Source organism: Pseudomonas sp. PA1(2017) (assembly GCF_001945375.1).
Lineage (GTDB): Bacteria > Pseudomonadota > Gammaproteobacteria > Pseudomonadales > Pseudomonadaceae > Aquipseudomonas.
The window spans coordinates 434,229-491,191 of record NZ_MSXU01000015.1 but is presented as its reverse complement, the minus strand read 5'-3'; the positions used below and the strand labels follow the sequence as shown (position 1 = coordinate 491,191).

Sequence of the window (56,963 nt, the reverse complement as noted above, 5' to 3'; positions counted from 1 at the left end):
GGTAGTGTTTCTCGGTGGCGAAAGCGGCGCTGGATACCGCAGCGAGCAGCAGTACGAACCAGAGATCGCGCACGGTTCTGGAGGGATGTGAGGGATGCATGGGTGCTCCTGGGGATGAACGAATGGCGTTGAGTCTATGGCGATGATGTGGGACGATCCATGACGAATCGTTTTTGATTATTGATCGATCGTCCTGATCTTCTGAGGAGCCACCATGAGCGCGAATGACCTGATCAGCGAGCTGCTGGGCGGCATGCGCCTCTGCGGTGTGCAGTTTCGTCGCCTTACGGTGCGGGCGGCTCAGGGCATTGGCTTTACCAATGAGCTGGGGCGCGGGCAGTTTCATTTCGTGGCGCGTGGGCCTGCCTGGTTACGCAGCCCGGGTGGCGACATGCACCGCCTGGAAAGCGGCGATGCGGTGTTGCTGCCCCGTGGCGGGCAGCACGCGATGTTGGCGGCACCGCAGGTTGGCAGCCGTGCCATTCAGGCGTTCGACCTGAATCTGCCAGCCGACGCTCAGCCGTGCGATCCGCAGGCGGCGATTATCTTCAGTTGTTGCATGCAACTGGAGTTGGGCGGCATGCAGCCGCTGGTAGCGGCCATGCCGGAGGTGATGCGTGTCGACACGCTGCTCGACTGCGCGCCGGAGATTCGCCCGCTGCTCGAGGCGATGGAGCGCGAGTCCTTGCTGCTGCTGGCTGGCCACGGCGGCATCCTTGCACGGCTGGCCGAGGTGGTGGCTGCGCTGATCGTACGGGGCTGGATTACTGCCGGTGATGGCGAGGCGGGCGGGTGGATCATTGCGCTGCACGACCCGCGGTTGAGCAAGGCGCTGCTGTCGATGCATAGACACCCGGAACGGCCGTGGACGGTAGCCGCGTTGGCAGGCGAGGCAGGGCAGTCGCGCTCGGTATTCGCGCGGCGCTTTCTACGCGCTTTGGGGGTCGCCCCATTGCGTTACCTGACCGACCTGCGGATGCGCCTGGCACTGCAGCGCCTGCGTGATGAGCAGGTATCGGTCGAGCGGGTGGCCGAGGCGCTTGGCTATGGCTCACTGGCGGCGTTCAGCCGGGCCTTCAAGCGTTCAGTGGGCGTGTCGCCAGGCGCAGTAAAACGCGGAGCCATGCTGGCCGTGTGATCGATAAGTGCTGCGGCTAAGGGACAAAACCGGCATTTGCCGGTTTTCTAGTCGGCGCGGTGCTTATTCGAGTTCGTGAAGCAGGGTGACGCCGGAGTACAGGCCAATCACGAACAGAGCCAGGAATACCACTGCCGAGCCGATCAGAAATGCAGTCATGGTGCGGGCCTTTTCTTCTGTGGGCGCCTCGTTGCTGGCGCGATAGGAGGGTAGAGGCGCTACGATGCAGAACCGTTCAGGTGATTTTTTCCGGTGGGTACTGTGGTGATCAGCGTAGCCGTTCATGGCTCAGCGCTGGCGACCAGATGCGCTGGCTGCAGCGCGGGCAATTGGCCGCTTGCCCTGCATCCATCGGCTGCGTGTAGCCGCAGCGCACGCAGGCGTAGGTGCCGGCCTCGGGTACCTTTTGGTAGTCACGGCGGTGCTCGGCCGGCAACACGCTAAGGCCGGGCTTTACTGCATCGGCGGCGAAGAAGTACAGGCTCATGTCGCCGTCGGTTTCCAGAATGCCGAGGCGCACCTGGCCCAGGTGCTCGACGCCTTGCTGGCGCAGCTCCATGAAGAATTCATCGGACGAAATGTTCAGGTGATCCAGGCTGTTCAGCTCGTAGAGGCCGTCCTTGATGATGGTCACGGGCTTGCCTTCCATCCAGTCGGAGATGCGCTCGCTGCGGCGCATCATCGTCACGGTGGCGCGGTACAGCACCAGCAGGGTGACGAACACCATGGCCACCGGCAGCAGCGGCACGTCGTCGTAGAACGACACGTCGCCGGCCGCCGAGCCGAGGGTGAGGATTACCACCAGCTCGAACAGCGACAGCTGGCGAATGCCGCGCCGGCCGCTGACCTTGAGAAACACGAACACCACCACGAAGGCGAACAGTGCGCGAAACGCCACTTCACCCAGAAACAGGAATGGAAAATCACCCAGCAGCATGCGCTGCCAGTCGAATGCGTTCATCCATCGCTCCGCCAGCCTTCCTATGTGGGTGAGACCGCCTGGCAGCCGAATGGGTCGAACTCGATCTGCTCGGCCAGCGAAGCACCGTGCTAGACGAGCTGGCTCGCAAATTGGTTGAACCAAGGTGAGCGGTATCACGTCAATGCGATATCAAAGTGATATCTAGCGATTCTGGGTGCTGCTTTTGGGCTTAGCCCTGGGCAACACGGCCAGCCATCGCGCACTTTCCTGATCATCTGTTCGAGTAGTCGGAGCGATCCATGAAGGCATGGTTTGGCAACATCAGCGTCACCCGCAAATTGGCTTTGGGCTTCGGCCTGGTGCTGCTTCTGACCATGGCCCTGGCCTTCGTCGGCTGGACCAGCCTGGGCAGCGTGGTGCAGCGCAGCGAGCGCATGACGGACGTCAACGAACTGACCCACACCCTGACCGACCTGCGCGTAGCGCGCTTGCAGTATCTGCTTTCCAATGGTGGCGCTGCGGAAGGTGAGCAGGTACAGCAGCAGATTCGCGTGCTGTCTCAGCGGCAACAGGAAATCCTGCCGCACTTCCAGAACCCGGAAAACATCCGCCTGATCAAGCAGCAGATCGAGCTGATCGAGCAGTACCAGCAGGCCTACGACAAGACCAGCCTGTTGTACGCCACTGCCAACAAGACCCGCGCCGAGATGGTCGACCTGGCCGACCGCGCCGGTGAGCTGATCGACCGCGTCAGGGACGAGGTGTCACGCAGTGCCGCCGGCAGCGAAGCGGGCTTTGCGCGTTACCAGGCCATCGCCCGCGCCAAGGACGATGTGCAGACCCTGCGCTACCGGGTGCTGAGCTACACCGCCGACGTCAGCGAGCGCACCGAACAGGCGTTGAACCAGCAGATCGAGCGGGTCGATCAGGGCTTAGGCGGCCTGACCACGGCGTTTGCCGGTGACTACCGCGATGTGATCGAGCAGTTGCAAAGCACCGTGCGCGACTACCGCAGCCTGCTGGGCACCTACCGCACGGCAACCGCCGAGCGCGTGCAATTGCGCGATGCGATGACCGCCCAGGTGCAGGAAATCGTCAAGGGCAGCGATGCGTTGCTGGCCATGCAGGTCACCCTGCGTGACGACGACAGCGCCTTTGCCACCCGCATGATGACTGCCGCCACCCTGCTGGCGCTGCTGGTGGGCATTCTCGCGGCCTGGCTGATCACCCGGCAGATCACCCGGCCGCTGCAGGAAACTCTGGTCGCTGTCGAGCGCATCACCAGTGGCGACCTCAGCCACACGCTGCAGGTCAGCCGCCGTGACGAGCTGGGCGTGCTGCAGCAAGGCATCGGGCGTATGGGCAGCACCCTGCGCGAGCTGATCGGCGGCATTCGTGATGGCGTTACGCAGATCGCCAGCGCGGCCGAGCAGCTGTCCGCCGTGACCGAGCAGACCAGTGCCGGGGTCAACAGCCAGAAGGTGGAGACCGATCAGGTTGCCACGGCCATGCAGGAGATGTCCGCCACCGTGCAGGAGGTCGCGCGCAGTGCCGCCGAAGCGTCCCAAGCAGCCGTGGATGCAGACCGGGAAGCGAGCCAGGGCGATCGCGTGGTCGCCGAGGCCATCGCGCAGATCGACCGCCTGGCCGCCGAGGTTAGCCGCTCCAGCGAGGCCATGGGTGAGCTGCAGAGCGAGAGCAAGAAGATCGGCGGGGTGATGGATGTGATCAAGGCCGTGGCCGAGCAGACCAATCTGCTGGCTCTCAACGCGGCCATCGAGGCGGCGCGGGCTGGGGAGGCCGGGCGTGGTTTCGCGGTGGTGGCGGACGAGGTGCGCGGCCTGGCCCAGCGCACGCAGAAATCCACCGAGGAGATCGAGGGGCTGATCGCCGGCCTGCAGCAAGGCACTCAACAAGTGGCGGCGATCATGCAGGGCAGCCGCGAGCTGACCGACAGCAGCGTGGCGCTGACCCGCCGCGCCGGTGACGCTCTGGGTGCGATCACCAGCAAGGTGTCGAACATCCAGGCGATGAACCAGCAGATCGCCGCTGCCGCCGAGCAGCAGGGCGCAGTGGCCGAGGAGATCAGCCGCAGCGTGGTCAACGTACGCGACATCTCCGAGCAGACTGCCGAAGCCAGCGAAGAAACCGCCGCCTCCAGCGTCGAGCTGGCACGCCTGGGCAATCAGTTGCAAACGATGGTCAGCCACTTTCGGGTGTGAGTTGGCGGGCGGCTATCCGGGATCGCGTGGGGCATTCAGAATCGCGTAGGAGGCCCGACTCGGGGCGAATGGTCTGGCTAGCGCTGTAATTGCGGCATGGCCACGATCCTTCGCGCCGAGGGCGACGCCCCCACGCGGGGGGTGGGGATTCGGGATTGCGGGGTTCTCGGATCTTGTGGGAGCCCCGACCCCGGGGCGAATGGTCTGGCCAGCGCTGTAATTGCGGCATGGCCACGATCCTTCGCGCCGAGGTCGGCGCTCCCACGCGGGCGGTGGGGGATTCGGGATTGTCGGGTTCTCGGATCTTGTGGGAGCCCCGACCCCGGGGCGAATGGTCTGGCCAGCGCTGTAATTGCGGCATGGCCACGATTCTTCGCGCCGAGGGCGACGCTCCCACGCGGGCGGTGGGGGATTCGGGATTGTCGGGTTCTCGGATCTTGTGGGAGCCCCGACCCGGGGCGAATGGTCTGTCCAGCGCCGTAATCGCAGTATGGCCACGATCCTTCGCGCCGAGGTCGGCGCTCCCACATTTGCGGTGGGTTGTCCGGGGTCGTGTGGGAGCCCCGACCCCGGGGCGAATGGTCTGGCCAGCGCTGTAATTGCGGCATGGCCACGAGCCTTCGCGCCGAGGGCGACGCTCCCACGCGGGCGGTGGGGGATTCGGGATTGCGGGGTTCTCGGATCTTTTGGGAGCCCCGACCCCGAGGCGAATGGTCTGGCCAGCGCTGTAATTGCGGCATGGCCACGATCCTTAGCGCCGAGGGCGACGCTCCCACATGTGCGGTGGGTTGTCCACCGCTTCGCTTATCACGGCTTCGCTCTATCAGGTAATAAGCATTGCCTATCAAGGCGCTGGCTTTTTCCAATTTAGCCAGGCGGCCGGCCTCTCGTAGTTTGGTGCGAGCGCATGACGCGCGTACTCATAAAAACGACGAGGACTCACCCATGAAACCCACGACCCAACGGGCGCCCGCCCTTGGCTTGATGACTGCGGCCTTGTCCGCCTCGCTGCTCAGTCTCTCGGCCCAGGCCGCGCCCTTGACCCGCGACAACGGCGCGCCGGTGGGCGACAACCAGAACTCGCAGACCGCAGGCGACACCGGCCCAACCCTGCTGCAAGACGTGCAACTGATCCAGAAGCTGCAACGCTTCGACCGTGAACGCATCCCCGAGCGCGTGGTGCATGCCCGCGGTACCGGCGCCCATGGCGAATTCACCGCCACGGAAGATATTTCCGACCTGACCCGCGCCAAGGTCTTCACCAAGGGCACCACCACGCCGGTGTTCGTGCGCTTCTCCAGCGTGGTGCACGGCAACCACTCCCCGGAAACCCTGCGCGACCCACGCGGCTTCGCCACCAAGTTCTACACCAGCGAAGGCAACTGGGACCTGGTCGGCAACAACTTCCCGACCTTCTTCATCCGCGATGCCATCAAGTTCCCGGACATGGTGCACGCCTTCAAGCCCGACCCCAACACCAACTACGGCAGCAACCACACCCAGTTCGACTTCTTCAGCCACGTGCCCGAAGCCACTCGCACCCTGACGCTGCTGTATTCCAACGAGGGTACGCCGGCCAACTACCGGCAAATGAACGGCAACAGCGTGCACGCCTACAAGCTGGTCAACGCCAGGAACGAGTACCGTTACGTCAAGTTCCAGTGGCGCAGCCAGCAGGGCATCAAGAACAACGACCCCAAGCAGACCGAGCAGATCCAGGGCAAGGATTTCAACCACATGAGCCGCGACCTGATCACCACGATCAACGCCGGCGACTACCCCAAGTGGGATTTGTACATCCAGGTGCTCGAACCGGCTGACCTGGCCAGGTACGACTTCGACCCGCTGGATGCCACCAAGATCTGGCCGGACGTGCCCTATAAGAAAGTCGGCCAGATGGTCTTGAACAAGAACCCGGACAACGTGTTTCAGGAAACCGAGCAGGTGGCCATGGCGCCCTCCAACCTGGTGCCGGGCATCGAGCCCTCCGAGGATCGCCTGCTGCAGGGCCGACTGTTCTCCTATGCCGACACGCAAATGTACCGGCTGGGCGCCAACCACGCCTTTCTGCCTATCAACCAGGCCAAGGTGCCGGTCAACAACGGCAACCAGGATGGCGCGGCGAACAGCGGTCATACCACCACCGAGGTTAACTACGAGCCCAGCCGCATCAACCCGCGGCCTGCCAGCGAGCACGCGCGCTACAGCAACCTGCCACTGAGCGGCAGCACCGAGCAGAAGAAGATCCAGCGCGAGCAGAACTTCAAGCAGGCCGGTGAGCTGTACCGCTCCTACGACAAGAAGATGCAGGGCGACCTGATCGCCAGCCTGGGCGGCGCTCTGGCCGAAGCCGAAGACGAGAGCAAGCACATCATGCTGTCGTTCTTCTACAAGGCCGATGCGCAGTACGGCGAGGGGTTGACCAAGGTAGCCAAGGGCGACCTGGCCCGCGTCAAGGCGCTGGCTGCCAAGCTGCAAGACTAGGCCTGCCAGCTCATGGCGTGCGGCTCGGGCGAGCCGCACGCCGCGACCAGATGCGGCGCAATGCCGCTCGGGAGGATTGCATGCTGCGTACGTTCTGTTTCGCCCTGGCGCTGGCTGTTGCCGCGCCGCTGCTGGCCGGCACACTGCCGCCGGATGCCGAGCGCATTCAGGCGCAATTGCGCGATTACTACTTCCAGGCCGCCCGCGAGGGCAACGTGGCGATGCTCGATGAGTTCATCGCTGCGGGTTATGACCTCGATACGGCTGACGACAAGGGCTACACCGCGCTGATCCTGGCGGCCTATCACGGTCACCGCGCCGCGGTGGAGCGCCTGCTGGGTGCAGGGGCGGACGCCTGCGCCCAGGACTGGCGTGGCAATACCGCGCTGATGGGCGCGATCTTCAAGGGCGAGGTGCGCATCGCCAAGCGCCTGCTCGATGCCGACTGCAGCCCCGATCAACGCAACGACAGCGGCCAGACGGCGGCCATGTATGCGGCCTTGTTCCAGCGCAAGGAAATGCTCGATGGTCTGGCCAAAAAGGGCGCCGACCTGAATGCCAGGGACGCTTTCGGCAATTCGGTGCAGGGCCTGGATAACGGTGAAATACGCACGGGCTGGTCGGCGCAACAGCCCTGATCGAGGCGTAATGGCCATCTTAAGGCCAGTACCCATTCGTCAGAAACCGCGCGCTAAAGCGGGTGCTGCGGCGTTCCAATGGCTACACAGTGAGAACCTGTATCAATTGCAGGCGATTCGAAAGCAGTCGCCTGCAGCCTGATCGTCGCTCTCAGCTAAGGACGCCGCCCCCATGCCCGACTTCGCCAAAGCCGACCCGCAGGAGGTACCACGCCTGCTCCATGACATGCAGCGGCAAGGGTATGCCGTCATCGAAGGTTTTCTCACCGACGAACAGTTGCAGGCCGCCCGCGCCCACGTCCACCATGAAGTGGAGCGTCACGAGCACGAGTACTTCGCCCTGCAGGGGCTGGACGCCGTGAGGGGCAGCATCTTCGAGCAGATGAGCGTCTCGCCGCAGGTCAAGGATCTGTTCCGGCGGATCTACCAAGGCGGCATTGGCCAGCCGCCGCGCTCACCGGACATCTTTCCGGCGCTACGCTGCCTGCAGGGGCAGACCGGCAAACGCGAGTCCTATTACTTCCACTACGACGCCGCGGCGCTGACAGCATTGATTCCGCTGGTCACGCCCACCGAGGGCCGTTACTGCGGCGACTTCATCTTCTTCCCCAACCTGCGCAACATCCGCTCCAACCTGTACTTCAACATTCTGGAAAAGGCGCTGATGCAGAACACCCTGACCCAGAAGCTGGTCACCTTCGTGGTCAAACGCGGCTGGTTGAAACCTGTCACCATCAAGATCGTGCCCGGCAACGCCTACTTCTTCTGGGGCTACCGCTCGCTGCATGCCAACGAGCCTTGCGACCCCAAGGCGCTGCGCTCCACCGTGCTGCTGCACTACGGTGAACCCCACAGCCGCGACAACCTGGCCTCGCGGCTTTTTCTGGGCTGGAACTTTCGCCGCGCGCGGATCAGCAACCAGCGCACCACGCGCAAGGATGTCGGCTAAGAACCTGTTCAAAGTCTGCTGCGCGTCGGCACTGCGGCGTTAAAAACAGGCTGGATTGCCAGCCCAAACTAGGCGTTCCCGTCAGACTGCTCATTTATAGCTCGTAAAGTCGAGCGCGACTCCGACCGGTCCTCGCCTGTTTTTGCGGGGCCGCCCAGGCCTTGCATTGCTCTAGCTCGCGAGACTTTGAACAGGCTCTAAGCGCCAACATCAATTCGTGCGCGCTAAAATCCTGCGGCGCGTCACACCTCGTCGCCATGCTCTGTCATCATTCGCCGTCTGATTCTGCTCTCAGGAATTCTGCATGTCGGCGCTTAACCCTGGTCTGATCGTCATCCATGGCAACCGCCTCGAGGAGCTACGCGCCCTGGCGGTGGAGTGGATGCGTCGGTACCCCCTGCGCCCGCTGGAGAACGAGGTGCTGCTGGTACAGAGCAACGGCATCGCCCAGTGGCTCAAGCTGGCGCTGGCCGAGCAGGATGGCTGCGGCATCGCGGCGGCCACCGATGTGAGCCTGCCGGCGCGCTTTCTCTGGCAGGCCTACCGCACGGTGCTGGGCAGCGAGGCGATTCCCCAGCAGTCGCCGCTGGACAAGGCGCCGCTGACCTGGCGGCTGATGCGCCTGTTGCCGAGCCTGCTCGACGAGCCCTGTTTCGCGCCGCTACGCCGCTTTCTGGCCGACGACGCCGACCTGCGCAAGCGTCACCAGCTGGCCGAGCGCCTGGCCGACCTGTTCGACCAGTACCAGGTGTACCGCGCCGACTGGCTGGCGGACTGGGCCGACGGGCATGATCAATTGCGCAACGCCCGCGGCGGCGTGAAGCCCCTCGATGACACCGCGCTGTGGCAGCCGCTGCTGTGGCGCACGCTGCTGGCCGATGTCGGCGAGGAGCATCTGTCCCAGAGCCGCGCCGGGGTGCATCCGCGCTTCGTCGCCAGGCTGGCCGAGCTGGATGCGCCGCCCCGTGGCCTGCCGCGGCGGGTCACGGTGTTCGGCATTTCTTCATTGCCGGCGCAGATGCTCGAGGCGCTGGCGGCCATGGCGCGCTTCAGCCAGGTGATGCTCTACGTGCACAATCCGTCCCAGCACCACTGGGGCGATATCGTCGAAGACAAGGACTTGCTGCGCCACGAGTACCGCCGGCACAAGCGCAAGGCTGGCGGCCAGGCGGGGCAGGCCGGTCAGCTTGGCCTGTTCGACGTCGAGGCGCTGCACCAGCATGGCCAGCCGCTGCTGGCGTCCTGGGGCAAGCAGGGCCGCGACTACATCAACCTGCTCGACCAGTACGACGAGCCGCAGCGCTACCGCGAGCAGTTCGAGCGCATCGACCTGTTCAGCGCGATGGACGAGGGTACGCTGCTGGGCCAGTTGCACAACGACATTCTCGACCTGCGCCCGGTCGAAGAGAGCCGCACGCATTGGCCGGCGGTCGATCCAGCCAAGGACCACTCGCTGCGTTTCCATGTCGCCCACAGTGCCCAGCGCGAAGTCGAGGTGCTGCACGATCACCTGCTGGCGGCGTTCAGCGCAGACCCGACCCTGCGCCCGCGCGACATCATCGTCATGGTGCCGGACGTCAACACCTACGCCGCGCACATCCGCGCGGTGTTCGGCCAGTTCGCGGGCGACGACCCGCGCTTCATTCCCTTCACCCTGGCGGATCAGGGGCTGCGCGGCAAGGAGCCCCTGGTGATCGCCCTGGAGCATCTGCTGCGCCTGCCGGACAGCCGCTTCAGCGTCAGTGAGATTCTCGACCTGCTCGATGTGGCTGCGGTGCGCGCGCGCTTCGTCATCGCCGATGAACAGTTGCCGCTGCTGCGCCGCTGGCTGGAAGGCGCCGGGGTACGCTGGGGGCTGGATGCCGAACAGCGCGAAGGTCTCGGCCTCGGCGCCGGGCTGGAGCAGAACAGCTGGCGCTTCGGCCTGCGCCGCATGCTGCTCGGCTATGCCGTAGGCGGTGCTGGCGCACGGGCGGGCATCGAACCCTTCGACGAGATCGGTGGCCTGGATGCCGCGCTGATCGGCCCGCTGACCCGGCTGCTGGATGCGCTGGAACTGCATGGCGACAGCCTCGGCGAAACCCTGCTGCCGGTAACCTGGGGCGAGCGCCTGCGGGCGCTGCTGGACGACTTCTTCCTGCCCCAGGACGAACGCGACGAAGTGCTGCGCAACCAGGCCCAGGATGCCCTGGAGGGTTGGCTGGAGCTGTGCGACGCGGCCAGCCTGGAAGAAGCCCTGCCGCTGGCCGTGGTCCGTGAGGCCTGGCTCGGTGGGCTCGACCAGGGCGGGCTCAGCCAGCGTTTTCTGGCCGGCGCGGTGAACGTCTGCACGTTGATGCCGATGCGCGCCATCCCGTTCCGTCACCTGTGCCTGCTGGGCATGAATGATGGTGATTACCCGCGCAGCCAGGCGCCCTTGGACTTCGACCTGATGGGCGGCGACTACCGCCCCGGCGACCGCTCGCGCCGCGAGGACGACCGTTATCTGCTGCTCGAAGCGCTGCTGGCGGTACGCGAGCGCCTTTATATCAGCTGGGTCGGGCGCAGCATTCGCGACAATACCGAGCGGCCGCCGTCGGTGCTGATCGGTCAACTGCGTGATCACCTGGCCAGCGCCTGGCGCCTGGCGGGCGGCGGCGATCTGCTGCATGCCCTGACCACCGAGCACCCGCTGCAACCCTTCAGCCGCCGTTATTTCTCCGGCGATGGGCCGCTGTTCAGTTACGTGCACGAATGGGCCGCCTCCCACCGCGCGCCGCTGGCGCCGGCCAGTGAGCAGCCGTTGGGCGCTTACGTGGTGGACGATGCGCTGAACCTGGAAACCCTGCAACGCTTCCTGCGTGACCCGGTGAAGCAGTTCTTCACCGGGCGCCTCAAGGTGCACCTGGACGAAGCCGAACAGGCCGAGCTGGATGCCGAACCCTTTGCCCTCGATGGCCTGCAGCGCCATCAGATCCAGCAGGAGATGCTGCAGGCTGCCGCACTGGCCCTGCAGGAAAACCAGCCTGTCGATGCGGCACTCGAGCGGGCCGCGCGGCGCATCCAGCGCAGTGGCCGGCTACCGGTAGCCGGCTTCGGAGAGCGCCTGCGCGCGCAATTGCTCGAACCACTACCGGCGCAGCTGCAAGGCTACGCCACGCTGCTGGAGCGCTGGCCTGAGCGCCTGCCATCGCCGCTGCGCCTGAGCTTCGCCCATGGTGATCTCGCGCTTGAGGATTGGCTCGGCGATCTGTACGCGGCCGGCGATGCCTTGGCACGGCTGGAGCTGCAGCCTGGCGGGCTGAAGCGCAAGGATCGTTCCTACAAGTGGCATCGCCTGCTGAGGCCCTGGGTCAGCCATGTGGCGGCCGCTGCCTGTGGCCATCCGCTGACCACGCTGCTGGTCGCCGAAGACGTGCGTCTGGCCTTCGATCCGCTGAGCCAGGCTGATGCCGAACACCTGCTGCGTCAGTGGCTGGACGGCTACGCCGCTGGCATGCAGGCGCCGCTGCCAGTGGCGATCAGAACGGTTGCGGCCTGGTTCGCCCAGCTCGCCAAGAGCGAGGATGAAGACAAGGCCGCGGACGCTGCCCGCAAAGTCTACGAAGGCGACGGCCACACCACCACCGGCGAAGTGCAGCAGAGCGCCAGCCTGGCCCGCCAGTATCCGGATTTTGACGCCTTGCTGAGCGACGGCCAGTTCGCCCAGTGGGGCGCCGTGCTCTACCAGTCGCTATTCGAGGCGGCGATCAGCGAACTTCAGGATGATCAGCCATGAGCCAGCCAGCACGCCCCTTGGCGCTCAGCTTTCCGCTGCACGGCAGCCGCCTGATCGAGGCCAGCGCCGGTACCGGCAAGACCTATACCATCTCGGCGCTCTATCTGCGCCTGATCCTGCGGCATGGCGGCGACGCCGCCTTTCGCGAGCCGCTGCTGCCGCCGCAGATCCTCGTGGTGACCTTTACCGATGCCGCCACTCGCGAACTGCGTGATCGCATCCGCGCGCGTCTGGTGGAAGCGGCCACGGTGTTTCGCGGTGATGGCGAAGGCGACGCGCTGCTGGCCGCCCTCAAGGCCGACTTCGCTTCCGCCGAATGGCCAGAGTGCGCACGGCGCCTCGAGCTGGCGGCGCAGTGGATGGACGAGGCGGCGGTGTCGACCATCCACGGCTGGTGCCAGCGCATGTTGCGTGAGCACGCCTTCGACAGCGGCAGCCTGTTCAGTCAAACCCTGGAAACCGACCACAGCGAGCTGCTCGCCGAAGTGGTGCGCGACTACTGGCGTCAGCATTGCTATCCGCTGCGGGGCCTGGCCCTGGACTGGGTAGCGGAGAACTGGGACGCGCCGGACACGCTGGGTCAGCGCATCCGCCCGCTGCTGGGCGAACAGGACGAGGGCGTTGCCCTGGCGCTTGGGGATCTGCTCGATGGCACGTTGCGTGACCGCCAGCGCGCACTGCATGCCCTCAAGGAGCCCTGGAGCGCCTGGGCCGATGCCTTGCAGGACCTGCTCGACCAGGCCGCGGCGGAGAAACAGGTCGATGCCCGCAAGCTGCAGGCGCGCTATTACAAACCCTGGCTCGACAAGCTGCGCGCCTGGGCCGATGGCGACGACGAGATGCTGGATATCGGCACTGGCTTCACCCGCCTGACCCCGGACGGCCTGGCCGAGGCCTGGAAGGTCGGCTCGCCGCCCGCGCACCCGGCGCTGGAGGCCATGGCCACGCTCAAGGGCGAGCTCGACGCCTTGCCGGCACCGGGCGAGGCTGCACTGCGCCACGCCGCCGCGTGGATTCGCCAGCGCTTCGACCGCGAGAAGCGCCAACGCGCCGAGATGGGCTTCGACGACATGCTCACCCGCCTGGACGACGCGCTGCAGGGCGACAGCGGCCCGCGTCTGGCCGAGGTGATTCGCCAGCAGTTCCCGGTGGCGCTGATCGACGAATTCCAGGACACCGACCCGCTGCAGTACCGCATCTTCGACACGCTCTACCAAGTTGAGGCCAATAGATCGGATTGTGGCCTGTTTATGATCGGCGACCCCAAGCAGGCCATCTACTCGTTCCGCGGTGCGGACATTCACACCTACTTGCGCGCCCGCCGGGCCACGGCCGGGCGGCACTACAACCTGGACACCAACTTCCGCTCCAGCGAGGCCATGGTCGCGGCGGTCAACGGCTTGTTCGAACGGGCCGAGACCCGTGAAGGCGGGCAGGGCGCCTTTCTGCTGCGTGACGACCTGCCGTTCATCGCGGTCGGCGCTCAGGGCCGCCAGGAAGTCTGGACGGTGGAGGGCGAGGCGCAGCCGGCGCTCAACCTCTGGCACCTGCCCAGCGAGGAAGCAGTCGCCAAGGGGCGTTATCTGGACGCTCTGGCCGCCAGCGCGGCGAGCGAAATCGTCCGCCTGCTGGTGCTCGGGCAGCAGCAGCGCGCCGGTTTTCTCAAGGGCGACGAACTGACGGCCCTGCGCCCCAGCGATATTGCCGTGCTGGTGCGCGATTTCAAGGAAGCCCAGGCGATTCGCGGCGAGCTTGCGGCCCGCGGGGTGCGCAGCGTGTATCTGTCCGACAAGGATTCGGTGTACGCCACGGTCGAGGCCCACGATTTGTTGCTGTGGCTGCGTGCCTGCGCCGAGCCCGATCAGGATCGCCCCCTGCGTGCGGCACTGGCCAGCTCGACCCTTGGCCTGAGCCTTACCGAACTGGAGCAACTGAACCTCGACGAGCGCTTCTGGGAGGCGCGGGTCATGCAGTTCCGTGGTTACCGCCAGCGCTGGCAGCGCCAGGGCGTGCTGCCGATGCTGCGCCAGTTGCTGCAGGATTTCGGCCTGCCGCAACGGCTGATGAGCCGCCCTGATGGCGAGCGGGTGCTGACCAATCTGCTGCACCTGGCCGAATTGCTGCAGCTGGCCGCTGCCGAGCTGGACGGCGAGCTGGCGCTGATCCGTCATCTGGGCGACTGCCTGGTCGGGCGTGGGCAGGCAGCCGAGGAGCAGGTGCTGCGCCTGGAAAGCGACGACGCCCTGGTGCGCGTGGTGACCATCCACAAATCCAAGGGCCTGGAATACCCATTGGTGTTCCTGCCCTTCATCTGTTCGTTCCGCCCGCTGGACGACAAGAAGCCGGTGCAGGTGCACGACGGCGAACGCCGCCGCCTGCTGCTCAAACCTGATGAGGAGAGCCTGGAGAAGGCCGAGCGCGAGCGCCTCGGCGAAGACCTGCGCCTGCTCTACGTGGCGCTGACCCGGGCGCAGCATGCCTGCTGGCTGGGTATCGCCGACCTGAAGATCGGCACCGCCAAGACCTCGCGCCTGCACCAGAGCGCCCTGGGTTACCTGCTCGGCGCTGGCCAGCCCCTGGCCCAGAGTGCGCAGCTGATCGACTGGCTCAGCCCGCTGGCCGATCCACCGCGCTGCGTGGCGTTGCCTGCGCCCGAGGCCAGCGACCAGGCCTATCGCGCCCAGGATGCCGACGCTTTCGAGCCCCATTGGCGCACGCCAGCACGGCGCGCCGCCGAACACTGGTGGATCGCTTCCTACAGCGCCTTGCGTATGGAGGAGGGCGAAGCTGCCGTAGTGGATCGCCACCCGGTGGATTGCCACCCAGTGGATCGCCACGACGACGTTTCGCCGGACAGTTCGGCCGTGCAGATCGCCAGTGACGACGAAGATCCGGCCCTGGCGCTGGAGCAGATTCCGGTCTCGGCCCAGGGCCTGCACCGCTTTCCCCGCGGGCCCAACCCCGGCACCTTTCTCCATGGCCTGCTGGAAATCGCCGCCGCCGAAGGCTTCGCGGCCATGGCCGCGGCGCCGGACGTGCTGCGCGAACACCTGGCGCGGCGTTGCCAGCGGCGCGGTCTGGCAACCTGGATCGAGCCGCTGTGGCTGTGGCTGCAGAGCCTGCTGGTGCAGCCCCTGTCGCTGGGCAATGGAAACACGGTGAGCCTGGCGCAGTTGAGCGACTACCAGGCCGAGTTGGAGTTCTGGTTCGAGGCCCGCCGGGTCGACGTGCTGCGCCTGGATGCGCTGGTGCGCCATTTCGAGATGCCGACCGTGGCGCGGCCCGTGCTCAGCCCGGACACCCTCAATGGCATGTTCAAGGGCTTTATCGACCTGGTGTTCGAGCATGAGGGCCGTTACTACGTGGTCGACTACAAGTCCAACTGGCTGGGCGCCGACGAACAGGCCTATACGGCCGAGGCCATGAGCACTGCCGTGGCCAGCCACCGCTACGATCTGCAGTACGTGCTCTACGTGCTGGCGCTGCATCGCCACCTGCGGCTGCGCCTGACCGACTATGACTACGACACCCATGTGGGCGGCGCGCTGTACCTGTTCCTGCGTGCGCCGGCTGCGGGCCAATACCTGGCGCGCCCGCAGCGGGCGCTGATCGAAAGGCTGGACGCGCTGTTTCTCGGCGAGCCGGCGGAGGAACCGGCATGACGCCGATGCTGGAAAACCGCGACACGCTGTTCGAGCTGCTGGCCGCCTGGAGCGAGCGCGGCTGGTTGCGCGAACTGGACCGAACCCTGGCGCATTTCTTCGCCGAGCTGGACCCCCAGGCGCCGCCGTTGCTGCTGCTCGCCGCGGCGCTGGCCAGCCATCAACTGGGCCAGGGCCATGTGTGCCTCGATCTGCAGACCACCCTGGCCGATCCGGATTCGGCGCTGTCGCTGCCGCCGGAAGGCGAGGACGCCGAGGGCGTCAGCCTGCTGCCTTCCGAGGTGCTGGGCGGCCTGACCGCGGGCGCCTGGCTGGCAGCCTGTGCCGGTAGCGCCTTGCTGCACGACGGCGAGGATGAAGTCGCGCCGCTGGTGCTGCGCGGCACCTGCCTGTACCTGCGCCGCTACTGGGATTACGAGCGCAGCGTCGCCGAGGATATTGGCGAGCGCCTGCAAGCGGCGGGCGATGCGCCGGCCGATCTCGCTCAGCGCCTGACCGTGTTGTTCCCCGAGCCGTTGCTGCTCGATGGCCAGCGCCTCACCGACTGGCAGAAACTGGCCTGCGCCCTGGCGGCGCGGGGGCGCTTCACGCTGATCACCGGTGGCCCCGGTACCGGCAAGACCACCACCGTGGTGCGCCTGCTGGCGCTGCTGCAGGCGGCCGCGCTGGATCGCGGCGCGCCGCTGCGCCTGAGCCTGGCCGCGCCTACCGGCAAGGCGGCGGCGCGGCTGACCGAATCCATCGGCGCCCAGGTGGCGACCCTGCCGGTCAGCGAGCAGGTGCGCGAGCAGATTCCCAATACCGTCACCACGCTGCACCGCCTGCTCGGCAGCCGGCCGGACAGTCGTCATTTCCGTCACCATGCGGCCAACCCGCTGCCGCTGGATGTGCTGGTGGTCGACGAAGCCTCGATGATCGACCTGGAAATGATGGCCAACCTGCTCGACGCGCTGCCAGTGCATGCGCGGCTGATCCTGCTCGGCGACAAGGATCAGCTGGCCTCGGTGGAGGCGGGGGCGGTACTTGGTGATCTGTGCCGCGACGCCGAAGCCGGCGGCTACAGCGAGGCCACCCGCGCCTGGTTGGCGCAGCAGACCGGCGAGCGCATCGAGGGAACAGGGCTTCAGCCGGGCGAGCAGGCGTTGTCACAGCATATCGTGATGCTCCGCCATTCCCGGCGCTTTGCCGGGGGCTCGGGTATCGGCCGCCTGGCCTTGGCGGTGAATCGCGGTGCGGCCCTGGAGGCCCGTGAGGTGCTGGCAGGTGGCGGGGCGGACCTGCACCAGTTGCGCCTGGCCGGTGAGCAGGATCGTGCCTTCGAACGCCTGCTGCTCGAGGGCTTGCCCGGCGGTGAGCGGCGGGCAGTAGGCTACGCGGATTACCTGAGCGTGCTGCATGAGCAGCGCCCTGGCTTGACCGACGGCGAGGAGCGCTGGAGCGCCTGGGCCGCCAGGGTGCTGGCGGCCTTCGATCGTTTCCAGTTGCTCTGTGCGGTACGCAAGGGGCCCTGGGGCGTCGAGGCGCTCAACGGGCGTATCGCCCGTGCGCTGCTGCAGCGTGGCCTGATCGAGCAGGAGTACGGCTGGTACGAAGGTCGTCCGGTGCTGGTCACCCGTAACGATTACGGCCTGGGCCTGATGAACGGCGATATCGGCATCGCCCTGCGTTTGCCCGAGCCGGCGCTGGAGGCGGGCGGGGCGATGCGCTCAGCGCTGCGCGTGGTGTTCCCGCGCAACGACGGCTCGGGCGAGCTGCGCTCGATCCTGCCCAGCCGGCTGGGCGCCGTGGAAACCGTGTTCGCCATGACCGTGCACAAATCCCAGGGCTCTGAATTCGCCCATTGCGCCCTGGTGCTGCCGGATACCCTCAACCCGGTGCTGACCAAGGAACTGGTGTATACCGGCATCACCCGCGCCCGGGACTGCTTCAGTTTGATCGAAAGCCGCGCGGGCATCTTCGAGGCGGCCATCGGACGCCGCGTGGAACGACGCAGCGGGCTGTGGGAGCGGTTGGTTGCCGGCGCGCCGTAGCGGCTACCTACCTATTTTTTGGGAGCGGGCCATGCCCGCGAATCGGGCGCATGGCGTCCTCCCACAGAATATGTGTTCGACCTCAAACTGCAGGCCGTAGGGTGGACAACGCTCTTTTTGTCCACCGTTGCGATTGAAGAGCGCTGGAAGGGTAAAGCATTTTCTACCCTACGGTTCCTGCTCCAAGAGTCATCTCTAGTCAATCACCTTACGTAGACGCAGCCCGGCGATCAGGCCGATGAAGCAGAACACCGCGAACAGCCAGCCGGAGGCGGCGCCGGCCATGATGCCGGAGAGCAGGGTGCCCACGGTGCAGCCCAGAGCGAGCATGCCGCCAAGGCCGAGCAGTATGCCGCCGATGAAGTTGCGCAGCGCTTCCCGTACTCCTGGCCAGCGCGGCGCGCAGTCGCCGGCGAGCAGGGCGCTGGCCCAGGCGGCGAAGACTAGGCCAAGAATGAACAGGCCGTTGTTCGACAGCAATGTTTCCTTCACCACGGTGGCGCAGCCGGAAAAACCGTCCAGGCCCTCCAGGCGTTCTGGCAGCCAGCCCAGGCCGTTGGCAGCCGTGCGCGACAGGCTGCCGAGCTCGGCGGTGACGCCCAGCGGACCGACGCGCAGGTAGGCCGCCAGGGCCAGCGTGCCGATCAGGATGCCGCCAACCCAGGTCGGCCAGCGTGGGCCGAACAGCAGTTCACCCAGGCCATTGCTGGTTTGCCGAGGTTCTTGGTTCTGGCGGTAGCGCAGTAGCAGGTGCGCCAGGCCACCAAGCAGCGCCAGCTGCAGCAACAACGAACCGCCATAGCCGAGCCTGGCCGGCAGCCAGATCACCGGTGCCTCCTGAATACTCGCCAGGTACAGGGTGTTCCAGCTCAGGAACCCCAGAAAGAAACCGACCAGCGCGCCGATCAGGGCCAGCACCGAGGCCAGGGCGCCTTCGCCCAGGCGATACAGATGGGCGCTGATGCACGACCCGGAAATCGCCATGCCCAGGCCAAACAGGGTGGCGCCCAGCGCCAGCACCCAGCTCAGTGGGCCGATGTGGGCGTCTGGGGGCAGGCGGCCGTTGGTCGGGTCCGGCAGAAAGGCACCAAAAGCCGCGTGATACCCCAGGGTGCCGACCACCAGAGCGGCGAGAATACCGAGCAGCCCGCGTGGGTCTCGGTGTTCGATGAAATCTCGACTGACGCAGAAGAAACAAAAGCGCGACCGCTGCAGCAGCACGCCGAACAGGCCGCCCGCCAGCAGGGAAAAGCTCAGCGCTCGCCCTTCGTTGCTCGGCGTAGCCAGCACCCAGGCGGCTATGGCCAGCGTGAACAGAATCAGGGTAGCGCTGCCGGTGCGTAAGGTAAGCATGCAAGGTTGCTCCATTGACGGTTGTCCGCTGAGGGAATGGGGCGAATGTCGAGTCGGGCAGATCCCGGAGCAGGGCGCCCATAAAAAAGGGGCGGACGCCATGCCTGGTACGTCCGCCCCCGTCAAAGGGTGCCTCCTGCGGCTTACTTGCCGCCCCAGACCGTGCCGGCGACGTTTACCACCGGAACCCCAACGGCATTGCCGTATTCGGTCCAGGAGCCGTCGTAGTTGCGCACGTCGTAACCAAGAATCTTCTTCAGGGCGAACCAGGTGTGGCTGGAGCGTTCGCCGATCCGGCAGTAGGTGATGATCGGTTTGCTGCCGTCGATACCCACGGCGGCGTAGACCTTCTTCAACTCCTCGGCAGACTTGAAGGTGCCATCGGCGGCGACAGCCTGGCCCCATGGAACGTTCACGGCGCCGGGTACGTGACCGGCGCGCACGGCCAGTTCCTGGACGCCCTGGGGTGCGAAGACCTTGCCGTTGTACTCATCGGCGGAGCGGATATCCACCAGTTGCTCGTCGCTGCGTTTCTCGGCAGCGGCGAGCACGTCCGGCAGGAAGGCGCGCAGTTGCTGGTTGGCGGCCTTGAGGGTGACGTTGCCATTGCCCGGACTGCTGGCGCGGTTGCTCAGGGGGCGTTTTTCCGCTTCCCACTTGCCCCGCCCGCCGTCGAGCAGCTTGACGTTCTCAACGCCGTAGACATCGAACACCCAGGCGCCCCAGGCGGCGAACCAGTTGTTATTGTCGCCATAGAGGATGGTGGTGGTGTCGTCCGATACGCCGGATTTGCGCAGCAGGCTCTGCAGGGCTTGTTGGCTGGCGATATCACGCTTGACCGGGTCGACCAGGTCGCTATGCCAGGCCAGGTTTACTGCGCCGGGGATATGACCGCGCTCATAGACACCCGGTGCCACGCTGACTTCGATGATACGCACCTTGGGGTTGTCGAGATTCTTCTCCAGCCAGTCGCTGGTGACCAGGAACTCGCTCGCCGCCCAGAGGGGCGCAGACAACAGGCTGGCGACGGCGATCACGCCGACGTTGAACAGGGAACGAATGTGCATGTGAGGCTCCTTTTTCATCTGATGCAATTGGCGTCGTGAGGATCTTTCAGCGATGACCGTGCGCTGGCTGCCGGGTCTTGGCTGGTGAAGAGGGTTTTGGTCGTCGAGCTTCGACTCGGCGGCGAATACCGATCAGGTCATCGGGCCACTGAAGAGGCCGGCTGCTGTCTGCGGGGCACAGGTTCCGGCAGGCCGCGACCGCACGGAAGACGGGAAGCGGGTAGCGATCTGCGCAGGGGAATGCGTGACACATAAGAAGGCCTCATCAAGGCGTGCCAGCCTGGGATGAGGCGGGTCACGGGACAACGGTCTGGCGTCAGCAGGGTGTCCGGTGATCCGGTAGAAGCAAGCTAGATGATCTAAAAAAAGCCAAGCAAATAATTTAAGGGAATTAGCTTAGATGCATCTGCCGATGATCGAGTACATCGGCCCTGGTAATGCCCTGAAAGCCTCAGGCTGGCTCAATGCCGGTATCAGGCAGGCCCGTTGTCCAGCATCTTCAGTAGTTGTAAGAAAGCGTTTCAGGGCACCTTGATGCCCACCTGGTCGAGCATCTCGACCAGGCGAATCAGCGGCAGGCCGATCAGGCTGTTGACGTCGCTGCCTTCGGTACGGCGGAACAGGCTGATGCCCAATCCTTCGGCCTTGAAACTGCCGGCGCAGTCGTAGGGTTCTTCGGCCTGCAGGTAACGGGTGATCTGCTCGGCATCCAGTGTGCGAAAATGCACGGTATAAGGAACGCAGTCGACCTGGCAGGCGCCGCTGCTGCTGTCGAGCAGGGCCAGGCCGGTGAGAAAGGTCACGCGCTTGCCGCTGGCGGCGCTGAGCTGGGCATGGGCGCGCTCGAAGCCGTGGGGCTTGCCGAGTACCTGGCCGTCGAGCACGGCCACCTGGTCGGAGCCGATGATCAGATGAGCGGGGAATCGCTCGGCCAATGCCGCAGCCTTCTCCCGGGCCAGGCGGCGCACCAGATCCTCGGCCGGCTCGCCATCCTGGCGCGACTCGTCGATACTCGGCGCGGCCCATTCGAAGGGCTGGCGCAGGCGGCTCAGCAGCTCGCGGCGATAGGGAGAACTGGAAGCGAGAACCAGGGGCGGCATGGGCATTGACCTCGTGTGGAACGGAGCGCCGATTCTAGTCGTCGCTCCAGGGCCTGGACAGGCGGAATTTCCTTTGACAGCGCACGGTTGCATCCATAGAATGCGGCGCCTATGTCAAATGGCCCGATTCCACCTCACGTTGATCCACGCAAACTCGCTGATCGCGGCGCCACCCTTCAGGGTGAATTGCCGCTAGCCGATTTTTCGAGGCTCTGTGATCCTCTCGCCGATAATGGCGGCAACGTGCGTGCGAAGCTCAGCTTCGAGCGTGACGAGCGCCATGCTGTGGTCATCCACAGCCAGCTTGAGGTCGAAGTCAAGATGGTTTGCCAGCGGTGTCTGGATCAGGTCACCTTACCGATCCTCAGCGAGTGTGATTACGCTGTGGTGAAGGAAGGCGCGAATACCCAGTCCGTGCCGCAAGGCTATGACGTACTGGAAATGGGTGAAGATCCTCTGGATCTGTTGGCCTTGGTCGAGGATGAGCTGTTGCTCGCCTTGCCCATCGTGCCGATGCATGACCCGAAAGATTGCCAGCAGCCGGCGGGCCTCGATGAGCCCGAGCCGAGCGAGGACGAGGTGACGCGGTCCAACCCGTTCAGTGTATTGGCACAGTTAAAGCGTGACCCAAACGTTTAGGAGTTAACTAGTATGGCTGTTCAGCAGAACAAAAAATCCCGTTCCGCCCGTGACATGCGTCGTTCGCATGACGCGCTCGAGGGTAACGCTCTGTCCGTTGAGAAGAGCACCGGTGAAGTTCACCTGCGTCACCACGTATCGCCGGAAGGCGTTTACCGTGGTCGCAAAGTGATCGACAAGGGCGCTGACGAGTAAATCTTGTCCGCTCCGATCATCGCGATTGATGCAATGGGTGGGGACTTCGGTCCCCACTGCATTGTTCCAGCCAGCGTCGCCTGTCTGGCCGAATTCCCCTCGCTGCACCTGGTCCTCGTCGGCCAAGCTCCCCTGATTGAAGAACTGCTCGCTGGTATTCCCGGTGTGGATCGCGCGCGCCTGCGTGTCGAGCATGCGGCAGAAAGCATCGAGATGGGGGAGCGCCCCGGGCAGGCCCTGCGTGGCAAGCCGGACTCTTCCATGCGCGTGGCGCTGGAGACAGTGCGCGAGGGGCGGGCCCATGCCTGCGTGAGCGCGGGCAACACCGGTGCGCTGATGGCGCTGTCGCGGCACGTGCTGAAAACTCTGCCGGGTATCGATCGGCCGGCGATGATCGCCGCCATTCCCAGTCGCAAGGGTGTGTGCCTGTTGCTGGATCTGGGCGCCAACGTCGATTGCACGGCCGAGCAGCTTTGCCAGTTCGCGATCATGGGGGCGGTGGCCGCCGAGGTGCAGGGCGCCGAGGCGCCGCGCGTCGGTTTGCTGAACGTGGGCAGCGAAGAAACCAAAGGCAACCAGCAGGTCAAGCAGGCCGCCGCGCTGCTCGAGGGTGTCGATGGCCTCAACTATATCGGCTTCGTCGAAGGCGATGGCCTGTATGCCGGTGAGGCTGACGTGCTGGTGTGCGATGGCTTCGTCGGCAATGCCTTGCTCAAGTCCAGTGAAGGGCTGGTGACCATGATCGTGTCTCGGCTCGAGGCGCTGTTTCGAAGCACTTTGTTGGGGCGTGTCGCCGGCCTTCTGGCTTTGCCGCTGCTGCGCCGCTTGCGTGGCGAACTGGCGCCGGCGCGTCACAACGGCGCCAGTTTTCTCGGCTTGCAGGGCATCGTGGTGAAGAGCCACGGCAGTGCCGGGCCGGATGGTATAAAGAGCGCCATTCGCCGGGCGATGACCGATGTGCAGGAGAATTTGCCGGCGCGACTGGGTGGTCGAATCGAGCACTTGATCCGTAATATGTGACCGCTCGGGATGGCCAGCCATCCAAGGTGTCAGTTTTCCAGCGCTCGCGAGTGGCGGGCGTAAATTTTTCGACGAGAAGATCACTAAGGGAACCGTTCCATGTCTGCATCCCTCGCATTCGTCTTTCCCGGTCAGGGCTCGCAAGCGCTGACCATGTTGGCCGGACACGGCGCAGAGCACGCGCTGGTCCTCGATACCTTCGGCGAAGCTTCGAGCGCCCTGGGTTATGACCTGTGGGCACTGACCCAGCAGGGCCCGGAAGAGCAGCTCAACCAGACCGACAAGACCCAGCCCGCGATCCTCGCCGCCTCCATCGCCCTGTGGCGCCTGTGGCTGGCCGAAGGTGGTGCGCGTCCGGCGTTCGTCGCCGGGCACAGCCTGGGTGAATACAGCGCGCTGGTCGCTGCCGGTGCCGTCGGCTTCGCCGAAGCGGTCAAGCTGGTCGAGCTGCGTGGCCAACTGATGCAGCAGGCCGTACCGGCCGGGCAGGGCGGCATGGCGGCGATCATCGGCCTGGAAGATGCCGACGTGCAGGCTGCCTGCGCCGAAGCCGCCCAGGGCGATGTGGTTAGCGCGGTGAACTATAACGCGCCGGGGCAGGTGGTCATTGCCGGCTCCGCTGCCGCTGTCGGCCGCGCCGTCGAGGCCTGCAAGGCCCGTGGCGCCAAGCGTGCGCTGCCGCTGCCGGTCAGCGTGCCGTCGCATTGCGAACTGATGCGCCCGGCTGCCGAGCGCTTTGCCGAGGCGGTCAACGCCATCGCCTGGCAGGCGCCGCAGATTGCGCTGGTGCAGAACGTCAGCGCTGCCGTGGTGGTGGACCTGGATACTCTCAAGCGCGACCTGCTGGCTCAGTTGTACAGCCCGGTGCGTTGGGTCGAGTCCATCGTTCGCCTGGGCGAGCAGGGCGTTACCGATCTGGTCGAATGTGGCCCGGGCAAAGTGCTGTCGGGCCTGAACAAGCGTTGTGTCAAGGGCGTCAACACCCACAACCTCGACACCCCCGAAAGCTTTGCCGCTGCGCGCGCCGCACTGGCCGACATACAGTCCTGAACAAGGGAGAATGCTATGAGTCTGCAAGGTAAGGTTGCGCTGGTCACTGGTGCCAGCCGTGGTATTGGCCAGGCCATCGCCCTGGAGCTGGGCCGTCAGGGCGCCGTGGTGATCGGTACCGCCACGTCCGAGGCGGGTGCCGAGCGCATCGCCGCGACCCTCAAGGAAAACGGCATCGAAGGCACCGGCCTGATGCTCAACGTCAGCAACGACGAGTCCGTTGCGGCGACTCTGGAAAAAATCCAGAAGGATTTCGGCCAGGTACTGGTGCTGGTCAACAATGCCGGCATCACCCGTGACAACCTGATGCTGCGCATGAAGGACGACGAGTGGTACGACGTGATCGATACCAACCTCAACAGTCTGTATCGCCTGTCGAAGGCCGTGCTGCGCGGCATGACCAAGGCCCGTTTCGGGCGTATCATCAACATCGGTTCGGTGGTGGGTGCCATGGGCAACGCCGGGCAGGTGAACTACGCAGCCGCCAAGGCCGGCCTCGAAGGTTTTGGCCGTGCGCTGGCCCGTGAAGTGGGCTCGCGCTCGATCACGGTCAACGCCGTGGCACCGGGTTTCATCGATACCGACATGACCCGTGAATTGCCCGAAGCGCAACGTGAAGCGCTGCTGACACAGATTCCGCTGGGCCGTCTGGGGCAAGCGCAGGAGATCGCCAACGTGGTTTCTTTCCTCGCTTCCGATGGTGCAGCTTACGTCACAGGGGCTACTATCCCTGTGAACGGCGGGATGTACATGAGCTGAATCCGAGGGGCGCCGTCGGCGAACGTCTGCGATTCGATGCGAACTTGGTAATAAAGCTGTAAGTTTGCACACCGAATCGTTGACGTATTTCCGTGGGCGCCACTGGCTTTCAGCTTGAAAAGCTGAAAACCCTTTCTATACACTTGCCGGCACAACCAGCTGGCTGGATTTGTCCAATAGGAGTGATAACACGTGAGCACCATCGAAGAACGCGTCAAGAAAATCGTTGCCGAGCAACTGGGCGTGAAGGAAGAAGAAGTAACCAACAGCGCTTCCTTCGTTGAAGACCTGGGTGCCGACTCGCTTGACACCGTTGAGCTGGTGATGGCTCTCGAGGAAGAATTCGAGACCGAGATCCCGGACGAACAAGCCGAGAAGATCACCACTGTTCAGGAAGCCATCGACTACGTTACTGCTCACGCTCAGTAAGCAGTTCGTCGCTTCCCGAATCGGAAAAGCCGCACGTCTGCAAAGGCGTGCGGCTTTTCTTTGAAGGCTCGCTGTAAAAGTTTTCAAGAGCGCCTTTGGGCGTCTTCCCGCTCGGGTACCGACTACCCTGAGCCAATCGCCGGATGATCGACGGCCTGGGCAACGGTTTGCCAGGTGCATCGCGGCGTCGAAAAACCTGATAAGAGGAGATTGCTGTGTCGCGTAGACGCGTCGTGGTTACCGGTATGGGCATGTTGTCGCCGCTGGGTAACGATGTGCCGAGCAGCTGGCAGGGCATTCTGGCCGGCCGCAGTGGTATCGGCCTGATCGAACACATGGATCTTTCCGCTTTTTCGACTCGCATCGGCGGCTCGGTAAAGAATTTCGATGTCGAGCCCTATCTGTCGCCCAAAGAGGCACGCAAGCTCGACCTGTTCATCCAGTACGGCCTGGCCGCCTGCTTCCAGGCCGCCCGCGATTCCGGGCTGGAAGTCACGGACGCCAACCGTGACCGTATCGGTGTGGCCATGGGCTCCGGCATCGGCGGCCTGACCAACATCGAGAACAACTGCAAATCGCTGTTTGATCAGGGGCCACGGCGCATTTCGCCGTTCTTCGTGCCGGGCTCGATCATCAACATGATTTCCGGTTTCCTGTCGATCCACCTGGGTCTGCAGGGCCCCAACTACGCCATTTCCACGGCGTGCACCACCGGTACTCACTGCATCGGCATGGCCGCGCGCAACATCGCCTATGGCGAGGCGGACGTGATGATCGCCGGTGGCGCCGAGATGGCCGCCTGTGGCCTGGGTCTGGGCGGCTTCGGCGCAGCGCGGGCGATGTCCACCCGCAACGACGAGCCGACCAGGGCGAGCCGTCCGTGGGACAAGGACCGGGACGGCTTCGTGCTCTCCGACGGCGCTGGCGCTCTGGTGCTCGAAGAGCTCGAGCATGCCAAGGCCCGCGGCGCGACCATCTACGCCGAGCTGATCGGCTTCGGCATGAGCGGCGATGCCTTCCACATGACCTCGCCACCCGAAGATGGCGCCGGTGCCGCCCGCTGCATGGCCAACGCCCTGCGTGATGCCGGTATCGAGCCGTCCGCGGTGCAGTACATCAACGCCCACGGCACCTCGACTTCGGCCGGCGACAAGGCGGAAGTGGCGGCGATCAAGACCGTGTTCGGCGAGCACGCGCACAAGCTGGCGGTCAGTTCGACCAAGTCCATGACCGGCCACCTGCTGGGTGCTGCTGGTGCGGTGGAGGCGATCTTCAGCGTGCTGGCGCTGCGTGACCAGGTCGCGCCGCCGACTATCAACCTGGACCAGCCGGACGAAGGCTGCGACCTGGACTTCGTGCCCCATGAGGCGCGCAAGATGCCGATGGACGTGGTGCTGTCCAACTCCTTCGGGTTCGGTGGCACCAACGGCTCGCTGGTATTCCGTCGGTACGCCGACTGATGCTGCACTGGGTCGACGGTCAGCCAGCGGCGTCGCTGCCCCTGGCTGACCGCGGCCTGGCCTACGGTGACGGCCTGTTCGAGACCATGGCGGTGCGTGGTGGCCGGCCGGTGCTGCTGGAACGGCATCTGGCGCGGGTCACGGCTGGTTGCGCACGCCTGCGTATCGCGCTGGATGTCGACCGGCTGCGCCGCGAGCTGTCGGCCTTCTGTGCCGAACTGGGGGAGGGCGTCGCCAAGTTGATCGTCACCCGTGGTGATGGCCAGCGTGGCTACGCGCCGTCGACCGGCGCACCGCGACACATCCTGCAATCCGCCGCCATGCCGGCGTATCCCGTCCAGCACGCCGAGCAGGGCGTTTGCCTTTATCCCTGCGTCACGCGCCTGGGCGAGCAGTCGCTGCTCGCCGGCCTCAAACACCTCAATCGCCTGGAGCAGGTGCTGGCGCGCGCCGAATGGCAGGATGCCGAGCATGCCGAAGGACTGATGCGCGATGTTTCCGGGCGGGTGATCGAAGGTGTGTTCAGCAACCTGTTTCTGGTTAGCGGCGGCGCGTTGATCACCCCAGACCTGCAGCGCTGCGGCGTGGCCGGGGTGATGCGCGCCGAGCTACTCGACCAGGCACAGGCGCTGGGCATCGAATGCCAGGTTCGCGATATCGAACTGGACGAACTGCTGGGCGCCGATGAAGTCTTTCTCTGCAACAGCCTGTATGGCGTGTGGCCGGTGCGTCAGCTGCAGGCCCGTCACTGGCCGGTGGGCCCGCTCACCCGTAAACTGCAGGCTCTTGCCCGACATCTACTGGACCGCTGATTCGTGATTCGCAAATTACTGTTGATGCTCGAAATCGTCGTGGTGCTGGCCGGCCTTACCCTCGGTCTGGTCGCCTGGCAGCAGCATCGCGCGCTCGAACAGCCGCTGACCCTCAGCGAGGAGCGTCTGATCGAAGTGCCGGCCGGCGCCACGCCTGGCGGCGTGCTCAATCGCCTGGAGGCCGACGGCGTGATCGACGGCGCCTTCTGGCTGCGCCTGTACTGGCGCTTCAACCTGCAGGGCCAGCCGCTGCACAGCGGCGAGTACCGCCTGACCCCCGACCTGCGGGTACGCGACATGCTCGACCTGTGGCGCCGCGGTGAAGTGGTGCAGTACAGCCTGACGCTGGTCGAAGGCTGGACCTTCCGCCAGGTGCGCGCCGCCCTGGCGCGCCAGGACAAGCTGGAACTGACCCTGAGCGAGCTCAGCGACGCCGAGATCATGGCCAAGCTCGGCCAGCCCGGCGAAAACCCCGAAGGGCGCTTCTTCCCCGATACCTACCGCTACGTGCGCGGCATGAGCGACCTGGACCTGCTCAAGCAGGCCCACAAGCGCCTGCAGGTGGTGCTCGACGAGGAGTGGGAGAAGCGCGCCGAAGCGCTGCCCTACAAGGATGCCTACGAGGCGCTGATCATGGCCTCGATGATCGAGAAGGAAACTGGTGTGCCCGAAGAGCGCGGCGAGATCGCCGGCGTGTTCGTGCGTCGCCTGGCCATCGGCATGCGCCTGCAGACCGACCCCACGGTGATTTTCGGTCTCGGTGAGCGCTACCAGGGGCGCATCACCCGTGCTCACCTGCGCGAGCCCACGCCTTACAACACCTACACCATCGACGGTATGCCGCCGACGCCGATCGCTCTGGTCGGTCGTGAAGCGATCCATGCGGCCTTGCATCCGGTCGATGGCAAGACCTTGTATTTCGTCGCCCGCGGCGACGGCAGTCACGTGTTTTCGGAAACCCTCGATGCGCACAATCGTGCGGTTCGCGAGTATCAGTTGAAGCGCCGCGCGGACTACCGGTCCAGCCCGGCGCCCATTTCCCAGACCAGCGAAAAGGACACCCAGTGAGCGGCTTGTTTATCACCCTGGAAGGCCCCGAGGGCGCCGGCAAGAGCACCAATCGGGAGTACCTGGCGGCGCGTTTGCGCGAGCAGGGGATCGACGTGCTGCTGACCCGCGAGCCGGGCGGCACGCCACTGGCCGAGCGGGTGCGCGAGCTGCTGCTGGCGCCCAGTGATGAGCCCATGGCCAGCGATACCGAGCTGCTGCTGGTGTTCGCCGCACGTGCCCAGCACCTGGCCCAGGTCATCGTTCCAGCCCTTGAGCGCGGCGCGGTGGTGCTTTGCGATCGCTTCACCGATGCCACCTATGCCTACCAGGGCGGGGGGCGTGGCCTGGATGTCGAGCGCATCGCTCAGCTGGAAACCTTCGTTCAGGGCTCGCTGCGCCCAGACCTGACCCTGGTGTTCGATCTGCCGGTGGAAGTGGGCCTGTCCCGTGCCGTCGCGCGCGGTCGCCTGGATCGCTTCGAGCAGGAGGGCCGAGGTTTCTTCGAAGCGGTGCGTGCTACCTACCTGCAGCGCGCCGAGGCGGCGCCTGCGCGCTACCGAATTCTCGACGCGTCGCAGTCCCTCGAGGCGGTGCAGCGGGACCTGGATGCGCTACTGCCGCAACTGATGGAGCTGCAGCGTGGCTGACGTGTACCCCTGGCAGACCGCACTCTGGCAGCAACTGGCTGGGCGTACGCAGCATGCGCACGCCTATCTGCTGCATGGCCCGGCCGGTATCGGCAAGCGCGCGCTGGCCGAGCGCCTGATGGCCTTGCTGCTGTGCAAGTCGCCGGTGGACCTGCAGCCGTGCGGGCAGTGCAAATCGTGCCATCTGCTGGCGGCCGGTAGTCACCCGGACAATTACGTGCTGGAGCCGGAAGAGGCCGACAAGCCGATCAAGGTCGACCAGGTACGTGCGCTGGTCCATTTCGTGGTGCAGACCGCGCAGCTCGGCGGGCGCAAGGTGGTGCTGCTCGAGCCCACCGAAGCGATGAACCTCAACGCGGCCAACGCGCTGCTGAAAAGCCTCGAGGAGCCGTCGGGCGATACCGTGCTGCTGCTGATCAGCCATCAGCCGAGCCGCCTGCTGCCGACCATCAAGAGTCGTTGCGTGCAACAGGCTTGCCCACTGCCTAGCGGGGCGATGAGCCTGCAGTGGTTGAGCGAAACCCTGCCTGCTTGCAGCGAGCAGGAAATCCGCGAACTGTTGTACCTGGCGGCGGGCTCGCCGCTGGCGGCTGCCAGGCTGCAGGAGCAGGGCGTGCGCGAGCAGCGCGCGCTGGTGGTCGACGGGGTGAAGAAGCTGCACAAGCAGCAGGCTTCTGCCAGCCAACTGGCCGAAGGCTGGAAGGACGTGCCGCTGACGCTGTTGTTCGACTGGTTCTGCGATTGGGCGCACCTGACCCTGCGCTACCAGCTGACCCAGGACGAACAGGGCCTTGGCCCGGCGGACATGGCCAAAGTGGTCCAGTACCTGGCGCAGAAAGCGTCCCAGGCCAAGGTAATGGCCATCCAGGAATGGTTGCTGCAGCAGCGCCAGAAAGTATTGGGCAAAGCCAACCTCAACCGTGTGCTGCTTCTCGAAGCCTTGCTGGTGCAGTGGGCAAGCCTGCCTGGACCGAGCTAGAATCGGGCTCACGTCATGACTTCAGGAATCACGCATGAACTTGCCACCTAATCTGGGACCCCGTAACGGCATCCTGTCCCTGACCATCAAGGACAAGTCCGTGCTGTATGCCGCCTACATGCCCTTCATCAAGAATGGCGGCCTGTTCATTCCCACCAACAAGAGCTACAAGCTCGGTGATGAAGTGTTCATGCTGCTCAACCTGATGGACGAGCCGGAAAAGATTCCGGTGGCTGGCAAAGTGGTGTGGATCACCCCGAAAGGCGCCCAGGGCAACCGCGCCGCTGGCGTAGGCGTGCAGTTCAACGAAGGCGACAATACCGCCCGCAACAAGATCGAGACCTACCTGGCTGGCGCCCTCAAGTCCGATCGCCCCACCCATACGATGTAACAGCGGCCCTTTGTGCGCCTGGCTGGCAGGCCCCTTGGTCTGCCGGGTGACGTGCCGCATCCCGCCTGCCGCTCAAGGTTCTGATTTATGCTCATCGATTCCCACTGCCACCTCGACCGTCTCGATCTGGCCGCCCATGGCGGTTCCCTGGACGATGCGCTGGCTGCTGCCCGCGCCCGTGGCGTCCGCCATTTCCTGTGCATCGGCGTGAGCGCCGACAACGCTGCCGCGGTGCGCGAGCTGGCAGGGCGCTATGCCGATGTCGATTGCTCCGTCGGCATCCACCCGCTGGACCTCGAGCCCGGCAGTGCGCCGGCGCTGGACTGGCTGCTCGCCGAGTTGGACCATCCTGGCGTGGTGGCCATCGGCGAGACCGGCCTGGATTATCACTACGAGCCCGAAGCGGCCGAGCTGCAGCAGGAAGCGTTTCGCCTGCACCTGCAGGCCGCGCAGATTACCGGCAAGCCGGTCATCGTGCATACCCGTGAAGCCCGCGCCGATACCCTGAAGTTGCTGCGCGAAGCCGCGCTGCCCCAGGGTGGCGTGCTGCACTGTTTCACCGAGGACTGGGAAATGGCCAGGGCGGCGCTGGATATCGGCTTCTACATTTCGCTGTCCGGCATCGTTACGTTCCGCAACGCCGAGGCGCTGCGCGAAGTCGCCCGCCAGGTGCCAGCCGACCGGCTGCTGGTAGAAACCGATTCACCCTATCTCGCGCCCGTGCCGCACCGTGGCAAGCCGAACCTGCCGGAGTACGTGCGCGATGTCGCCGAGTATCTGGCGACGCTGCGCGGCGTCAGCTATGAAACCCTGGCGCAGCAGACTGGCGACAATTTCCGGCGTCTGTTCCCCCTGGCCCGAGTCGCCGCTGACGCCTGACGCGCCAGGAAAACCGCGAGCGGTTTTGTCGTCTTCGCTGTGAAGATCTGCTTGCCACCGGACTGGCAATTAAGTGTTAGCTGTCGACAACTTTCATTCTCCATTAGCGCGCCGCCTGGCCGTGTGGGTTTCGTCCCTTACGGGCGACTCACTTTCTTTGCTTGTGCAAAGAAAGTAAGCAAAGAAACACATCCCCTACATACGGCCCCGGCTACGCCGGGGTTCCCTCGCTCCATCACCACTCCAGGGGCCCGCTGCGAAGGGCCATCCCTGGCCCATCGCAGCTCTCGCGACATCCATGTCGCTCAACCCCTTACATGGCGACTCCACTCGGCCTCCTGAAGGGGCTTGGGCGTCGCCTACACGATCGCAGCTCGAGAGCAAAAGCAAAAATAGACGCCGCCGAACTTGAGCCCGTGGAAATCTTGCAAGCTCGCGCCTTGGTCCCGTCAGGAGGTCGAGTGCAGGTGTTGCGTAGGGGAGCGAGCCGCATGGATGCGGCGAGAGGCTTAAAGGGCCAGGGACGGCCCTTGTAAGCCGGCCCCCGGAGCAGCGCCGGAGCGAGGGAAGTTTCGCGTAGCGAAACCTGAATGTCGGGGTGCCCTTCTTTGGCACACCTTTCTTGGGCAAGCAAGAAAGGTGTGGCGCCCGTAGGGGGCGCAACAAATAGGTTTAGTAGACGCGTTAATGGATAGTGCCAAGCTAGTAAGTGATATGCACACAAGCTTGCCAGTCCGGCAGTAACCCTAACTTTCCCAAACTATGCGAAGAGGCATAAAAAAACCCGGCTTCGGGACGGAATCCGGGTCAAGACCATTAGGAGTCAAACGAAGTGCACGGTCCTCGGCACTTCGGCCGCTGCGACACTTGGGGGAATATGCCGCACCGGTATGCTTGAGTATCGGTCATCCGCGGCCATCGTCCATGGCGGCTTTAAACGGATTTGGAATACTCCCGCCGCCTCTGAGTGCCTATTCGCTGAGGATCGCCCGCAGACGTTGCAAGGTGTGTTCGATCACCCGCGCCTCGGTGTAGAAGTGCGGTGAGAGGCGAATGCCGCCGCCGCGCTGCGCGCAGATGATCTGTTCGGCCTTGAGGCGTTCGTGCAGCTGGCGATTATCCCAGCTGTCTGCCGTGAAGGTGACGATGCCGGCACGCCGCTCGCGTTGCTGCGCGCTGAGCAAGCGTATGCCGGCCGTCTCGCCCAACCCATCGAGCAACCATTGAACACGCTCGTGCAATGCGCGTTCGACCTGGGGCATGCCAACCTCTTCGAGCAGCGACAGGCTGGCCTCCAGGGCCATGGCGCCGAGCATGTTGGGGCTGCCGCACTCGAAGCGGCGGGCGCTGCGCGCTGGAGCCCAGTCATCGCGGTCGTAGTCGCCGGCGTTTTCCAGCATGTGCCAGCCGTATTCGTGCAGGGCCAGGCGCTCACGCAGGTCCTGGCGGCAATAGAACACGCCCAGGCCCTCCGGGCCGAGCATCCATTTGTGGCCGTCAGCCATGGCAAAGGCGCAGCGGCTGCGCTGCACGTCCATGCCCAGGGCGCCCAGTTGCTGGATGGCATCGACGCACAGCAGTACGTCGCGTTGCTCGCAGCCCACGCCCAGGCGTTCGAGATCCAGGCGCAGGCCGCTGGCGTATTGCACGGCGCTGATCGCCATCAGGCGGGTGCGCGGCGTGCAGGCGGCGAGCAGGGCGCCTTCGGCATCGCCGCCCTGCAGGTCGACCTGCACCACTTCCACGCCGCGCGGGCGCAACGCTTCCCATACGATACGGTTGGAGGGAAATTCCTCGGTGCTGATGATCACCTGGTCACCTTCGCGCCAATCCAGGCCGAAGGCGACGAACGACAAGGCTTCGGAGGTGTTCTTTACCAGCGCGATATCGGCGCGCGAGGCGGCGTTGAGCAAACGCGCCAGGCGCTCGCGCAGGGTGCGTTCGGTGATCAGCCATTGCGCGTAGTCGCGAGCGCCGGTGGCGATGTTCTCCCGGGCGAAGCGCTCCACGGCCCGTGCGCTGCGTGCTGGCCAGGGGGCGACGGCGGCGTGATTGAGGTAGTAGAGATCGGTCGGCTGGGGAAACTCGTCAATGATGGCATTCATGTCGCGTGATCCGTGCAATTTGGCGTTAGTTGGGCATAATAGCGGACTTGAATTCCGACCTTGTCATTCCCTATGCAGAAAGAACCCCGCAAGATCCGTGAGTTTCGCCGCCGTGAGCAGGAGATCCTCGACATCGCTCTGAAACTCTTCCTCGAGCAGGGTGAGGACAGCGTGACCGTGGAGATGATTGCCGATGCCGTGGGTATCGGCAAAGGCACCATCTACAAGCACTTCAAGTCCAAGGCGGAAATCTACCTGCGCCTGATGCTCGACTACGAGCGTGATCTGAACGAGCTGCTGCACTCGTCCGATATCGACCGTGACAAGGAAGCGTTGTCGCGGGCCTATTTCGAGTTCCGCATGCGCGACCCGCAGCGCTATCGTCTGTTCGATCGCCTGGAAGAGAAGGTGGTCAAGGGCAACCAGGTGCCGGAACTGGTCGAGCAATTGCACGCCATCCGCGCCTCGAACTTCGAGCGGCTGACCCACTTGATCAAGGGGCGCATCGCCGAAGGCAAGCTCGAAGACGTGCCGCCGTACTTCCATTACTGCGCGGCCTGGGCGCTGGTGCATGGCGCCGTGGCGCTCTATCACTCGCCGTTCTGGAGCAACGTGCTCGAGGATCAGGAAGGCTTCTTCCAGTTCCTGATGGACATCGGCGTGCGCATGGGCAACAAGCGCAAGCGCGACAGCGAAACGCCTCCCGCCTGACTCGTGGCGCGGCCTGTCGAGGTCGCGCGCGTCTCCTGGCGCGAAACCTGCTTGAGGCAGTCATTCGCCGGTTTTCCGTCGCCGGTGTCGGGAGATTTCATATGCGTAACCTGTTCGCCCTGGTTTTCGTGCTGAGCCTGACCGGCTGCATGAACGTCAGCGACATGGCCGATGGCGCCACCTACCACCTGCGCGATGCCGGCGTGCTGGACTACAGCAAGATCCGCCGCTCGGCTTCCTGGCGCCTGCAGCCTGATTCGTTCATCTACATCGCCCAGGGGCCATTCACCCCCAACGGCAAGCACGCCTATCCGCGGCCCAACGTGGTGGCCGAGGAAGCGTTTCGCGGCTTCGTCGAGTATTTCCCCATGGTTCGCCGCGCCCGCGCGCCGGTCGGCCTGGATGAAGCGCTGGGTGAGGCCCGTGCCGCTGGCGCCCACTACCTGCTCTACACCCGTTTCGCCTATGCCGATGATCGTATCGGCACGATGGAGGAGTGGGAGGATCAGGAGGAATTCGATCGCCTGGGCACCGACCGCAGCGTGCTGCAACTGATGCTGATCGAGACCAACACCCGTTTTCTGGTCGACACCGCGCGCATTCGCAGCCGCGGCGGTTTCCTGACCTTCTACGATGCCAGGCCCGAAGACCTGATCCGGGCGCCGCTCGAGGATTATGCGCGTACACTCCTGGGTTTCAGTCGATAACCCGGGAGTGACTATGAGCGAGGGCGACAAGGCCGGCAACTTGCTGGCGCAAATCCCGCCGGCAGGCAGCAAGGGCATGCCGCCGGTGCACCTGTGGAACCCTGATTTCTGTGGCGATATCGACATGCGCATCGCCCGCGACGGCTCATGGTTCTACATGGGTACGCCGATCGGGCGGCCGGCGATGGTGCGGCTGTTTTCGACCATCATTCGCCGCGATGGCGATGACTACTTTCTGGTCACGCCGGTGGAGAAGGTCGGCATCACCGTCGATGATGCGCCCTTCGTGGCGGTGTCGCTGCAGGCGAGCGGGCAGGGCGAAACCCAGGTGTTGAAGTTCGTCACCAACGTCGGCGACGAGGTCGAGGCAGGTGCCGAGCATCCGCTGCGGGTCGAGCTCGACCCGCAAACCCAGGAGCCTTCTCCCTACGTGCACGTGCGCGCCAACCTGGACGCGCTGATTCACCGCAACGTGTTCTATCAGCTGGTGGAGCTGGCGCAGACTCGCGAAATCGATGGCCAGCCCTGGCTCGGCGTGTGGAGTAGAGAAGTGTTCTTTCCCATCGGTCCGCTGGAATAACACCAATAAAAAGGCTCCCGAAGGAGCCTTGATTTCGCGATGTTGACGGGCTTGCGAGCTAGAGCCCTGCAAGGCAAAATCAGGCGAGGAAGCGGAGTGTACTGGTGTACATGAGCATTCCGAGCCTGTTTTTAACGCCGCAGGGCCGACGCGCAGCTGGCCGTAGTCACATGTTGGGATAGTTGGGCCCGCCCGTACCCTCCGGCGCCACCCAGGTGATGTTCTGGGCCGGATCCTTGATGTCGCAGGTCTTGCAGTGCACGCAGTTCTGCGCGTTGATCTGGAAGCGCTTGCTGCCATCGTCGTTGGCCACCACTTCGTACACGCCGGCCGGGCAATAACGCTGCGCCGGCTCATCGTACAGCGGCAGGTTCTTGCCGATCGGGATGCTCGGGTCGGTGAGCTTCAGGTGACAAGGCTGCTCTTCTTCATGGTTGGTGTTGGACAGGAACACCGAGCTGAGCTTGTCGAAGCTGAGCTTGCCATCCGGTTTCGGGTAGTCGATCTTCTTGCAGTCGGCCGCCGGCTTGAGGTAGGCGTAGTCCGGCTTGTTGTCGTGCAGGGTAAATGGCAACTTGCCGCCGAACAGGTTCTGGTCGACCCAGTTGATGCCGCCGCCGATCACCGCGCCGTACTTGTGGATCGCCGCGCCGAAGTTGCGGCTGCGGAACAGTTCGTCGTACAGCCAGCTGGCCTTGAAGCCGTCTACATAGCTGCGCAGTTCGTCGCCGCCCTCGCGGCCGGCAGCCAGGGCTTCGGCGATGGCTTCGGCAGCCAGCATGCCGGACTTCATGGCGGTATGGCTGCCCTTGATCTTGGCGAAGTTCAGGGTGCCCAGGTCGCAGCCGATCAGCGCGCCGCCGGGGAAGACCATCTTCGGCAGCGAGTTGAGGCCGCCCTTGGCGATGGCGCGGGCACCGTAAGCAACGCGCTTGCCGCCTTCCAGGTACTGCTTGAGCACCGGGTGATGCTTGAGGCGCTGGAACTCGTCGAACGGCGACAGGTGCGGGTTGGCGTAGGACAGGTCGACGATCAGGCCGACCACAACCTGGTTGTTCTCCAGGTGATAGAGGAAAGAGCCGCCGGTGTTTTCGGTGCCCATGATGTCCATCGGCCAGCCAGCGGTGTGTACCACCAGGCCCTGCTGGTGCTTGCTCGAGTCGATGTCCCAGATTTCCTTGATGCCGATGCCGTAATGCTGGGCGTCGGCTTCGCTGTCCAGGTTGTACTTCTTGATCAGCTGCTTGCCGATGTGGCCGCGGCAACCCTCGGCGAACAGTGTGTACTTGCCGCGCAGTTCCATGCCGGGGGTGTAATAGCCTTCTTTCGGGTTGCCTTCACGGTCGACACCCAGGTCGCCGGTGACGATGCCGCGCACCACGCCGTTTTCGTCGATCAGTGCTTCCTGAGCGGCGAAGCCCGGGTAGATTTCCACGCCGAGGTTCTCGGCCTGCTGGGCCAGCCAGCGGCACAGGTTGCCCAGCGAGATGATATAGTTGCCTTCGTTGTGCATGGTCTTGGGCACGAAGAAACCCGGCACCTTGGTGGCGCTTTCGGCATTCTTGAGCACATAGATGTCATCACCCTTGACCGGGGTGTTGAGCGGGGCGCCCAGCTCTTTCCAGTCGGGAAACAGCTCGTTCAGGGCGCGCGGTTCGAATACCGCGCCGGAGAGGATGTGGGCACCGACTTCGGAGCCTTTCTCGACCACGCAGACGCTTATTTCCTGGCCAGCCTCGGCGGCCTTCTGCTTCAGGCGACAAGCGGCGGACAGACCGGCAGGGCCGGCGCCGACGATGACGACGTCGAACTCCATAAATTCGCGTTCCACGGGCTATCTCCTCATCAAGGCTCTCTAATTTTCATGGCGGGCCGGCATCCTTCCCGAGGCACGCTCGCGCAGTATATAGCGAGCCCGGATCAGGGCCAATACAAACGTTTGTTTGAATTTTCTGTAGGCCTGCTAGAATCCGGCTACAACACGAATGGCTCGCAGCCAGTCGTATTGACCGAGCTAGGTCGTACGGTCAAGATACGGGCGGTTTTGCGCTCGCCGTCTGGGCTGAAGGTCGCTTGCGTCCTGCTTGTCTGCATCACCCGCATGCTCGCTTCTGGCGACATTCCTATTCACCGGAGAGTAACGAGGAATCCATGAAGGTTCTTGTAGCTGTCAAACGAGTGGTCGATTACAACGTCAAGGTTCGCGTCAAACCGGACAACAGCGGCGTCGATCTTGCCAACGTCAAGATGTCGATGAACCCTTTCTGTGAAATCGCCGTTGAAGAGGCCGTGCGCCTGAAAGAAAAGGGCGTCGCCAGCGAGATCGTGGTGGTTTCCATCGGCCCGACCCAGGCCCAGGAGCAACTGCGTACCGCCCTGGCACTGGGTGCTGATCGCGCCATTCTGGTCGAGTCCGCCGACGAGCTGAATTCCCTGGCCGTCGCCAAGCTGCTCAAGGCCGTGGTCGACAAGGAGCAGCCGCAGCTGGTCATTCTCGGCAAGCAGGCCATCGACAGCGACAACAACCAGACCGGCCAGATGCTTGCTGCCCTGACCGGCTACGCCCAGGGCACCTTCGCCTCCAAGGTGGACGTCAATGGCGACAAGGCCAACGTGACCCGTGAGATCGACGGCGGTCTGCAGACCGTTGCCCTGAATCTGCCGGCCATCGTCACCACCGACCTGCGCCTGAACGAGCCGCGCTACGCTTCGCTGCCGAACATCATGAAGGCCAAGAAGAAGCCGCTGGAAACCCTGACGCCCGACGCGCTGGGCGTTTCCACTGCGTCCACCGTCAAGACCATCAAGGTCGAGGCGCCTGCGGCACGTGGTGCCGGTATCAAGGTCAAGTCGGTCGCCGAACTGGTCGAGAAACTGAAAACCGAAGCGAAGGTGATCTAATGACTATCCTGGTAATCGCTGAAAACACCAATTCCGCGCTGGCACCTGCCACCCTGAACACCGTTGCCGCTGCCCAGAAGATCGGTGGCGACATCCACGTGCTGGTCGCCGGCCAGGGCGTTGGTGCCGTTGCCGAAGCCGCCGCCAAGATCGCTGGCGTGGCCAAGGTGCTGGTCGCCGACAACGCTGCGTTCGCTCATCAGCTGCCGGAAAACGTCGCGCCGCTGGTGGCCGAGCTTGGCAAGAGCTACAGCCACGTGCTGGCTGCTGCCACCAGCAACGGCAAGAACATCCTGCCGCGCGTCGCCGCGCAGCTGGACGTCGACCAGATCTCCGAGATCGTTTCCGTGGAAAGCCCGGACACCTTCAAGCGCCCGATCTATGCCGGTAACGCCATCGCTACCGTACAGTCGTCGGCTGCCGTGAAAGTCATCACCGTGCGTGCCACCGGCTTCGACGCCGTGGCGGCCGAAGGCGGCTCCGCTGCCATCGAGAACGTTTCGGCAGGTGGCGACGCCGGCAAGTCGGCATTCGTCGGTGAAGAACTGGCCAAGTCCGACCGCCCGGAGCTGACCGCTGCCAAGATCGTGGTTTCCGGTGGTCGCGGTATGCAGAACGGCGACAACTTCAAGCACCTGTATACCCTGGCCGACAAGCTCGGTGCGGCAGTGGGTGCTTCCCGTGCTGCCGTCGACGCCGGCTTCGTGCCCAACGACATGCAGGTCGGTCAGACCGGCAAGATCGTCGCGCCGCAGCTGTACATCGCCGTCGGCATCAGCGGTGCCATCCAGCACCTGGCGGGCATGAAGGATTCCAAGGTGATCGTCGCGATCAACAAGGACGAAGAAGCGCCGATCTTCCAGGTCGCCGACTATGGCCTGGTAGCCGACCTGTTCGAAGCCGTACCGGAGCTGGAAAAGCTGGTCTGACAGCATTTCCCGCAACGAAAGAACCCGCTCATCGAGCGGGTTTTTTATTGCTTCGATGCTATCGGATTGGCGCTGTTTTACGGGCCTGGGCCGCTTGCAGGCTCGCCTGGTCGATGAACTTCAGGTAATCAGCCGCGCTTTCCTGGGGGCGCTCGAGAATCGGCGCATGACCGCAGCCCTTGACGATCACCACGCTGGCGTCCTTGAGCAGCGGTTTCATGGTCTCGATGCTGGAGACGTCGATGATGCGATCCTGGTCGCCCCAGAGCAGCAGGGTAGGGGCGTCGATTCTCGGCAGCTCGGGTTCGAGTGGCAGATAACGGTCGCGCAGGTGCTCGAATACCTGCCGCTGGTGCGCGCTGTCGGCAACGGCACGTTGCGCCAGGTACTGGTGAAGATGCTCGGGCAACTGCGGCGGCGCCACGAACAGCCAGTCGAGCAACTCGTCGAATTGCGGCGCGCTTTCCACCAGCAACGGATTGTCGCCCTGTTCTTCGAGGCGCTGGAAGAATTCGCTGCGCCGCGGCGCAGTGACCCCTGCGTTGGCGATCAGCGCCAGGCTGGTCACCTGTTCGGGATAGCGGGCTGCATAGAGCGCCGCGATATGCCCGCCCATGGAGTGACCGGCGAGGTGCAGGCGGCGGATGCCCAAGGCGTCGACGAATGCGGCGAGGCGCTCGGTCTGGGTGCCGACGTCATAGCTGCCGTTGGGGCGGTCGCTATCGCCGAAACCGGGCAGATCCACGGCGATGACGTGATAGCGCTCAGTCAGCTCCCGGGCGAACCACAGCCAGGTGCTCTTGTCGGCACCGAAACCGTGAATGAGCAGCACGGTTTCGGCGCCCTGGGGGCCGCCTTCGTAATAGCTGACCTTGAGGTCGTTCACGCTGACGCTGCGCGCGTGCAGCCCCGCGCGCCACTGCTCGACGCCCTGATAGACCGCCAGCTGCGCCGCTGGTGAAAGGTACAGAGCGGTGCCCGCTGCAGCCAGGAGAACCAATACGGCAAGGATCAATTTCTTCATGCGGCGTCTTATCGCTGATTATCGAGATCGTATGAGCTAGCATGTCATGAATCTCTGGCCGGTGGATGGCCGGCTGTATCCGAATCGAGAGTGTGCAAATGGGTGAGCGAGGGTTGGGCTGGTTCGGGCTGTGGGTGTGCGCCGGCGTGTTGCTGGCAGGCGGCGCTCAGGCTGCCGGCAAATGCGAGCGGCTGGTCGCCACGGGCAACCCCGAGTATCCGCCTTATCTCTGGCGTGACCCGCAGAACCCGGAAAAGCTGGTCGGCGCGACGGTCGATCTGCTCAAGGCGGTCGCCAAGGACCTTGGCGTCGGTATCGACGTGATCTACGCCGGGCCCTGGTCGCGAGCCCAGGAGGAAGTACGCACCGGCCGTGTCGACATGCTGGCTGGCGCCTTCCTGACCGTGCCGCGCCTGGAGACCATGGACTTCGTGCACCCGGCCTTTCTATCCACGCCGAGCGTGGTGTGGGTGCGCAAGGGCCACGAATTTCCTTACGCCAGCTGGGCCGATCTGCAGGGCCGTACCGGCGACACCTTGGTCAACAACAGCTTCGGCCAGGCGTTCGATGCCTATGCCCGCGACAACCTGACGCTCGAGGGCGTTTCCAGCCTCACCCAGGCGTTCCAGAAACTCTTGCTCGAACGTACCGATTACGTGCTCTACGAACGCTATCCGGGGCAGGCACTGGCCTCGACCCTGGGCCTGCAGGACGATCTGCAGGTGCTCGATCCGCCGGTGTCCAGCGAGGGGTTGCACCTGGCGCTGTCGCACAACTCGGCATGCAATGACGCCTGGCTGCGCGGACAGCTGGCCAAAAAAATGACAGAATTCACCGCCGCCGGCATGCCGCAAACCCTTCTGCAGCGCAACTTGCAGCGCTGGAAGGAGCAACAGCCCGCACCGGCCGCCAGTGTTCCGAATCAGTAGGACGTACCCGTGATCTATCGATATACCAGCGCCGCTCTGGCGCTGCTGTTGCTTCAGGGCTGTGCCAGCGATCCCGCGCCAACCGAGCAGATGCGTTTGACCGAGCAGGTGATCGGGCAGGCGCGTACCGTGGCTGCCGGCGAAACCGTTGCCGAGCTGAGCCAAGCCGAAGACAAGCTCGCCCAGGCGCAGGCGGCCATGGAAGAAGGTGCTTACCGCACCGCGCGGGTACAGGCCGAGCAGGCTGAACTGGACGCGCGCCTGGCCGAAGCCCGGGTATTGACGCTGCGCAGCCAGGCGCAGTTGACCGAACTCAATCGCCGTATCGGGCGCTTGCGTGATCAGCTTGGAGCGATGCCATGAGCCCGCTGCGTAGTGGCGCGTTTGCGCTGCTGAGCCTGGCCATGGCCGGTTGTGCCGGCCTTGGTGACGAGCACTCCGCCGAGCTGGATGCGGCCCGGGCCAGCTTCCAGGCCGTGAAGGAAGACCCGCAGGTGCTGCGCAGCGCGCCCAAGGACGTGATTCGCGCTGGCGAGTCCCTTGGCCGTGCCGAACGCCTGGCGGGCTATTGGGGCAGTGCCGACGATGTCGCTCACTACGCCTACCTGAGCCAGCGCTACAGCGATATCGCCCGTGAGCACGCCAAGCTCGCCCTGGACCAGGAGCGCGCCGCGCGTCTGGAGCTGGATCGCCAACGCCTGCAGCTGGCACTGCGCGAGGCCAAGCTGGTCAGCGTGCAGCAACAGAATGCCTGGCTGGAAGAGCAGATCGTCAACCTGGCCACGGCGCAAACCGATCGCGGCCTGGTGATGACCCTCGGTGACGTGCTGTTCGATGCCGGCGAAGCGCGCCTGAAGACCAGTGCCAACCGTACCGTGCTCAAGCTGGTGCAGTTTCTCCAACTCAACCCGCGCCGTACGGTGCGTATCGAGGGTTATAGCGACAGCAGCGGCAAGCGTGAGGAAAACCTGGCGCTGTCCAGGGCACGCGCGCAGACCGTCGCCGATGCGCTGATCGACCTCGGCATCGACGCCCAGCGCATCGAGGTGCAGGGTTTCGGCGAAAGCTTCCCGGTCGCCGAAAACGCCTCGGCCAAGGGGCGCGCTCAGAACCGGCGGGTGGAGATTCTGTTCTCCGACGAGCAGGGGCGCCTAGGCGCCACGCGCTGAATCAGTTGTCACGAAACCCCGCCGCTGGATAACAGGGCGGGGTTTTTTATTGCCTGTGAGCTGAGTGTATCGTCGAGATATTTCAGGGCTGTACCGGTACAGAAACATTTTGATGGAGTACTGTTATGGTTCAGTACCGGGAAGAGACGGCCATGACCAATCTGTTGCTTTACCAACGTATCGCTCAACAGCTGGCGGATGATATCCGCCGCGGCGTCTATCAGCCCGGTGAGCGGGTGCCTTCGGTACGCAAGATGAGCGCGCAGCTCAGCGTCAGCCATGCCACGGTGTTGCAGGCCTACGCCAACCTGGAGGATCTCGGGCTGATTCGCGCCCGCCCGCAATCCGGTTTCTACGTGCACCAGACGCCGGCACTGACCGCCGATACGCCGGACATCGCCCGGGTCGAACGACCCGGTCTGGTGACGCGCAGCAGTATCATCAATCAGGTGCTCGGCGAGGCGCGTCGCGAAGGTGTGTTTCCGCTCGGTGCAGCGGTGCCCCACGTCGATTACCTGCCGGTGCGGGCGCTGCACCAGCAGCTCGCCAAGGTCACCCGCTTCCAGAGCCCGCGCGCCTTCAGCTATATGTTCAGCCCGGGCTTCGAGCCGCTGCGCCGTCAGGTGGCGATCCGCATGCGCGATGCCGGCGTGCTGGTCGATCCTTCCGAGGTGGTGATTACCCACGGTTGCGTCGATGCCCTGCAAATGAGCCTGCGCGTGCTGACGCGCCCCGGCGACCTGATCGCCACCGAGTCGCCGACCTACTACGGCTTGCTGCAACTGGCCGACCTGCTGGGCCTCAAGGTCATCGAGATTCCCAGCGACCCGACCACCGGGATCAGCGTCGAGGCCCTGCAACTGGCGGCCAGCCAGTGGCCGATCAAGGCGCTGGTGCTGACCGCGCGGCTGAGCAACCCGTTGGGCGGCACCATTCCCGAGGCCCGGCAGAAACAGTTGCTGCGCCTGGCCAGCGACTTCGACATCCAGATCGTCGAGGACGATATCTACGGCGAGCTGATGTTCGAGCAGGGCCGCACCAAGGCGCTCAAGGCCAGCGATCTGGAAGGCCGCGTGGTGTACTGCTCGAGTTTCTCGAAAACCCTGTCGCCCGGCGTGCGGATCGGCTGGATCATCGCCGGCAAGTACCATGATGAAGTGCAGCGCCTGCAGATGTTCACCACTCATTCGGCGTGCAGCGTTACCCAGATGGCGGTGGCGGCGTATCTTGAGAACGGCGGCTACGACCGCCACCTGCGGCATATCCGCCAGGAGTACCGCAAGAACCTCAGCGCCTTCCAGTTGGCCATCCAGCAGTTCTTCCCGGAAGGCACGCAGATCACCCGGCCCAACGGCGGCTTCATCCTCTGGGTGAGCTTGCCGGCACGGGTCAATACCAAGGATCTGCATATCAGCGCCCTGCAGCAGGGCATCAGTATCGCGCCGGGGCTGATCTTCAGTAATACCGAGCAGTTCAACCACTGCGTGCGCATCAATTGCGGCATTCCGTGGAACCGCGAGGCGGAGCGCGCGCTGATGACCCTGGGCATGCTGGCCACTCAGCTGTGTCAGGAGGCGAGCTGACGCGACTCGCATCCGGTTAACCCGAATACCCGGTCGCCTGCGTCTACTGGATCGAAGCGCTCTTTCGATCCAGGAGAAGCATCATGCGCAGCCGTTCCCCGTTCGTGTCCTACAGCATTGCCGGCAGCCTTTTGCTGTCCCTTGCAGCCTGCAATGCTCCGTCTACCGATTCAGCGCCGGCCCATCCGATACAGGTTGGCGAAACGTCCGTGGTGGCGCCAGCCATCGTCCCGGCGCCGATGATGACGCGTCTGGCCGCGCCGGTCGCCCGTGAACACTCGTACGCGCCGCCGCCCGAAGCCAGCCGCGAGCAATATCAGCGCCTGCTCGCCAACCCCGTGCAGTCGGTCGCCGAGGCGCCGGTATCGACCTTCAGCATTGACGTCGACACGGGCAGCTACGCCAACGTCCGCCGGTTCCTGAACGAGGGGCGCGTGCCGCCCGCCGAGGCCGTGCGCCTGGAGGAGCTGGTCAATTACTTTCCCTACGCCTATCCCTTGCCCACCGGCAGTGCGCCGTTCGGGGTCGGCAGCGAACTGGCCGTCACGCCGTGGAACCCGCAAAGTCGCCTGCTTCGCATCGCCATCAAGGCGTCGGACAGGCAGGTCGAGCAACTACCGGCCGCCAATCTGGTGTTTCTCGTCGATGTGTCGGGCTCCATGGATCGTCCCGACGGCCTGCCGTTGGTGCAGAGTGCGCTGAAGTTACTGGTGGACCAGTTGCGTGCCCGGGATCGCGTCTCGCTGGTGGTCTACGCCGGCGATTCCAGCGTGGTTCTGGAACCGACTGCCGGCTCGCAAAAAGCGCAGATCCGTGCGGCCATCGAGCAATTGCGCGCCGGTGGTTCGACGGCGGGTGAGTCGGGCATCCAGTTGGCTTATCAGCAGGCGCAAAAGGGTTTCATCAGTGGCGGCATCAACCGCATCCTGTTGGCCACCGATGGCGACTTCAATGTTGGTGTCAGCGATTTCGAAAGCCTCAAGGCGCTGGCGGCCGACAAGCGCAAGACCGGTATCTCGCTGACCACCCTGGGCTTCGGCACGGGCAACTACAACGATCAGTTGATGGAGCAGTTGGCCGATGCCGGCGACGGCAACTACGCCTATATCGATAATCTGCGTGAGGCGCGCAAGGTGCTGGTCGAGCAGCTCAGCTCGACCCTGGCCACCGTGGCGCGGGACGTGAAGATTCAGGTCGAATTCAACCCGGCCCAGGTCAGCGAGTACCGCCTGCTCGGTTACGAGAACCGCGCGTTGAGGCGCGAGGACTTCAGTAACGACAAGGTCGATGCGGGGGATATCGGCGCCGGGCACAGCGTGACGGCGCTCTACGAAATCGTCCCGGTGGGCTACCCCGGCTGGCTGGAGCCGCTGCGCTATCGCCAGGCGTCGCCCGCGGCATCGGCAGCCGGCGAGCTGGCCTGGCTGCGCATCCGCTACAAGGCACCGGAGCGCAACGACAGCCAACTGCTGGAGACTGCCATCGAAGCACCGGCGTCCGTCGCGCCAATCGCCAAGGCCAGCGAGGACCTGCGCTTCGCCGCCGCCGTTGCTGCGTTCGCCCAGCAGTTGAGCGGCGGCCGTTACACCGGTGACTTCGGCTGGGCGGCTACCGCAGCGTTGGCACGGGGCAGCCGTGGCGATGATCCGTTCGGCCTGCGCAGCGAATTCGTGCAACTGGTGGAACTGGCGCAAAGCCTGCAAACTGGCGACTCCCGCACCTCCGGAGCCGAGTGAGTGTGACTGTCCATCCCTCTAACGCCGAGCCCAGCGACGCCGACCTGTTGCGTCGCTACCGGGCCGGAGACGCTGCAGCTTTCACGCAACTCTACGAGCGCCATCGCCTCGGGCTGTTTCGCTTTCTGATGGGCTTGTGCGGCGATCAAGCGGTCGCCGAAGAAGTGTTCCAGGAAACCTGGATGAGCCTGATTCGCAGCGAATCGGTGCAGCGCGAAGCGGCGGTGCTGTTCAAGACCTGGCTGTATCAGATCGCCCGTAATCGCCTGATCGATCACTGGCGCAAGCAGGGCAAACGCCTGCTGCGCGAGGAGGTCTTCGACGAGCAGTTGCACGACCAGGCCATGGACGAGCCGGATCCCGAGCGGCAGCTCAGCCTCAGCCAGGATCAGGCGCGCATCCAGGCGGCGCTCGCCGACTTGCCGGCCGAGCAGCGCGAGGTTTTCTTGCTGCGCGCCCACGCCGACCTTGAACTGCATGAGATTGCCGAGCTGACCCGCACGCCGGCAGAAACGGTAAAGAGCCGCCTGCGCTACGCGTTGCAGAAGATGCGCCGCCTGCTCAGCACGGCCGAAGAGGTATCACCATGAACGATCACGAGGAGCCTTTGCTGCGTCACGTCCGTGAGCACAGCCGCGAGCAGCCTGGCCCCGCGCTGGACGCGCGAATCCTTGCCGCCGCTGCCGATGCGGCCGCGAGTAAACGTCGTCAGCCTGAGGGTTTCTGGGCGCGGCTGCGTCGCACGCTGGGTGATGCCTCGGCTAGCCGCCGCTGGTCAGCGGCTCTTGGCTGCCTGGCTGTTGTGGGCGTAGGGCTCGGGCTGAGCCTGCAGACCCTCGAACAAGCGCCAAGTCGATACGACGCACCGCCGGCCTCGATGCAGCGTCAGGCGCCCATGGCCTTGCAGGCGCCTGCCAGCCCGGCTCCGATGGCCGAGATGAGCGAGGCGCCGCGGGTCATGGCACGTCTGGCGGCGGAGGCCGCACCGCCGTCCGCCGACGTGCTGGCCGCGCTCCGCGAGATTGCCGGCCTGCGCGAACGTGGTGAGACAGAGCAGGCGCGGCAGCGCCTCGAGCAACTGCAGGCCGAGCATCCTGGCCTGGATGTGGAGGCCGAATTGCGCCGGTTGCCAGAGCGTTAAGGGTGATAGGGCGACGGGCGGTGTAGCCATTCGGCAGACTGGCTGGCGTTATCGCTCAGTCGTTTTAGAATGCTGGGTTACTGAGTTACATGAACCGATGCGAGGATTTCGATGCGCCATCTGTTGTTGCCGCTGTGTGTTGCCGTGCTGCTGAGTGCCTGTGGTTCCGATGAGCAGGGCAAGGATGTGCCGCGCAAGAACAGTGAGCCGGCAGTGGCCGTCGAGTCCGCCAAGCCGGCGCAGCCAGTCGAGAAGCCCGAGCCACCGGCTGTGCAGGCGGCGCCGGCGGTAAAGCCGCAGGCCGCCGAGCCGCAGCCTGAGGCGGTGCAGAAGCCTGCGCCTGCCCAGCCGAAAAAGACCGTGCAGCGCGCCAAGCCCGATAAAGCTCAAAAGGTCGCGCAAACCCCACCCAAGACCAAACTGGACCTGAGCCTGCCTCCCGAGCTGGCCGCTGCGCTGGATGCCGAGGACAAGGCTGCCACCGATGGTGTACCGCCAATCCTGCCGGCGTTCTTCGAGGAACGGAAATCCTCGCCCAATCCCTTCCAGGTCAGCGGCAAGCTGCTGACCGGCGAGCTGGGTTCCGAATACTGGAATGCTGTGGAAGGTGCCGAGCTGCAGTTCGAGTTTCGCCGTTAAGCTCCGAGCCGTCGCTTCTCAGGCGATACGCAGTGGGTAGCTCAGCAAGGTGAAATGCATCAGGTTGACCAGCCCATGCAGGGCGATTGCCAGGCTTAGCCGGCCGCTGATCTGCATGACCAAGCCATAGCCCAGGCCCGCAACAGCGGCCACGGCTGCAAAGGTCGGGCTGAAGGGCATATGCACGGCGCCGAACAGCGCCGCCGTCAGCAGCAGTCCCGGCCACGCGCCCAGCCAGCGGATCAGGTGTGGCTGCAGCAGGCCGCGAAACAGCAGTTCTTCGGCCAGTACCGCGACGACCAGATTGATGGCCAGCCAGGCGCCAAGTATGCCTGGCCATTTCGGTTGCCAGGCGACCACGCCCAGTAGCATTGCCAGGCCCGGCACCGCCAGCAGCGTAATGATGAATGTCGGCGCGATCCAGGCGGGCCTGTGCAGCGGTCTTGGCGGCAAGCCCAGCCACCAGGCGAGCAGGGTGCAACCCACCAGCAGCTTGTCCCATGACAGCCTCAGCTGGTAAGGCGCTGCATCGGCGCTGATGCGCTGCGGCTGGGCAATTTCCCAAGGCCGAAAACCAGGCAGCAGGTGAGCTGCCAGCAGTACGCTGGCGAGCATCACCAACATGCACCACAGCCATTGGGGCAAGCGTGCCGGTGCCAGTACCAGCGCGATGAACAGGCAGGCGCACAGAAAACCGATGGGCTGGATGTAGCCCATGAGCGTACCCGCCAATAGCGGGCAGCCGGGCAGTAGCAGGCGGGGTAGTAACGGCATTGCGCCTCCGGGGTGGAGGCGCAGTCTACAGGGCGACGGGATCAGTTTGTGCAGGCGTGATCAGCGATCTTGCGCATCCTTGGCGGTCTGCTCGACTTCGCGTTCGTGAATGCGCTTGAGCTGCTCATCACTGAGCGGCAGCTTCTTGGCACTGTCGCGCAACATCAGCAGGCCACCGACGATGGAGCCGATCGCCAGAATCAGGATCAACCAGGCATACCAGGGCATGTGCGACTCCTTCTATCGAGTGATGGGCCTCGCATCGATAAACGCACCGAGGCCCTGTTCTGAAGACCGCCCGTCGGTCCGCTTGGTTCAGGTTAACGTGCTGCTCAGCGGCGTACCTGCTTTAGCGTTTCGGCGATCATGAATGCCAGTTCCAGAGACTGGTCGGCGTTCATCCGGGGGTCGCAGTGGGTGTGATAACGATCCGACAGGCCGGCCTCGGTGATCGGCTTGGCGCCGCCGATGCACTCGGTCACGTCCTGGCCGGTCATCTCGATATGGCTGCCGCCGGCATAGCTGCCCTCGGCGTGGTGCACGGCGAAGAACTGCCGTACCTCGGCGAGGATCTGCGCAAAATCCCGGGTCTTGTAGCCACTCGACGCCTTGATGGTGTTGCCGTGCATCGGGTCGCTGCTCCACAGCACCTGGCGACCTTCGCGCTGCACGGTGCGGATCAGCCGCGGCAGGCCGGCCTCGACCTTGTCGGCGCCCATGCGCACGATCAGGTTGAGGCGGCCCGGGTCGTTGTCCGGATTGAGGATGTCGATCAGGCGGATCAGGTCCTCGTCGGTCATGCTCGGGCCGACCTTGACGCCAATCGGGTTGCCCACCCCGCGCAGGAATTCGACATGGGCGCCGTCCACCTGGCGGGTGCGGTCGCCGATCCACAGCATGTGCGCCGAGCAGTCGTAGAAATCGCCGGTCAGGCTGTCGCGGCGCACGAAGGCTTCTTCGTAGTTGAGCAGCAGCGCTTCATGGGCGGTGAAGAAGCTGGTCTCGCGTACCTGGGCCGCGCTGTCCATACCACAGGCTCGCATGAAGGCCAGGGTTTCGTCGATGCGGTCGGCCAGTTGGTGGTACTTCTGGGCCAGCGCCGAATTGGCGATGAAATCCAGGTTCCACTGATGCACCTGATGCAGGTCGGCGAAGCCGCCCTGGGCAAAGGCGCGCAGCAGGTTCAGCGAAGCGGTGGACTGGTGGTAGGCCTGCAGCAGTCGCTGCGGATCGGGTGCACGGCTGGCCGCGTCGAAGCCGATGCCATTGACGATATCGCCGCGGTAGGCGGGCAGGGTGACGCCGTCGAGGGTCTCGTCATTGGCCGAGCGCGGCTTGGCGAACTGGCCTGCCATGCGTCCGACCTTCACCACCGGGCAACCGGCGGCGAAGGTCATCACGATGGCCATTTGCAGCAGCACCTTGAAGGTGTCGCGGATCTTCGCGGCGCTGAACTCGGCGAAGCTCTCGGCGCAGTCGCCGCCCTGCAGCAGGAACGCGCGGCCCTGGGTCACCTCGGCGAACTGCTTGCGCAGCTCGCGTGCCTCGCCGGCGAACACCAGGGGCGGAAAGCTGGCCAGGGTCTGCTCGACCTGGGCGAGTTTCGCGGCGTCCGGGTACTGAGGTTGTTGCTGGATGGGGTGGCTTCTCCAGCTGTCGGGGCTCCAGGGCTGACTCATGGCGGCTTCTCTTGTTGGCGATTGGCCATGGTAACCGATCACCACGCCTGGCCGAGCATGCCTCCCGGCAAAAGCCCCAGGCATTTAGCGCGTGACCTGAGCGCGCCCCATCGCCGACAATCGCTTTCTAGCCCGGCCTGAGCCGGGGAACGCGACGGTGGAGAATCTGCGCATGCCTGGCTTGCCTCCGGTGGAGGAGATGAAGGACGAAGTGGTACTGGCCGAGGTGCATGACGCCTTCGGGGTGATCCGTGTGGTCGAGATCGGTGAATACCGGTTTCTCGAGTTCGGCGAGGCGATCGAGCAGAGCTGCGTGTTCACCGCCGATCCCAGTTGGCTGGAATACGACTACACCCGCGCGATGTTCGTCGGTGCGCTGTGTCATGAAGCGCCGGAGAGCGCGTTGTTCCTGGGCCTGGGCGCCGGCACCCTGACCCAGGCCTGCCTGCGCTTCCTGCCGCTCGACGATGTCGAAACCATCGAGCTGCGTCCGGACGTGCCGCGCCTGGCCATGCAGTACCTGGGGCTGGAAGACGATCCGCGCCTGACGGTGCGCATCGGCGACGCCATGCAGTTGCTACCCAGCGCAGAAACCGCGGATCTGATCTTCGTCGATCTGTATACCGACACTGGCCCTGGTGTCGGCCATCTGGCCTGGCGCTTTCTCGACGACTGTCGGGCCAAGCTCAACCCGGGCGGCTGGCTGATCATCAACCAGTGGGCTGGCGATGACGGCAAGCCGCTGGGCGCCGCACTGCTGCGCGGCCTCTATCACCGCCATTACTGGGAATGCCCGGTGGTGGAGGGCAACGTGGTGGTGCTGGTGCCGGCCGAGCTGGATCAGGCGTTCGACCGCGAAGCGGTGAGCCAGCGCGCCCAGGCCCTGCAGGCGCAGCTCGGCTATTCGCTGCAGCCGTTGATCGACGCCATACGGATGGCGAGCTAGGAATTAACCGTCAGCGGCACTGTCCCTTTAGAGCCTTGCCTGCTCAGCGCGCCTTCCGCGGTCGTCTGGGCAGGCGAGTCCCTCAAGCCCTCGCGACGGAGCCCTGTCATGACCGAACAAGACCTTTCCACGGTGTATCGCGCCTATATCGACTGCCTCAATCGGCAGGACTGGGCGAACCTTGGGCAGTTCGTGCAGGACGATGTGGTGCATAACGGCCGGCGCGTGGGGTTGAGTGGTTATCGTGAAATGCTTGAGCGCGATTACCAGGACATTCCCGATCTGCAGTTCAACATCCGCCTGCTGACCTGCGAGGAGTCGATGATCGCCTGCCGCCTGGACTTTCACTGCACCCCGAAAGGCCGTTTTCTCGATGTGCCGGTCAATGGCCGCAGGGTGGCCTTCAGCGAAAACGTGTTCTACGCTTTTCGCGACGGCAAGGTCGCCGAAGTCTGGTCGGTCGTCGACAAGGCCGCTATCGAATCGCAGCTCACCAGCAGAGGCTGACCGTTCGATCAGAACGCAGGCACCTGCGGCATACCGTCGCGAGCAGCAGTTGCCTGCGCTTCACCCATTTTATTGTGTGAAAAAGCGCACACGTCTGTATGAATTCCGGTATAGTACGCGCCGGCCAATTCATGGCCACGTTCAAGTCGTGCAACTCGCCCGGAAGCTTTCCGGCAGCCAGTCCGCCAAGCGGGCTATCTTGACGATTCATTACCACCACAGTTTTCGCAAATTCTCGCCTACATTGCTGCCAGGGTGACCCACAAGGTCCTACATGGCATGTGCAGCTTTGGAACATGGGTCTTTGCGGATGCACTCAGAGGCAGACCCATGACCCAGGAAATCGGCGGCTTCGCCGCACTCGGACTTCATTCCAATATTCTCGCCGCGCTGACCGCCGTCGGATACGAAGAGCCGTCGCCCATTCAGTCGCAAGCCATTCCGGTGATCCTCTCTGGCCAGGACATGATCGGCCAGGCGCAGACCGGTACCGGCAAGACCGCCGCATTCGCGTTGCCGATCCTGTCGAAGATCGACCCGGCCAAGCGTGAGCCCCAGGCGCTGATTCTCGCCCCGACCCGCGAGCTCGCTCTGCAGGTTGCCACGGCGTTCGAAACCTATTCCAAGCAGATGCCAGGCCTGAACGTGGTCGCCGTCTACGGTGGCGCACCGATGGGCCCGCAGCTCAAAGCCATTCGTCAGGGCGCACAGGTCATCGTCGCTACCCCGGGCCGTCTGGTCGATCACCTGCGTCGTGACGAGAAAGTGCTGTCGACCATTCAGTACCTGGTACTCGACGAAGCCGACGAAATGCTCAAGCTGGGCTTCATGGACGACCTCGAAGTGATCTTCGAAGCCATGCCGGAAAGCCGCCAGAGCGTGCTGTTCTCCGCGACCTTACCGCACTCGATCCGTGCCATTGCCGAGAAGCACCTGCGCGAGCCGCAGCACATCAAGATCGCCGCCAAGACCCAGACCGTCTCGCGCATCGAGCAGGCGCACCTGATGATCCACGCCGATCAGAAGACCAACGCCGTGCTGCGTCTGCTGGAAGTCGAGGAGTTCGACGCGCTGATCGCCTTCGTACGCACCAAGCAGGCCACCCTGGACCTGGCCGCTGCGCTGGAAGCCAAGGGCTTCAAGGCCGCTGCGTTGAACGGCGACATCGCTCAGAACCAGCGTGAGCGTGTCATCGAGTCGCTCAAAGATGGCCGCCTGGACATCGTCGTGGCTACCGACGTCGCCGCCCGTGGTATCGACGTGCCGCGCATCACCCACGTGTTCAACGTCGACATGCCGTACGACCCGGAGTCCTACGTGCACCGTATCGGTCGTACCGGCCGTGCCGGTCGCGATGGCCGTGCGCTGCTGCTGGTGACCCCGCGCGAGCGCCGCATGCTGCAGGTGATCGAGCGCGTGACCGGCCAGAAGGTTGGCGAGGTCAAGCTGCCCAACGCCCAGCAAGTGCTGGATGCGCGCATCAAGAAGCTCACCAACAGCCTGGCGCCACTGGTTGCCGACGCCGAAGCCAGCCATGGCGAACTGCTCGACCGCCTGACCGCCGACATCGGTTGCAGCCCGCGTGCCCTGGCCGCTGCGCTGCTGAAGAAGGCCACCAATGGCCAGGCCCTGGATCTGGCCAGCGTCGAGCGCGAGCAGCCGCTGGTGCCGGGCGTCGGTGGCGCACCCCGCGAGCGTCGTGAGCGTGATGGCGAGCGCAGCGGTGAGCCGCGTGAGCGTCGTGCGCCGATGCCGCTGGCCGAAGGCCGTGCACGCTGCCGCACCGCGCTGGGCGCCCGTGATGGCATCGCTGCCAAGAACCTGCTGGGCGCGATTCTCAACGAGGGTGGCCTGGCCCGTGAGGCGATCGGTCGTATCCAGATCCGTGAGAGCTTCAGCCTGGTGGAACTGCCGGAAGAGGGCCTGGAGCGCCTGCTCGGCAAGCTCAAGGACACTCGCGTTGCCGGCAAGCCGTTGAAGCTGCGTCGTTATCGCGAAGACTGATCGGTTCGTTCAGCACTGATTCGGGGGAGCCAATGGCTCCCCCGAGTCGTTTCTGGGGCCTGTAATGTCGTTCGCCAGGCCCGGAGGCGGCAATCGCCCCTAGGACGAACCTGCCAGCGGCTCTACAATCGGCCGTCCTCGTTTTCGTGATGCCCTGAATGCTTACCTGTCTTGTCCATGGCCTGCCGTATCAGGCCGATCCTGCCGTGTATTTCCATGCGGTACGCCACGCGCCCGGTGCGGTGTTGCTGGATGCCGGCCGGCCGGTGGCCGCGCGTGGGCGCTTCGATCTGCTCAGCGCCTGGCCGCTGGCCGAGCTGGCGCCAGGACAGGGAGAGTCGGGCGCCGCGTTCTTCGCGCGCTTGCGTGAGCAGCTCGCGGCATTCGGGCACGCCGAAATGCCGCCGGGTATCGAACTGCCGTTCGCCGGCGGCCTGCTCGGTTACCTGGCCTACGATTTCGGCCGCCGTATCGAAGCGCTGCCTGAGCAGGCCCGTGATGACCTGGGCTTTGGCGACGCAGTATTCGGCCTGTATGGATGGGCGCTGATCAGCGACCATCAGGCGCGTACCAGCCAGTTGGTGTTCCACCCCGCGTTGCCAGCGGCCGAGCAGGCGCGCCTGCTGGCGTTGTTCGAGCATCCGCCGGGCGAGCCCCAGGAGCAGGCGCCCTTCGCGTTGCTGGCGCCGTTTCAGGCGAATATCGACCAGCAACGCTACGCCGAGGCCATCGGCCGTATCCAGACCTACATCGCTTCGGGTGACTGCTATCAGGTCAACTATGCGCAGCGCTTCCAGGCGCCTTATCAAGGCGATGCCTGGCAGGCCTATGGCGCGTTGCGCGCGGCTTGCCCGACGCCTTTCTCCGGTTACCTGAGCCTGCCGGGCGGCGGCGCCTTGCTCAGCCTGTCGCCTGAGCGCTTCATTCGTGTCAGTGGCGGGCAGGTGGAGACGCGGCCGATCAAGGGCACCCAGCCACGCGGGCGCGACGAAAGGGAAGATGCACACAACGCTCAGGTGCTGCTCGCCAGCCCCAAGGATCGTGCCGAGAACCTGATGATCGTCGATCTGCTGCGCAACGACCTGGGGCGCAGCTGCCGTACCGGCTCGGTGCGCGTGCCCGAACTGTTCGCGCTGGAAAGCTACCCGAACGTGCATCACCTGGTCAGCGCGGTGACTGGTGAGCTGGCCGCTGACAAGGACGCGTTGGACCTGCTGCTGGGTGCATTTCCGGGCGGTTCCATAACCGGTGCGCCGAAGATCCGCGCGATGCAGATCATCGACGAACTCGAGCCGACGCGACGCGGCCCTTACTGCGGTTCACTGCTGTACCTGGACGTGCGCGGCGAGATGGACAGCTCCATCGCCATTCGCAGCCTGCTGGCCAAGGACGGCGTGATCAGTTGCTGGGGCGGTGGCGGCATCGTCGCTGACTCGGCCTGGCAGGCCGAGTATCAGGAGTCGGTCACCAAGGTGCAGGTGCTGCTCAGTACGCTGGAGCGCTTGCTTCAGCCGAAGCGGTAGATGTCCATGCCCAGCGCGCCCAGGGTGAACCCCTGGTGCTCGATGGCAAAGGTGCCGCCGGCGCCGCGGGCGAAGAACAGCGGTAGCAGGTGTTCTTCGCTGGGATGGTTGCGCCGCGCGTGGGGCGCCTGGCGGCGGTAGTCGAGCAGTGCAGCCAGGTCGTCTTCGCGCAAGCGTTCGACCATCCAGTCGCGAAACTCCAGCGCCCAGGGCGCCGCTTCGTCGCCGGTGGAGCGCCAGTCGAGCTCGCCCAGGTTGTGGGTGATGCTGCCCGAGCCGATCAGCAGTACGTTCTGCTCGCGCAGCGCGGCCAGCGCTTCGCCTACCCGTACTTGCAGGCCCGGGCCCTGGCGGCTGGGCAGGGAAACCTGCACCACCGGAATATCGGCGCTGGGGTAGAGCAAAGACAGCGGAACCCAGCTGCCATGGTCGAAGGGCCGGCGCTCATCGGCCTGCACGTCCAGGCCGGACGCCCGCAGGTGCTGCACGATGGACTCGGCCAGTTTTGGGCTGCCGGGCGCCGGGTACTGCACCTGATAGAGCTCGGCAGGGAAACCGCCGAAGTCGTGCCAGGTTTCCGGCCGGGAGCTACTCATCACCCGCAACGCTTCGCTTTCCCAGTGGGCCGACACCACGACGATCGCATCCGGGCGTTTCAGTTCGGAGGCGAGGCGGGCGAGGGCAGGGCCGCTGGCGCCGGGTTGCAGGGCGAGCATGGGGGAGCCATGGGAAATGAACAGGCTAGGCTGCATGATGTTCTCCTGATGATGTCGTCATGATCCATCAGCCAAGTTGGCCTAACAACGGCTAAAGTCTGCTCGGTGTTATCTGTTTTCTTGATGTCTTGAGGGTAAAACATGCAGGAATCATTCTGGCTGCAGCGCTGGCACGCCAATCAGATCGGCTTTCATGCCCGGCAGGTCAATGGGTTGCTGCAACGCCACTGGGCCGCGGTAGCCGGTACGAGCAAGGCGCCCGTGCTGGTGCCGCTGTGTGGCAAGAGCCTGGACATCGCCTGGCTGGCGGCGCGCGGGCATCGGGTCGTGGGTGTGGAATTGGCCGAGGTGGCGGTCGCGGCATTCTTCGCCGAACAGGGTGTGCAGCCGACGATTACCAGCGAGGACGCCTTCAAGGTCTATCGCCATGGCAGCGTCGAGTTGTTCTGTGGCGACTTCTTCGCGCTGCAAGCGTGGCATTTGCCCGGCTGTACGCTGTTCTACGACCGTGCCGCATTGATTGCGCTGCCGGCCGAGCTGCGCGAGCGCTACGTGCGGCATTTGCAGCAGGTTCTGTTGCCTGGAAGCGGCGGCTTGCTGGTGAGCCTGGATTACGATCAGGCGCTGATGGATGGGCCGCCGTTCTCGGTGCCCGATGCCGAGGTGCGCGGCTGGAGCGGCAAGATATGGGAAAGCGAGTTGCTGGAAAGCCAGGATGCCCTGGAGGAGCGTTTCAGGGCCCGTGGCCTCTCTCGCATGGATGAGCGGGCCTACCACCTGCGCCTGCTCTGAGAACCTGTCCAAAGTCTGCTGCGCGTCGGCACTGCAGCGTTAAAAACAGGCTGGATTGCCAGCCCAAACTAGGCGTTCCCGTCAGGCTGCTCATTTACAGCTCGTAAAGTCGGGCGCGACTCCGACCGGTCCTTGCCTGTTTTTGCGGGGCCGCCTAGGCCTTGCATTGCTCTAGCTCGCGAGACTTTGAACAGGCTCTGAGGCGAATCGCGGGCATGAAAAAGGCGACCCGAGGG

At 64.6% G+C, this 56,963-nt stretch carries 50 protein-coding genes and 2 pseudogenes (1 of these 52 only partly in view); 40 read left to right on the top strand and 12 right to left on the bottom strand.

The window, feature by feature from the left end:
• Positions 1-100: the 5' end (the start) of an alpha/beta fold hydrolase gene (locus tag BVH01_RS22860; RefSeq protein WP_075932510.1), read on the bottom strand. Its footprint begins 812 nt before the window's first position; the window shows 100 of its 912 coding nt (coding positions 1-100); its start codon is at positions 98-100; the stop codon falls past the left edge of the window.
• A 114-nt stretch (positions 101-214) separates the two neighbouring features.
• Between BVH01_RS22860 and BVH01_RS22855 the strand changes: the two genes are divergently transcribed.
• Positions 215-1,138, top strand: a complete 924-nt coding sequence (locus tag BVH01_RS22855) for an AraC family transcriptional regulator (RefSeq protein WP_075932509.1) — start codon at positions 215-217, stop codon at positions 1,136-1,138.
• A 268-nt stretch (positions 1,139-1,406) separates the two neighbouring features.
• On the opposite strand, the gene BVH01_RS22850 is transcribed toward BVH01_RS22855, so the two are convergent.
• A complete protein-coding gene (locus BVH01_RS22850; RefSeq protein ID WP_075932508.1) occupies positions 1,407-2,099 on the bottom strand; it encodes a DUF421 domain-containing protein in 693 nt (230 codons plus the stop codon).
• A 260-nt stretch (positions 2,100-2,359) separates the two neighbouring features.
• Here BVH01_RS22850 and BVH01_RS25350 point away from each other — a divergent pair.
• From BVH01_RS25350 to recD, 8 genes and pseudogenes are all read left to right on the top strand, one after another.
• Positions 2,360-3,379, top strand: a pseudogene (locus BVH01_RS25350) (methyl-accepting chemotaxis protein); the annotation flags it as partial.
• A 39-nt stretch (positions 3,380-3,418) separates the two neighbouring features.
• On the top strand, positions 3,419-4,282 hold the full coding sequence (locus tag BVH01_RS25345) for a methyl-accepting chemotaxis protein (RefSeq protein WP_371915621.1): 864 nt from the start codon (positions 3,419-3,421) through the stop codon (positions 4,280-4,282).
• Positions 4,283-5,266: 984 nt separating this feature from the next.
• A complete protein-coding gene (locus BVH01_RS22840) occupies positions 5,267-6,766 on the top strand; it encodes a catalase (protein WP_371915620.1) in 1,500 nt (499 codons plus the stop codon).
• An 80-nt stretch (positions 6,767-6,846) separates the two neighbouring features.
• Positions 6,847-7,404: an ankyrin repeat domain-containing protein gene (locus BVH01_RS22835; protein ID WP_083659525.1), complete on the top strand. Its 558-nt coding sequence runs from the start codon at positions 6,847-6,849 to the stop codon at positions 7,402-7,404.
• A 172-nt stretch (positions 7,405-7,576) separates the two neighbouring features.
• Positions 7,577-8,353, top strand: a complete 777-nt coding sequence (locus BVH01_RS22830; RefSeq protein WP_075932505.1) for a hypothetical protein — start codon at positions 7,577-7,579, stop codon at positions 8,351-8,353.
• A gap of 304 nt (positions 8,354-8,657) precedes the next feature.
• Complete coding sequence (recC, locus tag BVH01_RS22825) at positions 8,658-12,110, top strand: exodeoxyribonuclease V subunit gamma (RefSeq protein WP_075932504.1); 3,453 nt, start codon at positions 8,658-8,660, stop codon at positions 12,108-12,110.
• A complete protein-coding gene (gene recB / locus BVH01_RS22820) occupies positions 12,107-15,772 on the top strand; it encodes an exodeoxyribonuclease V subunit beta (protein WP_075932503.1) in 3,666 nt (1,221 codons plus the stop codon). The genes recC and recB overlap by 4 nt, the downstream gene beginning before the upstream one ends.
• Positions 15,769-17,802: an exodeoxyribonuclease V subunit alpha gene (gene recD, locus BVH01_RS22815; RefSeq protein WP_075932502.1), complete on the top strand. Its 2,034-nt coding sequence runs from the start codon at positions 15,769-15,771 to the stop codon at positions 17,800-17,802. Before recB ends, recD begins: the two co-directional genes overlap by 4 nt.
• Before the next feature lie 195 nt (positions 17,803-17,997).
• Here recD and BVH01_RS22810 read toward each other — a convergent pair whose 3' ends face one another.
• The 3 genes from BVH01_RS22810 to BVH01_RS22800 all read right to left on the bottom strand — a co-directional run bounded on the left by BVH01_RS22810 (position 17,998) and on the right by BVH01_RS22800 (position 21,322).
• Positions 17,998-19,155, bottom strand: a complete 1,158-nt coding sequence (locus BVH01_RS22810; protein ID WP_075932501.1) for a YeeE/YedE family protein — start codon at positions 19,153-19,155, stop codon at positions 17,998-18,000.
• Between the two features lie 143 nt (positions 19,156-19,298).
• The gene (locus BVH01_RS22805; RefSeq protein WP_075932500.1) at positions 19,299-20,222 is read right to left on the bottom strand and encodes a sulfurtransferase; all 924 of its coding nucleotides are present in this window, start codon (positions 20,220-20,222) and stop codon (positions 19,299-19,301) included.
• Between the two features lie 521 nt (positions 20,223-20,743).
• A complete protein-coding gene (locus tag BVH01_RS22800; protein WP_075932499.1) occupies positions 20,744-21,322 on the bottom strand; it encodes a nucleoside triphosphate pyrophosphatase in 579 nt (192 codons plus the stop codon).
• 111 nt (positions 21,323-21,433) lie between these two features.
• On the opposite strand from BVH01_RS22800, the gene BVH01_RS22795 reads away from it, so the two are divergent.
• The 13 genes from BVH01_RS22795 (at position 21,434) to BVH01_RS22735 (ending at position 31,632) form a co-directional block, all read left to right on the top strand.
• Positions 21,434-21,961: a YceD family protein gene (locus BVH01_RS22795; RefSeq protein ID WP_075932498.1), complete on the top strand. Its 528-nt coding sequence runs from the start codon at positions 21,434-21,436 to the stop codon at positions 21,959-21,961.
• A gap of 12 nt (positions 21,962-21,973) precedes the next feature.
• The gene (rpmF, locus tag BVH01_RS22790; protein WP_025167420.1) at positions 21,974-22,156 is read left to right on the top strand and encodes a 50S ribosomal protein L32; all 183 of its coding nucleotides are present in this window, start codon (positions 21,974-21,976) and stop codon (positions 22,154-22,156) included.
• 3 nt (positions 22,157-22,159) lie between these two features.
• Entirely contained in the window at positions 22,160-23,176 is a 1,017-nt protein-coding gene (gene plsX, locus BVH01_RS22785; RefSeq protein WP_075932497.1) for a phosphate acyltransferase PlsX, read from the top strand.
• Between the two features lie 99 nt (positions 23,177-23,275).
• Entirely contained in the window at positions 23,276-24,226 is a 951-nt protein-coding gene (fabD, locus tag BVH01_RS22780; RefSeq protein WP_075932496.1) for an ACP S-malonyltransferase, read from the top strand.
• Positions 24,227-24,241: 15 nt separating this feature from the next.
• The gene (fabG, locus tag BVH01_RS22775) at positions 24,242-24,985 is read left to right on the top strand and encodes a 3-oxoacyl-ACP reductase FabG (RefSeq protein WP_042556697.1); all 744 of its coding nucleotides are present in this window, start codon (positions 24,242-24,244) and stop codon (positions 24,983-24,985) included.
• Positions 24,986-25,177: 192 nt separating this feature from the next.
• Positions 25,178-25,414, top strand: coding sequence for an acyl carrier protein (gene acpP, locus BVH01_RS22770; RefSeq protein ID WP_003245177.1), 237 nt, complete (start codon positions 25,178-25,180; stop codon positions 25,412-25,414).
• Between the two features lie 215 nt (positions 25,415-25,629).
• Entirely contained in the window at positions 25,630-26,874 is a 1,245-nt protein-coding gene (gene fabF, locus BVH01_RS22765) for a beta-ketoacyl-ACP synthase II (RefSeq protein WP_075932495.1), read from the top strand.
• Positions 26,874-27,686, top strand: a complete 813-nt coding sequence (pabC, locus tag BVH01_RS22760; RefSeq protein WP_075932494.1) for an aminodeoxychorismate lyase — start codon at positions 26,874-26,876, stop codon at positions 27,684-27,686. The genes fabF and pabC overlap by 1 nt, the downstream gene beginning before the upstream one ends.
• 3 nt (positions 27,687-27,689) lie before the next feature.
• Complete coding sequence (gene mltG, locus BVH01_RS22755) at positions 27,690-28,754, top strand: endolytic transglycosylase MltG (RefSeq protein ID WP_075932493.1); 1,065 nt, start codon at positions 27,690-27,692, stop codon at positions 28,752-28,754.
• A complete protein-coding gene (gene tmk / locus BVH01_RS22750) occupies positions 28,751-29,383 on the top strand; it encodes a dTMP kinase (protein ID WP_075932492.1) in 633 nt (210 codons plus the stop codon). Before mltG ends, tmk begins: the two co-directional genes overlap by 4 nt.
• On the top strand, positions 29,376-30,362 hold the full coding sequence (locus tag BVH01_RS22745) for a DNA polymerase III subunit delta' (RefSeq protein ID WP_075932491.1): 987 nt from the start codon (positions 29,376-29,378) through the stop codon (positions 30,360-30,362). Before tmk ends, BVH01_RS22745 begins: the two co-directional genes overlap by 8 nt.
• Before the next feature lie 34 nt (positions 30,363-30,396).
• The gene (locus tag BVH01_RS22740; RefSeq protein WP_013791815.1) at positions 30,397-30,753 is read left to right on the top strand and encodes a PilZ domain-containing protein; all 357 of its coding nucleotides are present in this window, start codon (positions 30,397-30,399) and stop codon (positions 30,751-30,753) included.
• An 87-nt stretch (positions 30,754-30,840) separates the two neighbouring features.
• Positions 30,841-31,632 (top strand): TatD family hydrolase, encoded by a 792-nt coding sequence (locus tag BVH01_RS22735; RefSeq protein ID WP_075932490.1) that lies wholly within the window; start codon positions 30,841-30,843, stop codon positions 31,630-31,632.
• A gap of 971 nt (positions 31,633-32,603) precedes the next feature.
• On the opposite strand, the gene BVH01_RS22730 is transcribed toward BVH01_RS22735, so the two are convergent.
• Positions 32,604-33,737 carry an aminotransferase class V-fold PLP-dependent enzyme gene (locus tag BVH01_RS22730; protein WP_075932489.1) on the bottom strand — a complete coding sequence of 378 codons (1,134 nt, stop codon included), beginning with the start codon at positions 33,735-33,737 and terminating at the stop codon, positions 32,604-32,606.
• Between the two features lie 72 nt (positions 33,738-33,809).
• On the opposite strand from BVH01_RS22730, the gene BVH01_RS22725 reads away from it, so the two are divergent.
• The 3 genes from BVH01_RS22725 (at position 33,810) to BVH01_RS22715 (ending at position 35,735) form a co-directional block, all read left to right on the top strand.
• Complete coding sequence (locus tag BVH01_RS22725) at positions 33,810-34,448, top strand: TetR/AcrR family transcriptional regulator (RefSeq protein ID WP_075932488.1); 639 nt, start codon at positions 33,810-33,812, stop codon at positions 34,446-34,448.
• 101 nt (positions 34,449-34,549) lie between these two features.
• Complete coding sequence (locus BVH01_RS22720) at positions 34,550-35,155, top strand: DUF4823 domain-containing protein (protein ID WP_075932487.1); 606 nt, start codon at positions 34,550-34,552, stop codon at positions 35,153-35,155.
• A 13-nt stretch (positions 35,156-35,168) separates the two neighbouring features.
• The gene (locus BVH01_RS22715; RefSeq protein WP_075932486.1) at positions 35,169-35,735 is read left to right on the top strand and encodes a DUF1285 domain-containing protein; all 567 of its coding nucleotides are present in this window, start codon (positions 35,169-35,171) and stop codon (positions 35,733-35,735) included.
• 166 nt (positions 35,736-35,901) lie between these two features.
• On the opposite strand, the gene BVH01_RS22710 is transcribed toward BVH01_RS22715, so the two are convergent.
• Positions 35,902-37,566 (bottom strand): electron transfer flavoprotein-ubiquinone oxidoreductase, encoded by a 1,665-nt coding sequence (locus tag BVH01_RS22710; RefSeq protein WP_075932485.1) that lies wholly within the window; start codon positions 37,564-37,566, stop codon positions 35,902-35,904.
• A gap of 320 nt (positions 37,567-37,886) precedes the next feature.
• On the opposite strand from BVH01_RS22710, the gene BVH01_RS22705 reads away from it, so the two are divergent.
• Positions 37,887-38,636 (top strand): electron transfer flavoprotein subunit beta/FixA family protein, encoded by a 750-nt coding sequence (locus BVH01_RS22705; protein WP_075932484.1) that lies wholly within the window; start codon positions 37,887-37,889, stop codon positions 38,634-38,636.
• On the top strand, positions 38,636-39,565 hold the full coding sequence (locus BVH01_RS22700) for an electron transfer flavoprotein subunit alpha/FixB family protein (RefSeq protein ID WP_075932483.1): 930 nt from the start codon (positions 38,636-38,638) through the stop codon (positions 39,563-39,565). The genes BVH01_RS22705 and BVH01_RS22700 overlap by 1 nt, the downstream gene beginning before the upstream one ends.
• Before the next feature lie 58 nt (positions 39,566-39,623).
• On the opposite strand, the gene BVH01_RS22695 is transcribed toward BVH01_RS22700, so the two are convergent.
• Positions 39,624-40,589, bottom strand: coding sequence for an alpha/beta fold hydrolase (locus BVH01_RS22695; RefSeq protein WP_075932482.1), 966 nt, complete (start codon positions 40,587-40,589; stop codon positions 39,624-39,626).
• A 98-nt stretch (positions 40,590-40,687) separates the two neighbouring features.
• Here BVH01_RS22695 and BVH01_RS22690 point away from each other — a divergent pair, with 98 nt between their 5' ends.
• The 8 genes from BVH01_RS22690 to BVH01_RS22655 all read left to right on the top strand — a co-directional run bounded on the left by BVH01_RS22690 (position 40,688) and on the right by BVH01_RS22655 (position 47,786).
• Complete coding sequence (locus BVH01_RS22690) at positions 40,688-41,518, top strand: ABC transporter substrate-binding protein (RefSeq protein ID WP_075932481.1); 831 nt, start codon at positions 40,688-40,690, stop codon at positions 41,516-41,518.
• A gap of 90 nt (positions 41,519-41,608) precedes the next feature.
• On the top strand, positions 41,609-41,881 hold the full coding sequence (locus BVH01_RS22685; RefSeq protein ID WP_256562832.1) for a DUF4398 domain-containing protein: 273 nt from the start codon (positions 41,609-41,611) through the stop codon (positions 41,879-41,881).
• Positions 41,878-42,687: an OmpA family protein gene (locus tag BVH01_RS22680; protein ID WP_075932479.1), complete on the top strand. Its 810-nt coding sequence runs from the start codon at positions 41,878-41,880 to the stop codon at positions 42,685-42,687. Before BVH01_RS22685 ends, BVH01_RS22680 begins: the two co-directional genes overlap by 4 nt.
• A gap of 152 nt (positions 42,688-42,839) precedes the next feature.
• The gene (locus tag BVH01_RS22675) at positions 42,840-44,270 is read left to right on the top strand and encodes a PLP-dependent aminotransferase family protein (protein WP_075932629.1); all 1,431 of its coding nucleotides are present in this window, start codon (positions 42,840-42,842) and stop codon (positions 44,268-44,270) included.
• Positions 44,271-44,353: 83 nt separating this feature from the next.
• Entirely contained in the window at positions 44,354-46,006 is a 1,653-nt protein-coding gene (locus BVH01_RS22670) for a VWA domain-containing protein (RefSeq protein ID WP_075932478.1), read from the top strand.
• Between the two features lie 2 nt (positions 46,007-46,008).
• A complete protein-coding gene (locus BVH01_RS22665) occupies positions 46,009-46,596 on the top strand; it encodes an RNA polymerase sigma factor (RefSeq protein WP_075932477.1) in 588 nt (195 codons plus the stop codon).
• Complete coding sequence (locus BVH01_RS22660) at positions 46,593-47,147, top strand: hypothetical protein (RefSeq protein WP_075932476.1); 555 nt, start codon at positions 46,593-46,595, stop codon at positions 47,145-47,147. The genes BVH01_RS22665 and BVH01_RS22660 overlap by 4 nt, the downstream gene beginning before the upstream one ends.
• Positions 47,148-47,258: 111 nt before the next feature.
• Positions 47,259-47,786 carry a hypothetical protein gene (locus BVH01_RS22655; protein WP_083659522.1) on the top strand — a complete coding sequence of 176 codons (528 nt, stop codon included), beginning with the start codon at positions 47,259-47,261 and terminating at the stop codon, positions 47,784-47,786.
• 18 nt (positions 47,787-47,804) lie between these two features.
• On the opposite strand, the gene BVH01_RS22650 is transcribed toward BVH01_RS22655, so the two are convergent.
• From BVH01_RS22650 to BVH01_RS22640, 3 genes are all read right to left on the bottom strand, one after another.
• Positions 47,805-48,560, bottom strand: a complete 756-nt coding sequence (locus tag BVH01_RS22650) for a CPBP family intramembrane glutamic endopeptidase (protein ID WP_075932475.1) — start codon at positions 48,558-48,560, stop codon at positions 47,805-47,807.
• A 60-nt stretch (positions 48,561-48,620) separates the two neighbouring features.
• Positions 48,621-48,788: a DUF2897 family protein gene (locus BVH01_RS22645; protein ID WP_075932474.1), complete on the bottom strand. Its 168-nt coding sequence runs from the start codon at positions 48,786-48,788 to the stop codon at positions 48,621-48,623.
• Between the two features lie 104 nt (positions 48,789-48,892).
• The gene (locus BVH01_RS22640; RefSeq protein ID WP_075932473.1) at positions 48,893-50,239 is read right to left on the bottom strand and encodes a class II 3-deoxy-7-phosphoheptulonate synthase; all 1,347 of its coding nucleotides are present in this window, start codon (positions 50,237-50,239) and stop codon (positions 48,893-48,895) included.
• Positions 50,240-50,411: 172 nt separating this feature from the next.
• Between BVH01_RS22640 and BVH01_RS22635 the strand changes: the two genes are divergently transcribed.
• The 4 genes and pseudogenes from BVH01_RS22635 (at position 50,412) to pabB (ending at position 55,219) form a co-directional block, all read left to right on the top strand.
• Positions 50,412-51,185 (top strand): spermidine synthase, encoded by a 774-nt coding sequence (locus tag BVH01_RS22635; RefSeq protein WP_139315667.1) that lies wholly within the window; start codon positions 50,412-50,414, stop codon positions 51,183-51,185.
• Positions 51,186-51,293: 108 nt separating this feature from the next.
• The gene (locus BVH01_RS22630; RefSeq protein WP_075932472.1) at positions 51,294-51,692 is read left to right on the top strand and encodes an ester cyclase; all 399 of its coding nucleotides are present in this window, start codon (positions 51,294-51,296) and stop codon (positions 51,690-51,692) included.
• A gap of 296 nt (positions 51,693-51,988) precedes the next feature.
• Positions 51,989-53,696, top strand: a pseudogene (locus BVH01_RS22625) (DEAD/DEAH box helicase).
• A 158-nt stretch (positions 53,697-53,854) separates the two neighbouring features.
• A complete protein-coding gene (gene pabB / locus BVH01_RS22620; RefSeq protein WP_075932470.1) occupies positions 53,855-55,219 on the top strand; it encodes an aminodeoxychorismate synthase component I in 1,365 nt (454 codons plus the stop codon).
• On the opposite strand, the gene BVH01_RS22615 is transcribed toward pabB, so the two are convergent.
• The gene (locus tag BVH01_RS22615; RefSeq protein WP_075932469.1) at positions 55,204-55,971 is read right to left on the bottom strand and encodes a class III extradiol ring-cleavage dioxygenase; all 768 of its coding nucleotides are present in this window, start codon (positions 55,969-55,971) and stop codon (positions 55,204-55,206) included. The genes pabB and BVH01_RS22615 overlap by 16 nt on opposite strands.
• Before the next feature lie 105 nt (positions 55,972-56,076).
• Here BVH01_RS22615 and BVH01_RS22610 point away from each other — a divergent pair, with 105 nt between their 5' ends.
• Complete coding sequence (locus BVH01_RS22610) at positions 56,077-56,727, top strand: thiopurine S-methyltransferase (RefSeq protein WP_075932468.1); 651 nt, start codon at positions 56,077-56,079, stop codon at positions 56,725-56,727.
• Positions 56,728-56,963 lie beyond the last annotated feature (236 nt).

Coding starts and splice junctions, on each gene's coding strand:
- BVH01_RS22730 (WP_075932489.1), bottom strand. CDS start 33,737: ATGAATGCCATCATTGACGAGTTTCCCCAGCCGACCGATCTCTACTAC.
- BVH01_RS22810 (WP_075932501.1), bottom strand. CDS start 19,155: ATGCTTACCTTACGCACCGGCAGCGCTACCCTGATTCTGTTCACGCTG.
- pabB (WP_075932470.1), top strand. CDS start 53,855: ATGCTTACCTGTCTTGTCCATGGCCTGCCGTATCAGGCCGATCCTGCC.
- BVH01_RS22800 (WP_075932499.1), bottom strand. CDS start 21,322: ATGCCGCCCCTGGTTCTCGCTTCCAGTTCTCCCTATCGCCGCGAGCTG.
- rpmF (WP_025167420.1), top strand. CDS start 21,974: ATGGCTGTTCAGCAGAACAAAAAATCCCGTTCCGCCCGTGACATGCGT.
- BVH01_RS22805 (WP_075932500.1), bottom strand. CDS start 20,222: ATGCACATTCGTTCCCTGTTCAACGTCGGCGTGATCGCCGTCGCCAGC.
- BVH01_RS22695 (WP_075932482.1), bottom strand. CDS start 40,589: ATGAAGAAATTGATCCTTGCCGTATTGGTTCTCCTGGCTGCAGCGGGC.
- BVH01_RS22645 (WP_075932474.1), bottom strand. CDS start 48,788: ATGCCCTGGTATGCCTGGTTGATCCTGATTCTGGCGATCGGCTCCATC.
- fabG (WP_042556697.1), top strand. CDS start 24,242: ATGAGTCTGCAAGGTAAGGTTGCGCTGGTCACTGGTGCCAGCCGTGGT.
- BVH01_RS22855 (WP_075932509.1), top strand. CDS start 215: ATGAGCGCGAATGACCTGATCAGCGAGCTGCTGGGCGGCATGCGCCTC.
- BVH01_RS22830 (WP_075932505.1), top strand. CDS start 7,577: ATGCCCGACTTCGCCAAAGCCGACCCGCAGGAGGTACCACGCCTGCTC.
- BVH01_RS22715 (WP_075932486.1), top strand. CDS start 35,169: ATGAGCGAGGGCGACAAGGCCGGCAACTTGCTGGCGCAAATCCCGCCG.
- BVH01_RS22740 (WP_013791815.1), top strand. CDS start 30,397: ATGAACTTGCCACCTAATCTGGGACCCCGTAACGGCATCCTGTCCCTG.
- BVH01_RS22840 (WP_371915620.1), top strand. CDS start 5,267: ATGACTGCGGCCTTGTCCGCCTCGCTGCTCAGTCTCTCGGCCCAGGCC.
- BVH01_RS22795 (WP_075932498.1), top strand. CDS start 21,434: ATGTCAAATGGCCCGATTCCACCTCACGTTGATCCACGCAAACTCGCT.
- BVH01_RS22660 (WP_075932476.1), top strand. CDS start 46,593: ATGAACGATCACGAGGAGCCTTTGCTGCGTCACGTCCGTGAGCACAGC.
- fabD (WP_075932496.1), top strand. CDS start 23,276: ATGTCTGCATCCCTCGCATTCGTCTTTCCCGGTCAGGGCTCGCAAGCG.
- BVH01_RS22685 (WP_256562832.1), top strand. CDS start 41,609: ATGCGTTTGACCGAGCAGGTGATCGGGCAGGCGCGTACCGTGGCTGCC.
- BVH01_RS22850 (WP_075932508.1), bottom strand. CDS start 2,099: ATGAACGCATTCGACTGGCAGCGCATGCTGCTGGGTGATTTTCCATTC.
- BVH01_RS25345 (WP_371915621.1), top strand. CDS start 3,419: ATGGGCAGCACCCTGCGCGAGCTGATCGGCGGCATTCGTGATGGCGTT.
- BVH01_RS22725 (WP_075932488.1), top strand. CDS start 33,810: ATGCAGAAAGAACCCCGCAAGATCCGTGAGTTTCGCCGCCGTGAGCAG.
- BVH01_RS22610 (WP_075932468.1), top strand. CDS start 56,077: ATGCAGGAATCATTCTGGCTGCAGCGCTGGCACGCCAATCAGATCGGC.
- BVH01_RS22630 (WP_075932472.1), top strand. CDS start 51,294: ATGACCGAACAAGACCTTTCCACGGTGTATCGCGCCTATATCGACTGC.
- BVH01_RS22735 (WP_075932490.1), top strand. CDS start 30,841: ATGCTCATCGATTCCCACTGCCACCTCGACCGTCTCGATCTGGCCGCC.
- BVH01_RS22680 (WP_075932479.1), top strand. CDS start 41,878: ATGAGCCCGCTGCGTAGTGGCGCGTTTGCGCTGCTGAGCCTGGCCATG.
- recB (WP_075932503.1), top strand. CDS start 12,107: ATGAGCCAGCCAGCACGCCCCTTGGCGCTCAGCTTTCCGCTGCACGGC.
- BVH01_RS22640 (WP_075932473.1), bottom strand. CDS start 50,239: ATGAGTCAGCCCTGGAGCCCCGACAGCTGGAGAAGCCACCCCATCCAG.
- BVH01_RS22675 (WP_075932629.1), top strand. CDS start 42,840: ATGACCAATCTGTTGCTTTACCAACGTATCGCTCAACAGCTGGCGGAT.
- recD (WP_075932502.1), top strand. CDS start 15,769: ATGACGCCGATGCTGGAAAACCGCGACACGCTGTTCGAGCTGCTGGCC.
- pabC (WP_075932494.1), top strand. CDS start 26,874: ATGCTGCACTGGGTCGACGGTCAGCCAGCGGCGTCGCTGCCCCTGGCT.
- BVH01_RS22670 (WP_075932478.1), top strand. CDS start 44,354: ATGCGCAGCCGTTCCCCGTTCGTGTCCTACAGCATTGCCGGCAGCCTT.
- BVH01_RS22705 (WP_075932484.1), top strand. CDS start 37,887: ATGAAGGTTCTTGTAGCTGTCAAACGAGTGGTCGATTACAACGTCAAG.
- BVH01_RS22690 (WP_075932481.1), top strand. CDS start 40,688: ATGGGTGAGCGAGGGTTGGGCTGGTTCGGGCTGTGGGTGTGCGCCGGC.
- BVH01_RS22700 (WP_075932483.1), top strand. CDS start 38,636: ATGACTATCCTGGTAATCGCTGAAAACACCAATTCCGCGCTGGCACCT.
- BVH01_RS22635 (WP_139315667.1), top strand. CDS start 50,412: ATGCCTGGCTTGCCTCCGGTGGAGGAGATGAAGGACGAAGTGGTACTG.
- BVH01_RS22615 (WP_075932469.1), bottom strand. CDS start 55,971: ATGCAGCCTAGCCTGTTCATTTCCCATGGCTCCCCCATGCTCGCCCTG.
- BVH01_RS22835 (WP_083659525.1), top strand. CDS start 6,847: ATGCTGCGTACGTTCTGTTTCGCCCTGGCGCTGGCTGTTGCCGCGCCG.
- BVH01_RS22655 (WP_083659522.1), top strand. CDS start 47,259: ATGCGCCATCTGTTGTTGCCGCTGTGTGTTGCCGTGCTGCTGAGTGCC.
- BVH01_RS22650 (WP_075932475.1), bottom strand. CDS start 48,560: ATGCCGTTACTACCCCGCCTGCTACTGCCCGGCTGCCCGCTATTGGCG.
- recC (WP_075932504.1), top strand. CDS start 8,658: ATGTCGGCGCTTAACCCTGGTCTGATCGTCATCCATGGCAACCGCCTC.
- BVH01_RS22720 (WP_075932487.1), top strand. CDS start 34,550: ATGCGTAACCTGTTCGCCCTGGTTTTCGTGCTGAGCCTGACCGGCTGC.